Annotated in this window: 54 protein-coding genes (1 of these 54 running past the window's edge); 29 read left to right on the top strand and 25 right to left on the bottom strand. The window is 69.7% G+C overall.

What is annotated here, in order from left to right:
• Both ACXJKQ_RS06915 and ACXJKQ_RS06910 read right to left on the bottom strand, forming a co-directional pair.
• Nucleotides 1–214, bottom strand: the 5' end (the start) of a protein-coding gene (locus tag ACXJKQ_RS06915) for a Ppx/GppA phosphatase family protein (RefSeq protein ID WP_457105027.1). Its footprint begins 869 nt before the window's first position; 214 of the gene's 1083 nt are visible here — the first part of the coding sequence; its start codon is at nt 212–214; its stop codon lies off the left edge, out of view.
• A gap of 110 nt (nt 215–324) precedes the next feature.
• On the bottom strand, nt 325–798 hold the full coding sequence (locus tag ACXJKQ_RS06910) for a response regulator (RefSeq protein ID WP_012317168.1): 474 nt from the start codon (nt 796–798) through the stop codon (nt 325–327).
• A gap of 314 nt (nt 799–1112) precedes the next feature.
• Between ACXJKQ_RS06910 and ACXJKQ_RS06905 the strand changes: the two genes are divergently transcribed.
• The 6 genes from ACXJKQ_RS06905 (at nt 1113) to adh (ending at nt 6494) form a co-directional block, all read left to right on the top strand.
• Nucleotides 1113–1931: a cold-shock protein gene (locus ACXJKQ_RS06905; protein ID WP_457105026.1), complete on the top strand. Its 819-nt coding sequence runs from the start codon at nt 1113–1115 to the stop codon at nt 1929–1931.
• A 99-nt stretch (nt 1932–2030) separates the two neighbouring features.
• Nucleotides 2031–2294 carry a hypothetical protein gene (locus ACXJKQ_RS06900; RefSeq protein ID WP_457105025.1) on the top strand — a complete coding sequence of 88 codons (264 nt, stop codon included), beginning with the start codon at nt 2031–2033 and terminating at the stop codon, nt 2292–2294.
• Between the two features lie 159 nt (nt 2295–2453).
• Complete coding sequence (locus ACXJKQ_RS06895; RefSeq protein WP_457105024.1) at nt 2454–2765, top strand: iron transporter; 312 nt, start codon at nt 2454–2456, stop codon at nt 2763–2765.
• Between the two features lie 26 nt (nt 2766–2791).
• Nucleotides 2792–4285: a PepSY-associated TM helix domain-containing protein gene (locus ACXJKQ_RS06890; RefSeq protein ID WP_457105087.1), complete on the top strand. Its 1494-nt coding sequence runs from the start codon at nt 2792–2794 to the stop codon at nt 4283–4285.
• Nucleotides 4282–4626, top strand: a complete 345-nt coding sequence (locus ACXJKQ_RS06885) for a DUF3325 domain-containing protein (RefSeq protein WP_457105023.1) — start codon at nt 4282–4284, stop codon at nt 4624–4626. The genes ACXJKQ_RS06890 and ACXJKQ_RS06885 overlap by 4 nt, the downstream gene beginning before the upstream one ends.
• A 344-nt stretch (nt 4627–4970) precedes the next feature.
• Complete coding sequence (gene adh, locus ACXJKQ_RS06880) at nt 4971–6494, top strand: aldehyde dehydrogenase (RefSeq protein ID WP_457105022.1); 1524 nt, start codon at nt 4971–4973, stop codon at nt 6492–6494.
• Nucleotides 6495–6578: 84 nt separating this feature from the next.
• Here the strand turns inward: adh and ACXJKQ_RS06875 are convergent, their stop codons facing one another.
• Entirely contained in the window at nt 6579–6866 is a 288-nt protein-coding gene (locus ACXJKQ_RS06875; RefSeq protein ID WP_457105021.1) for a hypothetical protein, read from the bottom strand.
• Between the two features lie 152 nt (nt 6867–7018).
• On the opposite strand from ACXJKQ_RS06875, the gene ACXJKQ_RS06870 reads away from it, so the two are divergent.
• From ACXJKQ_RS06870 to ACXJKQ_RS06860, 3 genes are read left to right on the top strand one after another with little or no spacing between them, the layout of a single operon-like run.
• Complete coding sequence (locus ACXJKQ_RS06870; RefSeq protein ID WP_457105020.1) at nt 7019–7444, top strand: DUF779 domain-containing protein; 426 nt, start codon at nt 7019–7021, stop codon at nt 7442–7444.
• A 13-nt stretch (nt 7445–7457) separates the two neighbouring features.
• Nucleotides 7458–7871: a carboxymuconolactone decarboxylase family protein gene (locus tag ACXJKQ_RS06865; RefSeq protein ID WP_457105019.1), complete on the top strand. Its 414-nt coding sequence runs from the start codon at nt 7458–7460 to the stop codon at nt 7869–7871.
• The gene (locus ACXJKQ_RS06860; RefSeq protein WP_457105018.1) at nt 7868–8308 is read left to right on the top strand and encodes a cupin domain-containing protein; all 441 of its coding nucleotides are present in this window, start codon (nt 7868–7870) and stop codon (nt 8306–8308) included. The genes ACXJKQ_RS06865 and ACXJKQ_RS06860 overlap by 4 nt, the downstream gene beginning before the upstream one ends.
• 239 nt (nt 8309–8547) lie before the next feature.
• Here ACXJKQ_RS06860 and ACXJKQ_RS06855 read toward each other — a convergent pair whose 3' ends face one another.
• The 6 genes from ACXJKQ_RS06855 to gap all read right to left on the bottom strand — a co-directional run bounded on the left by ACXJKQ_RS06855 (nt 8548) and on the right by gap (nt 14403).
• Nucleotides 8548–9585 (bottom strand): tetratricopeptide repeat protein, encoded by a 1038-nt coding sequence (locus ACXJKQ_RS06855; protein ID WP_457105017.1) that lies wholly within the window; start codon nt 9583–9585, stop codon nt 8548–8550.
• Nucleotides 9582–10226 (bottom strand): thiamine phosphate synthase, encoded by a 645-nt coding sequence (locus ACXJKQ_RS06850; RefSeq protein WP_457105016.1) that lies wholly within the window; start codon nt 10224–10226, stop codon nt 9582–9584. Before ACXJKQ_RS06850 ends, ACXJKQ_RS06855 begins: the two co-directional genes overlap by 4 nt.
• Nucleotides 10227–10245: 19 nt before the next feature.
• Nucleotides 10246–11316: a class II fructose-bisphosphate aldolase gene (gene fba, locus ACXJKQ_RS06845; RefSeq protein ID WP_457105015.1), complete on the bottom strand. Its 1071-nt coding sequence runs from the start codon at nt 11314–11316 to the stop codon at nt 10246–10248.
• 297 nt (nt 11317–11613) lie between these two features.
• The gene (locus tag ACXJKQ_RS06840; RefSeq protein WP_457105014.1) at nt 11614–12816 is read right to left on the bottom strand and encodes a phosphoglycerate kinase; all 1203 of its coding nucleotides are present in this window, start codon (nt 12814–12816) and stop codon (nt 11614–11616) included.
• A 25-nt stretch (nt 12817–12841) separates the two neighbouring features.
• A complete protein-coding gene (locus ACXJKQ_RS06835) occupies nt 12842–13309 on the bottom strand; it encodes a hypothetical protein (protein WP_457105013.1) in 468 nt (155 codons plus the stop codon).
• An 89-nt stretch (nt 13310–13398) separates the two neighbouring features.
• A complete protein-coding gene (gap, locus tag ACXJKQ_RS06830; protein ID WP_457105012.1) occupies nt 13399–14403 on the bottom strand; it encodes a type I glyceraldehyde-3-phosphate dehydrogenase in 1005 nt (334 codons plus the stop codon).
• A gap of 442 nt (nt 14404–14845) precedes the next feature.
• On the opposite strand from gap, the gene ACXJKQ_RS06825 reads away from it, so the two are divergent.
• The 3 genes from ACXJKQ_RS06825 (at nt 14846) to ACXJKQ_RS06815 (ending at nt 16140) form a co-directional block, all read left to right on the top strand.
• Complete coding sequence (locus ACXJKQ_RS06825) at nt 14846–15130, top strand: DUF4164 family protein (RefSeq protein ID WP_457105011.1); 285 nt, start codon at nt 14846–14848, stop codon at nt 15128–15130.
• A gap of 42 nt (nt 15131–15172) precedes the next feature.
• Nucleotides 15173–15544, top strand: a complete 372-nt coding sequence (locus ACXJKQ_RS06820; protein WP_457105010.1) for a cell division protein ZapA — start codon at nt 15173–15175, stop codon at nt 15542–15544.
• Between the two features lie 113 nt (nt 15545–15657).
• Nucleotides 15658–16140 carry a GNAT family N-acetyltransferase gene (locus tag ACXJKQ_RS06815; RefSeq protein ID WP_457105009.1) on the top strand — a complete coding sequence of 161 codons (483 nt, stop codon included), beginning with the start codon at nt 15658–15660 and terminating at the stop codon, nt 16138–16140.
• Between the two features lie 57 nt (nt 16141–16197).
• Here the strand turns inward: ACXJKQ_RS06815 and ACXJKQ_RS06810 are convergent, their stop codons facing one another.
• The 3 genes from ACXJKQ_RS06810 to madL form a co-directional block, all read right to left on the bottom strand.
• Entirely contained in the window at nt 16198–16866 is a 669-nt protein-coding gene (locus ACXJKQ_RS06810) for a GntR family transcriptional regulator (RefSeq protein ID WP_457105008.1), read from the bottom strand.
• A gap of 112 nt (nt 16867–16978) precedes the next feature.
• On the bottom strand, nt 16979–17743 hold the full coding sequence (gene madM / locus ACXJKQ_RS06805) for a malonate transporter subunit MadM (protein WP_457105086.1): 765 nt from the start codon (nt 17741–17743) through the stop codon (nt 16979–16981).
• Nucleotides 17744–17760: 17 nt separating this feature from the next.
• Nucleotides 17761–18219 (bottom strand): malonate transporter subunit MadL, encoded by a 459-nt coding sequence (gene madL / locus ACXJKQ_RS06800; protein WP_457105007.1) that lies wholly within the window; start codon nt 18217–18219, stop codon nt 17761–17763.
• 228 nt (nt 18220–18447) lie between these two features.
• Here madL and mdcA point away from each other — a divergent pair, with 228 nt between their 5' ends.
• From mdcA to ACXJKQ_RS06760, 8 genes are all read left to right on the top strand, one after another.
• Nucleotides 18448–20094: a malonate decarboxylase subunit alpha gene (gene mdcA, locus ACXJKQ_RS06795; protein WP_457105006.1), complete on the top strand. Its 1647-nt coding sequence runs from the start codon at nt 18448–18450 to the stop codon at nt 20092–20094.
• Nucleotides 20095–20292: 198 nt separating this feature from the next.
• Nucleotides 20293–20601, top strand: coding sequence for a malonate decarboxylase acyl carrier protein (gene mdcC / locus ACXJKQ_RS06790; RefSeq protein ID WP_457105005.1), 309 nt, complete (start codon nt 20293–20295; stop codon nt 20599–20601).
• Nucleotides 20602–20603: 2 nt separating this feature from the next.
• The gene (locus tag ACXJKQ_RS06785; protein WP_457105004.1) at nt 20604–21533 is read left to right on the top strand and encodes a biotin-independent malonate decarboxylase subunit beta; all 930 of its coding nucleotides are present in this window, start codon (nt 20604–20606) and stop codon (nt 21531–21533) included.
• Nucleotides 21520–22236, top strand: a complete 717-nt coding sequence (gene mdcE, locus ACXJKQ_RS06780; protein WP_457105003.1) for a biotin-independent malonate decarboxylase subunit gamma — start codon at nt 21520–21522, stop codon at nt 22234–22236. The genes ACXJKQ_RS06785 and mdcE overlap by 14 nt, the downstream gene beginning before the upstream one ends.
• Nucleotides 22229–22888, top strand: coding sequence for a malonate decarboxylase holo-[acyl-carrier-protein] synthase (gene mdcG / locus ACXJKQ_RS06775; protein ID WP_457105002.1), 660 nt, complete (start codon nt 22229–22231; stop codon nt 22886–22888). The genes mdcE and mdcG overlap by 8 nt, the downstream gene beginning before the upstream one ends.
• Complete coding sequence (locus tag ACXJKQ_RS06770) at nt 22885–23811, top strand: acyltransferase domain-containing protein (protein ID WP_457105001.1); 927 nt, start codon at nt 22885–22887, stop codon at nt 23809–23811. Before mdcG ends, ACXJKQ_RS06770 begins: the two co-directional genes overlap by 4 nt.
• A gap of 166 nt (nt 23812–23977) precedes the next feature.
• Complete coding sequence (gmd, locus tag ACXJKQ_RS06765; RefSeq protein ID WP_457105000.1) at nt 23978–24961, top strand: GDP-mannose 4,6-dehydratase; 984 nt, start codon at nt 23978–23980, stop codon at nt 24959–24961.
• 79 nt (nt 24962–25040) lie between these two features.
• Nucleotides 25041–26522, top strand: coding sequence for an aldehyde dehydrogenase (locus ACXJKQ_RS06760; protein ID WP_457104999.1), 1482 nt, complete (start codon nt 25041–25043; stop codon nt 26520–26522).
• A 72-nt stretch (nt 26523–26594) separates the two neighbouring features.
• Here ACXJKQ_RS06760 and ACXJKQ_RS06755 read toward each other — a convergent pair whose 3' ends face one another.
• The 9 genes from ACXJKQ_RS06755 to ACXJKQ_RS06715 all read right to left on the bottom strand — a co-directional run bounded on the left by ACXJKQ_RS06755 (nt 26595) and on the right by ACXJKQ_RS06715 (nt 39209).
• Complete coding sequence (locus ACXJKQ_RS06755) at nt 26595–27845, bottom strand: hypothetical protein (protein ID WP_457104998.1); 1251 nt, start codon at nt 27843–27845, stop codon at nt 26595–26597.
• Nucleotides 27846–27964: 119 nt separating this feature from the next.
• On the bottom strand, nt 27965–29473 hold the full coding sequence (locus tag ACXJKQ_RS06750; RefSeq protein ID WP_457104997.1) for a lipopolysaccharide biosynthesis protein: 1509 nt from the start codon (nt 29471–29473) through the stop codon (nt 27965–27967).
• The gene (locus tag ACXJKQ_RS06745) at nt 29470–30693 is read right to left on the bottom strand and encodes a glycosyltransferase family 4 protein (RefSeq protein WP_457105085.1); all 1224 of its coding nucleotides are present in this window, start codon (nt 30691–30693) and stop codon (nt 29470–29472) included. The genes ACXJKQ_RS06750 and ACXJKQ_RS06745 overlap by 4 nt, the downstream gene beginning before the upstream one ends.
• Before the next feature lie 110 nt (nt 30694–30803).
• Nucleotides 30804–32063 carry a glycosyltransferase family 4 protein gene (locus tag ACXJKQ_RS06740; RefSeq protein WP_457104996.1) on the bottom strand — a complete coding sequence of 420 codons (1260 nt, stop codon included), beginning with the start codon at nt 32061–32063 and terminating at the stop codon, nt 30804–30806.
• Nucleotides 32044–33180, bottom strand: coding sequence for a glycosyltransferase family 4 protein (locus ACXJKQ_RS06735; protein WP_457104995.1), 1137 nt, complete (start codon nt 33178–33180; stop codon nt 32044–32046). Before ACXJKQ_RS06735 ends, ACXJKQ_RS06740 begins: the two co-directional genes overlap by 20 nt.
• Nucleotides 33181–33224: 44 nt before the next feature.
• Nucleotides 33225–34451 (bottom strand): glycosyltransferase, encoded by a 1227-nt coding sequence (locus ACXJKQ_RS06730; RefSeq protein ID WP_457104994.1) that lies wholly within the window; start codon nt 34449–34451, stop codon nt 33225–33227.
• Nucleotides 34448–36643 carry a GumC family protein gene (locus ACXJKQ_RS06725; protein WP_457104993.1) on the bottom strand — a complete coding sequence of 732 codons (2196 nt, stop codon included), beginning with the start codon at nt 36641–36643 and terminating at the stop codon, nt 34448–34450. The genes ACXJKQ_RS06730 and ACXJKQ_RS06725 overlap by 4 nt, the downstream gene beginning before the upstream one ends.
• A gap of 11 nt (nt 36644–36654) precedes the next feature.
• Entirely contained in the window at nt 36655–37824 is a 1170-nt protein-coding gene (locus tag ACXJKQ_RS06720; protein ID WP_457104992.1) for a glycosyltransferase, read from the bottom strand.
• Between the two features lie 296 nt (nt 37825–38120).
• Nucleotides 38121–39209 carry an acyltransferase family protein gene (locus ACXJKQ_RS06715; RefSeq protein ID WP_457104991.1) on the bottom strand — a complete coding sequence of 363 codons (1089 nt, stop codon included), beginning with the start codon at nt 39207–39209 and terminating at the stop codon, nt 38121–38123.
• Nucleotides 39210–39594: 385 nt separating this feature from the next.
• Here ACXJKQ_RS06715 and ACXJKQ_RS06710 point away from each other — a divergent pair, with 385 nt between their 5' ends.
• The 8 genes from ACXJKQ_RS06710 (at nt 39595) to ACXJKQ_RS06675 (ending at nt 49477) form a co-directional block, all read left to right on the top strand.
• Entirely contained in the window at nt 39595–39849 is a 255-nt protein-coding gene (locus ACXJKQ_RS06710; protein ID WP_457104990.1) for an acyl carrier protein, read from the top strand.
• Nucleotides 39846–41009 carry an acyl-CoA dehydrogenase family protein gene (locus tag ACXJKQ_RS06705; protein WP_457104989.1) on the top strand — a complete coding sequence of 388 codons (1164 nt, stop codon included), beginning with the start codon at nt 39846–39848 and terminating at the stop codon, nt 41007–41009. Before ACXJKQ_RS06710 ends, ACXJKQ_RS06705 begins: the two co-directional genes overlap by 4 nt.
• A complete protein-coding gene (locus ACXJKQ_RS06700; protein ID WP_457104988.1) occupies nt 41009–41965 on the top strand; it encodes an amino acid--[acyl-carrier-protein] ligase in 957 nt (318 codons plus the stop codon). The genes ACXJKQ_RS06705 and ACXJKQ_RS06700 overlap by 1 nt, the downstream gene beginning before the upstream one ends.
• 5 nt (nt 41966–41970) lie before the next feature.
• Nucleotides 41971–42942 carry a DUF1839 family protein gene (locus ACXJKQ_RS06695; protein ID WP_457104987.1) on the top strand — a complete coding sequence of 324 codons (972 nt, stop codon included), beginning with the start codon at nt 41971–41973 and terminating at the stop codon, nt 42940–42942.
• 8 nt (nt 42943–42950) lie between these two features.
• The gene (locus ACXJKQ_RS06690; RefSeq protein ID WP_457104986.1) at nt 42951–45386 is read left to right on the top strand and encodes a glycosyl hydrolase 2 galactose-binding domain-containing protein; all 2436 of its coding nucleotides are present in this window, start codon (nt 42951–42953) and stop codon (nt 45384–45386) included.
• Nucleotides 45376–47175: an alpha/beta fold hydrolase gene (locus tag ACXJKQ_RS06685; RefSeq protein WP_457104985.1), complete on the top strand. Its 1800-nt coding sequence runs from the start codon at nt 45376–45378 to the stop codon at nt 47173–47175. Before ACXJKQ_RS06690 ends, ACXJKQ_RS06685 begins: the two co-directional genes overlap by 11 nt.
• Complete coding sequence (locus ACXJKQ_RS06680) at nt 47172–48470, top strand: hypothetical protein (RefSeq protein ID WP_457104984.1); 1299 nt, start codon at nt 47172–47174, stop codon at nt 48468–48470. The genes ACXJKQ_RS06685 and ACXJKQ_RS06680 overlap by 4 nt, the downstream gene beginning before the upstream one ends.
• 182 nt (nt 48471–48652) lie before the next feature.
• Nucleotides 48653–49477, top strand: coding sequence for an alpha/beta hydrolase (locus ACXJKQ_RS06675; RefSeq protein WP_457104983.1), 825 nt, complete (start codon nt 48653–48655; stop codon nt 49475–49477).
• Between the two features lie 120 nt (nt 49478–49597).
• Here the strand turns inward: ACXJKQ_RS06675 and cydB are convergent, their stop codons facing one another.
• Together cydB and ACXJKQ_RS06665 are read right to left on the bottom strand one after the other, a co-directional pair.
• Nucleotides 49598–50611 (bottom strand): cytochrome d ubiquinol oxidase subunit II, encoded by a 1014-nt coding sequence (cydB, locus tag ACXJKQ_RS06670; protein ID WP_457104982.1) that lies wholly within the window; start codon nt 50609–50611, stop codon nt 49598–49600.
• A gap of 5 nt (nt 50612–50616) precedes the next feature.
• Nucleotides 50617–52059, bottom strand: coding sequence for a cytochrome ubiquinol oxidase subunit I (locus tag ACXJKQ_RS06665; RefSeq protein ID WP_457104981.1), 1443 nt, complete (start codon nt 52057–52059; stop codon nt 50617–50619).
• A gap of 191 nt (nt 52060–52250) precedes the next feature.
• On the opposite strand from ACXJKQ_RS06665, the gene ACXJKQ_RS06660 reads away from it, so the two are divergent.
• A complete protein-coding gene (locus ACXJKQ_RS06660; RefSeq protein WP_457104980.1) occupies nt 52251–53063 on the top strand; it encodes a universal stress protein in 813 nt (270 codons plus the stop codon).
• Nucleotides 53064–53183: 120 nt separating this feature from the next.
• On the opposite strand, the gene ACXJKQ_RS06655 is transcribed toward ACXJKQ_RS06660, so the two are convergent.
• Together ACXJKQ_RS06655 and ACXJKQ_RS06650 are read right to left on the bottom strand one after the other, a co-directional pair.
• Nucleotides 53184–54119, bottom strand: a complete 936-nt coding sequence (locus ACXJKQ_RS06655) for a substrate-binding domain-containing protein (protein ID WP_457104979.1) — start codon at nt 54117–54119, stop codon at nt 53184–53186.
• A 60-nt stretch (nt 54120–54179) separates the two neighbouring features.
• Nucleotides 54180–55826 carry a HAMP domain-containing methyl-accepting chemotaxis protein gene (locus tag ACXJKQ_RS06650; RefSeq protein WP_457104978.1) on the bottom strand — a complete coding sequence of 549 codons (1647 nt, stop codon included), beginning with the start codon at nt 55824–55826 and terminating at the stop codon, nt 54180–54182.
• Nucleotides 55827–55940: the final 114 nt, after the last annotated feature.

Below are 55940 nucleotides of genomic sequence, written 5' to 3'. Positions count from 1 at the left end.
CGCCGAGCCGGACGATGCGCGAGAACGCATCGATCACGCGGAAGCCGCTGAAGGTCGGCTCCGCGACGAGCAGTCGGCAATTGTTGGTGCCGAGATCGAGCGCCGCGTAGGCGGCACGCCGACGCTCACGGCCCGGCAGCGGGGCTGACGTCTGAAGCGGCACCGCGCCGGTCTGAATTCGGGACGGCGCGGCCGCGGCGGTCTCGTCCCTCATCGGCGCGGCCGTCGATCCTTCGGGTCGGCCTTGAGCATCGCGCCCGGCCATTGTTGCTCCGCGACCCTACAGGCTCGGCGGGGAACTGCAACGTCCCATCGTGCTCGCGCTCAGGCGACCGCCTTCATGGCGCTGGCCCGACGCGGGATCGGGCGCAGGAGACTCTTCACCTGCGAGTACGGCCGCGGCCGGTTGATTACCTCGTCGAGGCGCGACCATAGGGTCTTTGGCGAGAACGGCTTGGCGATGATCTCGTTGACGCCGAGCGCCACGGCACGGTCGACGACGTTCCGCCGCGGCTGGGCCAGCATCAGGATGATCGGGATGGTCGGGCAGGGTGAAGTGGTGGGGGTCCGTGCCAGCCTGATGAACTCCTCGCCTGAGAGGATCGACAGATCCCAGTCGATGATGCTGATGTCCGGCTTGCTCTCCGCCAGCACTCCAAGCGCCTCGGCCCCGTCCGGCGCCTCCAGCACCCGCTTGATGCCAACCCGCATGAGCATGTCGCGCACGATTCGGCGAATGTAGAGGCTCTCGTCGACGACGAGGGCCGAAAGGTCGGGAAAAGTCGGAGTCGCGATCATGGCCGGGTGGCTCAGCGGGGCACGACGCCGAGTCTAGGCAGACAGCCTTTGCGTTTCGCTAACGCTTTCCCTCGAAAGAGAAAGGACCGACCGGGGGTTCGCGACCACCTCCGCTGTTTGCCGCAAGAAAGTAACGAAACGGGCGCGTCTGGGCCAAGAAGGTCCTTGCGGTCAAGGCCCGATTGCGTCAGGACTGGGGCGTTATTCTTGGTTACCGCGACCTGGGGTAATGATAGTGCGGGGCGTGGGCTGTCTGGGATGGCGCGCACGCGGTATTCGAGACAAGGGCGGCGGACGGTTTTTGCGAGCTTTCTATGGGACGTGGTCGTGATTTCAGGGGGCCGCAGAAGCGCGGCTTCGACGAGAGTGGCGAGCCGAGATGGCCTGATCAGGCTCCCCCCAGCGGCGGATACGGCGGCGGCGGTGGTGGTGGTTTCGGTGGTGGCGGCGGCGGCTTCGGCGGCGGCGGTTTCGACCGTGGTCCGTCGCGCGGCGCGGCGCCGGTCGCGTCCGGTCCGGAGCGCGATGCGACGGTCAAATGGTTCAACAAGGAGAAGGGCTTCGGCTTCGTCGAACTCGGCGACGGTTCGGGCGATGCCTTCCTCCACATCCGCGCCGTCGAGGCGGCTGGCCACGATGACCTGATGCCGGGCACCCGGCTGACGGTGACGACCGCGCAGGGCCAGAAAGGTCCGCAGGTCACCAGCGTCACCAGCGTTGACACCTCCACGGCCGAGGCGCCCGCGCCCCGGCGCGAGTTCCGTCCGCGCACCGGCGGCTTCGGCGGCGGCGCTCCCGCCGGCGGTGGCGGCTACGGCGGCGGCGGTGGTGGCGGCTACGGCGGTGGCGGTGGCGGCTACAGCGGCGGCGGTGGTGGATACGGCGGCGGCGGCGGTGGTGGCCGCTCCGCCGGTGGTCCGTCCGTCGAGATGAGCGGGACCGTGAAGTGGTACGATCCCGCGAAGGGCTTCGGCTTCGTCTCGGTCAACGACGGCGGCAAGGACGTGTTCGTTCACCGCTCCGCCCTGTCCCGCGCAGGCCTCGACTCGCTCGCCGAAGGCCAGCAGGTCACCCTGGGCGTGGTCGAGGGCCAGAAGGGCCGCGAGGCGCAGAGCATCAACGTCGAGGATTGAGTGTCTCGCGTCGGCCGCAAGGTCGCCGCGATCTCCTGCCAAACGCAAAGGCGGCGGTTCTCGGAAGAGCCGCCGCCTTCGTTGTTTCGGAGTGTGCCGATGGGCCGCCTGTTGTCGATGGTCCTGCTCGTACTCGCGGGCAGCGCGCGGGCGGCGGACTTCACCGGCTTCTACGCGGGCATCAACGCCGGCTACGGCCGGGGCTCCGCGCACGACCGCCGTGTCAGCGCACCGGCCACGGGAGGTGCGTCGACCTTTGCCGGGGCGCAGTCCGGTCCCGATCTTCCACCGAGCGCCAGGGACGCGGCCGCAACGCTCCGGACCGTCAAGACGGCCAGAGCGCCCGGGACGCTCGGTCGCTGAGGCCGATTCGCGACCGCCGCATCGCGATCGCGATCTCCCGCGCCGCCCGGCCTAACCCTCTCTTTTCATACTGGAATCATTCCGGAACATAGCCGTTGCGTCCCGGCCTGGGCCGCTGCTACGTCGCGGCATGGGCTCACGGGAACGAGAGGCGGCGCGATGAACCCGCGTGCAACGCCGCTGGCGGTGTATCGACTCGCCGTCGCCGGTCGGGTGCTCCTGGCGGCGCTGGGCGGCTACGGGGTCGCCGCGCTCGCGAGCGGTTTGCTGGCGCTGATCCTGCCGGGCTCCCGCGCCGAGGCGGTGTCCACGGCGACGCTGGCGAGCTTCGCCATCATGGCGGCCGCGGTGATCTGGGTGTTCGCCGCCCCGACGCTGGCACGGGCGGCCCTGGTCCTGGGCCTCACGTCGGCCGTGATGGCCGGGGGCCTCTGGTTCGCGCTCGCCATCGCCCGTGGGGGCGCGGCTTGAGCCCGTCGCGGGGCCTGCGCCAGTCGATGGCTTGGCTGCACACGTGGTCCGGCCTCGTCATCGGATGGGTGCTGTTCGCGATCTTCGTCACCGGAACGGCCAGCTATTACCGCACCGACATCTCACACTGGATGCGGCCCGAGCTGTCCGATTCGGCAGTCGATCCGGTCGCGGCGGCGACACGCGCCGGCACGTTCCTGCGCCGGACGATGCCGGAGGCCGCCGGATGGTCCGTAAGACTGCCGGATTCCGAGAACCCGGCGGTCGAAGTCTACTGGTGGCCGCATCTGGACGGACCCTACCACCACGCGCTTCTCGACCCTGCCACGGGAGAGGCCGCACATGTCCGCGACACGCGCGGCGGCGACTTCCTGTACCGGTTCCACTTCGAATTGAGCTTGCCGCCGGTCTGGGGGCGCTGGATCGTCTCGGCCTGCGCGATGGTCCTACTGATCGCGCTGATGTCCGGGATCGTCACCCATCAACGCATCTTCGCCGACTTCTTCACCTTCCGGCGCGACCGTTCGGCCCAGCGCGGCTGGCTCGACGCCCACAACGTGATGGGCGTCCTTGCGCTGCCCTTCCACCTGATGATCGTCTACACGGGCCTCGTCACCTTGGCGCCGATGCTGATGCCGTGGGGGATCAAGGCCGTCTACGGCGAGGACGTGCTCCGCTACTACGCCGAGGCTGGCCTGATGACGCCGGGGCGCATGCCCACCGGGCAGCCCGGCACGCCGCTGCCGCTCGGCGAGATCGTGTCGCGGGCCATGACGGCCGGGGGCGAGGCGCCCGAGATGCTGGTGATCACCACGCCGGGGGATGCCGGCGCCACCGCGACGGCGTATTTCGCCGAGCCGCACGGGCTTGCGCATCTCCACCCGCAGATCGCCTACGCGGCCGATTCCGGCGTGGAGATCGGCCGTGTCGGCGAAGCCGGCGCGGCGACGCGGACGGGGGCGGTCATGACCGGGCTCCACGAGGCGCATTTCGCCGCCGCGCCGCTGCGCCTCCTGTTCTTCCTCTGCGGTGTCATGGGCGCGGCCACGGTCGCCAGCGGCCTCGTCCTCTGGACGGTGAAGCGTGCGCCCAAGGGCGCCGATCCCGAAGGTTTCGGCCTGCGGATCGTCCGGTTGCTCAATCTCGGGACCATCACAGGGTTGCCGGTGGGGTTGGCCGCCTACTTCCTTGCCAACCGGCTTCTTCCGATCGGACTGGAAGCGCGGGCCGACTGGGAGGTGCGCGGTTTCTTCGCAGCCTGGATCGCCGCCGCGATCGCCGCATCCCTCTACCCGCGGCGACGGGCCTGGTCGGCCGCCCTCGCAGTGGCGGCCTGCGCCTTCCTGGCGATTCCGCTCGTCGATGCCGTGCTGGTGGGCCAGCCGGGCTACATGATTTTCGACACCGCCATGGCAGCCCTCGGTCTGGTCCTCCTTGCCGGATCGCGGCTCGCGGCGCGAGGTCGGGCGGCAGCGCCGCGCACGCCCGAGGGCGGATTGTCCCGGACGGTCGAAGCGTGACGCCCGCCGCGCTCATCCTCAGCCTGCTCCTGAGCTTCGCGGGCTTCGCAGCCCTGGCCCTGAGCCTCGACCGGCATCACCGAGCCGCTTTCCATGTGTCTCGGCCGCGGCAGCGCGTCGGGAGCCTGCGCGCTGCCGGATGGTGCGGCCTTAGCCTGTCATTCGCGGCAGCGGTGGCGGCGGCCGGCTGGAGCTTCGGACCGGTTCAGTGGATCGGCTCGCTGACCGGTTCCGCCCTCGCCGTGGTGGTGCTGATCGCCTATCGGCCGGCGTGGCTGCGGAATGCCGCGCTGTCGGCGCTGCCGCTCGCGGTCCTCGCCCTGCCTCTGGCACTGGCGTGATCCGCGACGTCGGTCGCGCTGATCGTGCGGGGGGCATCGGACAGCCCGTCGGTCTCTCCCCTCGTTCGTCTCGGGCAGCCGCGGGCGCGAGAACCACGTCGGAAAGCGGCCGAGCCGGAGGCGCGGCGCTGAGGAGATTTGTCCGCTCGCGGTAACGTCCGGAAGCGCGTAGGATCGGTGCACTCGCGCACTGGCCAAAAGTCCATCTTGATTCGACAGGCCAAAAGCCATTGGCTGCGAACAGAGCGGAAGCGGATGCGGCCCCGACGATAGGTCGCCCGAACGCCAGCTTAAGCCCAAGAGCCGCGGTTCGCGAGGCCGGGGCCTATGGAGGGAACACTGCGATGAACAAGCCGGAATTCCTCGGCGACGCCAAGGTCAAGTCGCCCTTCTCGGCTCGCTACGAGAACTTCATCGGCGGCCAGTGGGTCGCCCCCGCGGCCGGCCGTTACTTCGAGAACACGTCGCCGATCACCGGCAAGGTGATCTGCGAGGTCGCACGCTCCGACGCCCAGGATGTCGAGAAGGCGCTGGACGCCGCCCACGCGGCCAAAGAGGCTTGGGGCCAGACGGCGCCGGCCGAGCGCGCCCGAATCCTACTCAAGATGGCCGACCGGATGGAGGAGAACCTCGATCTGATCGCGCTGGCCGAGACCTGGGACAACGGCAAGCCGATCCGCGAGACGACCCACGCCGACATCCCCCTCGCCATCGACCATTTCCGCTACTTCGCCGGCTGCGTGCGGGCGCAGGAAGGCTCGATCTCCGAGATCGACCACGACACGGTCGCCTACCACTTCCACGAGCCGCTGGGCGTGGTCGGTCAGATCATCCCGTGGAACTTCCCGATCCTGATGGCGGTGTGGAAGCTCGCCCCGGCGCTCGCCGCCGGCAACTGCGTGGTCCTCAAGCCCGCCGAGCAGACCCCGGCCTCCGTGCTGGTGCTGATGGAGATCATCGGCGACCTGCTGCCGCCGGGCGTGCTCAACGTGATCAACGGCTTCGGGCTCGAGGCCGGCAAGCCGCTTGCCTCGTCGCCGCGGATCGCCAAGATCGCCTTCACGGGTGAGACGACCACCGGCCGCCTCATCATGCAGTACGCCTCGCAGAACCTGATCCCGGTGACGTTGGAGCTCGGCGGCAAGTCGCCGAACATCTTCTTTGCCGACGTGGCCAACGAGGACGACGACTTCTTCGACAAGGCCCTCGAAGGCTTCACGATGTTCGCCCTCAACCAGGGCGAGGTCTGCACCTGTCCGAGCCGCGCCCTCGTGCACGAGTCGATCTACGACCGATTCATGGAACGCGCCGTGAAGCGCGTCGAGGCGATCACGCAGGGCTCGCCGCTGGATCCGGCCACGATGATCGGCGCCCAGGCCTCGGGCGAGCAGATGGAGAAGATCCTCAGCTACATCGACATCGGCAAGCAGGAGGGCGCGCAGCTGCTCACCGGCGGCGAGCGCAACGTCAAGGACGGCGAGTTCGCGGAGGGCTTCTACGTGAAGCCGACCGTGTTCCGCGGCCACAACAAGATGCGCATCTTCCAGGAGGAGATCTTCGGCCCCGTCCTGTCGGTCACGACCTTCAAGGACGATGCCGAAGCGCTCTCCATCGCCAACGACACGCTCTACGGCCTCGGTGCCGGAATCTGGACTCGCGACGGGACCCGTGCCTACCGCTTCGGCCGGGCGATCCAGGCCGGCCGCGTCTGGACGAACTGCTACCACGCCTACCCGGCCCACGCGGCCTTCGGCGGGTACAAGCAGTCCGGCATCGGCCGAGAGACCCACAAGATGATGCTCGACCACTACCAGCAGACCAAGAACATGCTGGTCAGCTACTCGGCCAAGAAGCTCGGGTTCTTCTGAGTTTCTTCCCGGGTTAACCCCCCGAGACAACTTCAGCCCCGGCCTCACGGCCGGGGCTTTTTCGATCCCGGATCGCCACCGCGCTCAATACGCGCCGTAGCCGTATCCCTCGAGGGGAGGATTGGCGATCGAGCCGGGGGCCATGGGACCGGCGTCGGCGCTGACGCCGCGGACGTCGTCCGGCGGACCGTCCCAGCCGACCACGCCCATAGGGTTGTCGGGCGTGACGTTGGGATTTCCGGCGACCTGCCAAGCGTGCTGCAAGAACAGCGGCTGTTCGCGGGGCTGCACGCGGAGGGCGAGCGGTTCGGCGGCGGCAGGCCCAGCGAGGGCGAGCAGGCCGAGGCAGGCGGCACTGAGGCGAACAATCATGGCGGGCATTCCCGGTCCGTTGTGGCGGCAGAGGCCGCGCTGCACTGACACAACGCGTCACCCCGCATCCGGAGCCGGCGCGAGCGCGAACGAATGGCCGTGGAAAACCGCGGGTCACCACGCATATTCAGTCATCGATCCGGGAGGACGGCATGAATTTGGACCAGACTTTGGACGCCAATGTCGCGGAGCAGGTCGGCGCTGACGGGACGCCGTTGCGGGTCACCGCCACCCCGGCGGCCCTCGCGCTGATCGACGAGTTGCGGAGCGAGTACGGACCGGTGATGTTCCACCAGTCGGGCGGCTGCTGCGACGGGTCCTCGCCCATGTGCTACCCCGTCGGCGATTTCGTCGTCGGAGACGGGGACGTCCGTCTCGGCACGGTCGGCGGCGCGGACTTCTTCATCAGCCGGTCGCAGTTCCAGGTGTGGAAGCACACGCATCTGATCCTCGACGTCGTGCCGGGCCGTGGCGGCATGTTCTCCCTGGAGAACGGACGCGAGAAGCGCTTCCATATCCGGTCGCGGATGTTCTCCGAGGCCGAGAACCGGGCGCTCGAGGGCGCGTGCAAACTCTGAGGGAGGGGCCGCGATGGCGACCGTGAAGCTCTGGTCCGATGCCGAGGCCGAGGCCGAGCCGCGCGTCCACGCTGTCTTCGCCGACATCCGGACGACCCGGGGTTCCGATGTCATCAACAATTTCTGGCGCGGCCTCGCCAACGATCCGGCCTTGCTCGAACGCACGTGGTCCACGCTGAAGACCGTCATGGGGGCGGGAAGCCTGGATCCGCTGACGAAGGAACTGGTCTACATTGCGGTTTCGATCGCCAATGGCTGCCCGTACTGCATCCACTCCCACACGGCCGCCGCGCGCGCTAAGGGCTTGACGGCCGAGCAGCACGGCGAGTTCCTGGCCGTGGTCGGGATGGCCAACCAGACCAACGCCTTGGTCAACGGCATGCAGATCCCCATCGATCCCGCCTTCAGAGTGGAGGAAGGTTCATGAGTTCCGGGTCCGGCACGGTGAAACAGGGGCTGCGGGTGGTGCACGAGAGTGCGCCGTTCCGCGGCAAGCAGGGTCACATCTATCGACCCGCTATCTCCGCCGAGGCGGTGGGATCGAAGGCGCTGCACATGCAGCTCCTGGAGATCCCGCCCGGCGAACGCGCGCATGCCCACAAGCACGAATCGCACGAGACGGCGATCTACGTCCTGTCCGGCGTGTCGGGCTGCTTCTGGGGTGACCGCCTGGAGAACCACGCGATCGCAGGGGCGGGCGAGTTCGTCTACATCGCCGCCGACGTGCCGCACCTGCCCTACAATCGGAGCCGGACCGAGCCCGTCACGGCCGTGATCGCCCGGACGGACCCGAACGAGCAGGAGAGCGTCGTCCTGCTGCCGGACCTTGAGGCCGGTGTCGACTGGTCGAAGGCCGACGTCTAGAGCCRTTCCCGAGCGGGTCGGGGGAGGGGGGCGGTAGCCGAGCCCGTGCCGCACACGGCGAGGTCCCCTCACCGATTTGGCCTGCGACGGTCACACATCCGGGCCGAACACGAGAGCGGGCGGCAGCTCGCGACGCGCCCCCACTCCCATGCGGGATTGGGGAACGGGGCGCGGCTGTCTTGACCAGGGTCGCCGTCCTTCCAAACCGTTGCAACACGATCGGGGACGGCTCTATCCGGTCAGCGCTGCTCGATCCGCTCGTTGGCGAGACGCTCGGCGCGCGTGCGCTCGTCGGCGGAGAGGCCGGACAGGGTCTGGTCCAGCCAGGCATCGGACAGGCCCTGTCCGGCCGCGGCGAGGTTCCAGGCCGCGGCCTCGACAAGATTCTTGGCTACGCCACGGCCGACGGCGTAGAGCCGCGCGACCCGGTTCTGCGCGATGGCGTTTCCGCGTGACGCGGCGTGGAGGAAGTAGCGTGCGGCCGCGCGCTCGTCCTTGTTGACGCCGGTGCCGTTGAAGAGAAGGATCGCGTACTCGACCTCGCTGGCGAGATCGCCGTTGTCGGCGCCGCGACGAAACCACTCCGCCGCCTTGGACGGGTCCTTCGGTACGCCGCGTCCCTGCAGATAGAGCACGCCCAGATCGTGCTGCGCGGGGCCGATCTCGGCCTCGGCGGCCTTGCGGAACTGCGTGGCCGCAGCGGCCTCATCGGCGGTGGCACCCGTGCCGATCAAAATCAGTCCGAGATTGTAGGCAGCCGTAGGCGAGCCTTGGCCGGCAGCCTGCTCCAGCCAGCGGCGACCCGCTTTCGGGTCCTTGGGCATGCCGCGACCATCGAGTGCCATGAGTCCGAGGGACGCCATGGCGGATGCATCGTTCTGGGCGGCCGCCAGGCGGTACCAGTCGGCTGCCTTCACGGCATCCTGCTTCACGCCGAGGCCCTGGTTGTACAGTTCCCCGAGCAGCGTCATCGCGGCCGCATCCTTCGGATTCGTCTCGATACGCTTGGTCGCCTCTCGGAAGGCCGTGACGTACTGGCCACGCTGATACGCGCCGTAGGCGATGTCCGCCGGCTGTCCGCCCGCCGGCGGCACGGCACCGCGGGTGTAGTTCGGCGTGTACGGGCTCGGCAGTTCCGGCATCGGGGCCTTGCCGGAGCGGGCGGTGGTCGAGCCCGGCGCCGCGGGACCGGCAAGTTCCGACGCCGACCGCGCCGGGAGTGGGAAGGCCGCCGCTGCGGTAAAACCCAGGATGACCAGAGGAACGCCGCGCCTCACGCGGCCGCCTCTTGAACGGCGCGTCGGGCTCGCTCGACGGCCGCCGGATCGGTCAGCCACAGGCCGCTCTCCAGCCCGACGAACTCGGCGCCGGTGGCAGCGAGCGAGGCGATCTCCTCATGGGTGGTCGCGACGGCGATGCAGGGCGTCTCGAAGATCTCGGCCCACCACGAGACCCTGGCCAGCACGGTTGCGGCGTCCGGCGCGACCCCGTCCGGATACAGGCCGCCGAACATCAGGTAGTCGATCCCGGCCTCCCCCGCCTCCATCGCCGCGTGCTTGGTTTCGAGGCCGCCGGCGCCGAGGATGCGCCCGTCCCGCAACCGTCCGCGCAAGTCCTTCAGGTCGCGCGGCTTGTCGACGTGGATCCCGTCGGCCCCGCCGCGCACCGCCACCGTGGCGAGATCGCCGGTGAAGCCCGGGCAGGCCACGACCAGGGCCGCGCCCCGCTCCTGCGCCACCGGGGCGACAGCCTTGATGCGGGCGGTCAGCCCGCGCTCGTCGGCAGCGGCGAGCCGCAGGATCACGGCGGCGACCGCGCCGGTTTCGCAGGCGGCCTTCAGGGCCGCCGCGAAATCCGCGATACCGTCCGCGTCGAGGCCGTGCGGCCCGAGCAGGGCGAGGCGGGAATTGTTGCTCATCGACGCCGCCTATCCGGCCCTACCGGGCGCCGATCTTCGGATCGAGGGCGCCACTGGCGTAGCGCTTGGCCATCTCGGCGACGGAGATCGGCCGGATCGTCGAGCCCTTTCCGGCGGTGCCGAATTCCTCGAACCGCTGCCGGCAGAGCTTCGTCATCGCCTCCATGGCGGGCTTCAGATACTTGCGCGGGTCGAACTCGGAGGGGTTCTCGTTGAGCACCTTCCGGATCTGGCCGGTCATCGCCATGCGGTTGTCGGTGTCGATGTTGATCTTGCGCACGCCGTGCTTGATGCCGCGCTGGATCTCCTCGACCGGGACGCCCCAGGTCGGCTTCATCTGACCGCCGTACTGGTTGATGATGTCCTGGAGATCCTGCGGCACCGACGACGAGCCGTGCATCACGAGGTGGGTCGTCGGCAGGCGACGGTGGATCTCCTCGATCACGTTCATCGCCAGCACTTCGCCGTCGGGCTTGCGGGTGAACTTGTAGGCGCCGTGGCTCGTGCCCATCGCAACCGCCAAGGCATCAACCTTGGTGGCCTCCACGAACTTCACCGCCTCGTCCGGATCGGTCAGGAGCTGGTCGTGGCTGAGGGTGCCCTCGGCGCCGTGGCCGTCCTCGGCCTCGCCCTGGCCGCTTTCGAGGGAGCCGAGCACGCCCAGCTCGCCCTCGACCGAGACACCGGCCCAGTGGGCCATCTTGGTGACGTTGCGGGTGATCTCGACGTTGTAATTGTAGTCGGCGGGCGTCTTGCCGTCGGCCTTGAGCGACCCGTCCATCATTACCGAGGTGAAGCCGTACTGGATCGCCGTGGCGCAGGTGGCCTCGTTGTTGCCGTGGTCGAGATGCATGCACACCGGAATGTGCGGGTAGATCTCGACGAGGCCGTCGATCAGCTTGGCCAGCACGACGTCGTTGGCGTAGGCGCGGGCGCCGCGGCTCGCCTGGAGGATCACCGGCGAGTCGGTGGCGTCGGCCGCCGCCATGATCGCCAGCCCCTGTTCCATGTTGTTCAGGTTGAAGGCGGGCACGCCGTACTCGTGCTCGGCGGCGTGATCGAGGAGCTGCCGGAGGGTGATGCGTGCCATCGTGCCTGTCTTCCCGTTTCCGTGTGGTCGTCTGCCCGATCGCCGGTGGCGCCGTGAAGCCCTCAGCCGAGCCCTCTCGTGCCGATCTGCCGGGAGCCTCGCATCCGGTCAATCTCCGAAGCGAAACAGAGCACGCATTCGGCAAACGATCCTCACCGGCTTCCGCTCTCCAGCGCCGCCACGCGTAGCTTGACCTCGCTGACCCACCTTTCGAACTCGCCTGCCGTGCTCCGTACCATCACGCGCATGCTGGTCGCGCTCCTGAAAACCGTGCGCGGACTCCGATCGGGCGCCGCCTCAGCCCTTCGCGCGCAGCGCCTCCACGCCCGGCAGGGCCTTGCCCTCGAGCCATTCGAGGAAGGCACCGCCCGCGGTCGAGACGTAGGTGAAATCCTGAGCCACGCCAGCGTGGTTCAGCGCGGCCACGGTATCGCCGCCGCCCGCAACGGAGACAAGCTGGCCGTCCTTCGTCCGCGCGGCTGCATGCCTGGCGGCGGCCACCGTCGCAGCGTCGAACGGAGCCAGCTCGAATGCGCCCAGGGGACCGTTCCAGACCAGGGTCTTGGCCCCGTCGATCGCGGCGTTGATCTCGGTGACGGACTGCGGGCCAGCGTCGAGGATCATGCTGGCCTCGGGCACCGCATCCACCGGGACGGTCTGGTGCGGTGCCTGCGCCTTGAATTCCGTAGCCGCGACCGCGTCGACCGGCAGGATGATCCGGCAGCCCGCCTTCGCGGCCGCAGCCAGGATGCGCTTGGCGGTCTCGGCGAGATCCTTCTCGCACAGGGACTTGCCCACGGCCTTCCCTTGCGCGTGCAGGAAGGTGTTGGCCATGCCGCCGCCGATCACCAGCATGTCGACCTTGGCGACCAGATTTTCGAGAAGGTCGATCTTGGACGACACCTTGGCGCCGCCCACCAGGGCGATGACAGGGCGCTGGGGCGACTCGAGGCCCTTGGTCAGGGCATCCAGTTCAGCCTGCATCTCGCGACCGGCATAGGCCGGCAGCCGGTGCGCCAGCCCTTCCGTCGACGCGTGGGCGCGGTGGGCCGCCGAGAAGGCCTCGTTGACGTAGACGTCGCCGTTCGCCGCCAGCGCATCCGCGAAGTACGGGTCGTTCTTCTCCTCGCCCGGATGGTATCGGGTATTCTCCAGGAGCAGCACGTCGCCATCCTGCAGCGCCGCCACGGCCTTCGCGGCCGCGTCACCGACGCAATCCGACGCGAAGCCGACGGAGCGCTCGAGGGCGGCTCCAAGGGCCGGGACGACCGGTTCCAGGGAATCCTTCGGCTCGCGCTTGCCCTTCGGACGGCCGAAATGAGCGAGCAAGACGACCCTGGCGCCCTGTGCGGCGACCTCGCGGATCGTCGGAACGACGCGGTCGATGCGCGTGGTGTCGGTGACGCGTCCGTTCTCCATCGGCACATTCAGGTCGACGCGCATCAGAACGCGCTTGCCCTTCAGCGGGCCGGCGTCGTCGAGGGTGCGGAAGGCGCTCATGCGGTCCTGTGCGGGTGAGTCAGGTTTACTGGACGGTCGTGCCGACGGCGGCGCGCTGCGGCAGCAGATGGTCGAGGTTGAGCCGTTGGACGGCGATCATCAGCACCACGGTGAGGATCGCGGTGATCACCGCGGTCAGGACCAGGGCGCCGGTGCCGGGCAGCCGGCGCGTGCGCTCGGCGAGCCCCCGCATCTCCGTGCGCAGGGCGGCGAGATCGGATTGACGAGCCGCCTCGTTCATCCGGGTCGAAGCGTTCTCGACCTTGTCCTCGACCCGCGAGAGCAGCGCCTCGGAGCGGGCGTACTTATCCTCGATGCGCGAGCACTTGTCCTCGATCCGCGCGAGCTGATCGAAGAGTTGATTGGCCGGCAACGCATGAGACGGTGCGGAAGCTGCGGGCGCGCCCGCAGCGACGGGCGGGGGCGGAGCCGGCCGGGGGGGGGGCGGCACAACAGCTGGCCCGCTCGACGTGCCCTGCGAAGCGTCGGTCATCCCTGGAGAGTCCCTGGTTCGAAGAAAGGCCGTCCGATGAAAGGCGCGGCCGCCGGCCCCTCAGGAGGCGACGGCCGCGGGCACGAGGCTCAGATGAGCTTTGCCATCGCCACGGCCGTGTCGGCCATGCGGTTCGAGAAGCCCCACTCGTTATCGTACCACGTCAGGATGCGCACGAGCACGCCGTCCATGACCTTGGTCTGGTCGAGGTGGAAGGTCGACGAGTGGGGATCGTGGTTGAAGTCGATTGAGACGTTCGGGCGATCGGTGACGCCGAGCACGCCCTTCAGCGGGCCGGCGGCCGCGGCCTTGATCGCGTCGTTGATCTCCTGGACCGAGGTCGCGCGCTTGGCCGTGAACACGAGGTCGACCGCCGAGACGTTCGGAGTCGGCACGCGGATCGCGGTCCCGTCGAGCTTGCCCTTGAGTTCCGGCAGGACGAGGCCGACGGCCTTCGCGGCACCGGTCGAGGTCGGGATCATCGAGAGCGCCGCGGCGCGCGCCCGATAGAGGTCCTTGTGCATCTGGTCCAGCGAGGGCTGGTCGTTGGTGTAGGAATGGATCGTGGTCATGAAGCCGCGCTCGATGCCGACGGCGGCGTCCAGCACCTGCGCCACGGGCGCGAGGCAGTTCGTGGTGCAGGATGCGTTCGACACCACGAGGTGCTCACGGGTGAGCTTGTCGTGGTTCACGCCGTAGACCACCGTCAGGTCGGCACCGTCGGCCGGCGCCGAGACGAGGACGCGCTTGGCGCCGGCATCGAGGTGGGCCTTCGCCTTGTCCTTCGAGGTGAAGATGCCGGTGCATTCCAGCGCGATGTCGACACCGAGGTCGCGGTGCGGCAGCTCGGCCGGGTTGCGCACGGCCGTGACCTTGATGCGCTTGCCGTTCACGACGAGGAACTCGCCGTCGACCGCGACGTCGCCGGGGAAGCGGCCGTGCACGGAATCGAAGCGGAGCAGATGGGCGTTGGTCTCCACCGGGCCGAGATCGTTGATCGCCACGACCTCGATGTCGCTGCGGCCGGCTTCCGCGATCGCGCGCAGGACGTTGCGGCCGATGCGTCCGAACCCGTTGATGGCAACCTTCGTCACGGCGTGACTCCTTCGTGATGCGGCTCACCGCGCGCCGGACCTCGGGGCGCGGTCCGCGGAGCGGTCTCGGCGGCCCGCCATGCCGTCCGGGCCGGGCGGATCTGGGCGGGCGGGTTTGAACCTGCGATGAACCGGGCCGGGAGAGGCCGGGCTTCGATGCCCGTGACCGTCGGATCGGACGGCGCCGGCTGAGGCCTCGGAACTGTCGCGGACCAGCCCCCAGCAGGTCTCGCGCGGTCCCTCTCGGGAGCGCGCGGCTGTCTAACATGGCGCCTCAACCTGTCAAACGCATCGCCGTGACAAAGACCTTCGATCCACCGACCAATAAACAAGGGTCGCGGTTATCCATTGGCCGGCCGTCCGCTGGGGATCGAACGCGATTCCCTGCTGGAATTTCGCCCGGATTCGACGGAAAGCTGCCCGTCGAGGCAGACGAGGACCTATGGCCGACGAGACCGAGACCCGCTCCATCGACGACGCCCTCGGCCGGCTCGAAGTGGCGATCAATCGCCTCGATGCCGTCGTCCAGCATCGCCTCGACACCGCGGCACAGCCGGACGACCGGGACGCGGAACTCGCCCTGATGGAAGAGGATCGCGCCCGCCTGGCTGCGGCCCTCGACGCGGCGAGCGCCCGCCTCGCCGCGGTCACGGCCGCGACCGGGGAGGTCGGCCATCGGCTCGACCGGGCGATCGAGACCGTTCAGGATGTGCTCGGACGCGCCTGACCCCAACATCCGCGCCCGACGGAGCGCCGAGCGGAGCCGCCCTTGCCGCAGATCAACGTGACCATCGACGGCCGCAGCTATCGCATGGCCTGCGGGGAGGGGGAGGAAGCCCACCTCACTGGGCTCGCCACGACCCTGGATGGGCGCATCGCCGAGATGCGCAAGAGCTTCGGTGAAATCGGCGATATGCGCCTCCAGGTCATGGCGGCGCTGACCATCGCCGACGAGCTGGCGGAACTGCGGGGTCGGCTCGCGACGCTGGAAACGAATGTCGCGGAGCTGCGCGCGGCCGCCGAGACCGCCGAGCGCGGGCGGACCGAGGATGCCGAGCGGGCCGCAGCCGGAATCGGACGCGCGGCCGAGCGGATCGGCAAGCTCGCCGAGGCGCTGGGCGGCGCCGGGTCGCGCGGGTGAGGGCGGTGGCGCGGCCCGTCGAATCGAAGCCGCCGGTCATCGAGGCCATCGGTCACCCGATGACGCCCCGCTCATCCGTCCTGCAGCAGAATGGCGGCTGGTCCTGAGGGCCTATGAGCGCGCATCCCGTGAGCGCTCTCGAGATCAAGCAGGACGACCTGTCCGGCGAACAGACGCGTCTGGTGTTGGCCCTTCACCTAGCCGGCATGCAAGCCGCTTCGCCGCCCGGCAGCGTGTTCGCCCTCGATCTCTCGGGCCTGCAGGCCCCGGAGGTCACCGTATGGACGGCGTGGCGCGCGAATCGCGTGGCCGCCGTCGGAGCGATCAAGATGCTGCCGGACGGCACCGCCGAGGTGAAGTCCATGCGGACCCATCCCGAATTTTTGCGTCAGGGCGCCGGCTCGGCCATCCTCGAGACCGTCATCGCCGCTGCCCGCACCCGGGGTGTCCGCCGTCTGAGCCTCGAGACCGGCAGCGGACCGGCGTTCGAGCCGGCTCTCGCACTCTACCGATGCCGCGGCTTCGCGAACGGCGCAGCTTTCGGTCAATACAGTGCGACTGAATTCAATCAGTTCTGGCACTTGGATCTGAACTGACCCGTCGGCGCGCGCCGAACGATTCTGGCTGCGCAAGACAGGCCTGGGCGCCCCCTGTCACCCGGTCTCGGCGATGTAGCGCCCGAGCGCCGCCGCCGCCCGCAGCATATGGGCGCGCATCCGTCGAGCCGCCGTCTCGCCGTCGCCCTCCGCGATCGCCGCCAGGATCTCGCCATGCTCCTCCCGCGATCGGCGGATCCGGTCGGCGTGGCGCAGCTGTGTCCTGCGGAAGGCGGCGAGCCGCTCCCGGATTGCCAGCGCCTGCTCGGCCATGAAGCCATTGTGGGTCGCCGTGTAGAGCGCCTCGTGGAAGGTGCGGTTGAAGCGATCGTAGGCGTCGACGTCGCCCGCCTCGACGGCTGCGGCCGATTCTTCATGGAGTTCCATGAGTTGGCCCCGTTCCAGGGGCGTCATCCGGTAGGTGGCGAGCCGGGCGCACATCGCCTCGATCTCGGCGGTGGTCTCGAACATGTCGGCGATTCGCTGCGGCGTCAGCCGGGCGACCACGACTCCCCGGCGGGGTCGCATCTCCACTAGTCCGGAGGCCGCCAGTTGCCGCAGGGCCTCCCGGACAGGCGTGCGCGAGGCTCCGTAGCGCTGCGCGAGGTTCTGCTCGTCGAGCGCCGTGCCGGCGGCGATCGTCCCCGATGCGATGGCATCGGTGAGGGCGTCCCGGATCCGATCCGAGAGGAGCCCGCTGTCGATCTTCTGGAACTCGCCGTGCATTCACCGTTCCCGGACACGCGCTGCCACGCGCGAACGCCATACTCCCAGGATGACGGCGCAACACAACAGCCTAATCCGTCGACCGAGAGGAAAGAATCCCGCGCCCCGGGCCTCAGCCTACCAGCGCTCGCACCGTCAGGAACAGGATCGAGGGTCCGACGAGGCAGCCGATTCCGGTGTGGAAGGTCGCGGTCAGCGCCCCGTAGGGCACGAGTTTGGGATCCGTGGCCGCCAGGCCGCCCGCGACCCCGCTGACGGTGCCCATCAGTCCGCCATACGCCATCGCCGAGCGCGGGTTGTCGAGGCCGATCAGCCGGGCCACCAGGGGCGTGCCCACCATCACCATCACGGCCTTCGTAACGCCGGTGGCGATCGAGAGCGCCATCACGGTGGAATCGGCCCCGATGGCCGCGCCGGTGACGGGGCCGACGATATAGGTGATCGCCCCGGCGCCGATGGTCGTGATCGAGACCGCGTCGTGATAGCCGAAGGCCACGGCGGTCAGCGTGCCGACGATGAACGGCAGGATCGTGCCGAGGGCCAGGGCCAGCACGCCGAGCAGCCCGGCGCGGCGCGCCTCGATCACATCGACCTCGAAGGCCGTGGCGACGATCGCGAAGTCGCGCAGCATCGCCCCGCCCATGAGCCCGATCCCGGCCAGGGCCGGGATATCGGCAAGCCCTTTCTTCCCGCCCGTGGAGAGGCCGCCGACATAGGCGAGGATCAGCCCGAGCACGATGGCGATGGCGGATCCATGGACGCGTCCGTTGGTGAAGTGCCTGGCCGCCAGATTGGAGACGAGGATCAGCGCGCCGACGACCGCGAAGGCGGCCACGAGGCTCTGCTCGATGAAGACGTGCTCGATGCCGTGCCAGATGTCGTATCCCATGGCGCTCACCCCTTCCTGGCCAAGGACGCGTCGGCCGTTGCCGTCGGAGCCGGCTCGGTCTCGCCGCCGATTACGGACCCGCCGTGCTGGACCGTGGCGCTGCCGGGATCGCGCCGGCCGAAGCGACTGAGGAGTGCCACCGCGCCGAAGCACAGGACCAGCGATCCGGTCGCGGCGATGAGCACGATCGGGCCGCCGCTGACGGCCGCCACCACGTTCTGCTGTGCCGCCATGGCCACCACGATCGGGATGTACATGCCCGCCCAGAACTCGACGCCGAACTGGACCCCCTTGGTCAGGCGCCCCCGCCGGGAGAGCCACAGGCGGGCCGCGATCAGCAGGATCATGGCGATGCCGACGCCGCCGACATTCGCCTTCACGCCCAGGGCGAGCCCCAGAAGGTCACCGAGATACACGCCGATCAGCGTGCAGGCTGCGAGCAGGGCGACACCGAGGACGATCATCGGCGTTGGCCCTTCGCGGTGATCCGCTTGTCACCGCGCGCTGGCGGCCGGATCGACGCGCTCGGCATGGAGCGTCTCCTTCCCTGTCGGCTCGGTGGCCTTTCTGTTATTGTATGCAGGACATTGACTTGACGGCAATCCCGTATACGAAACTGTGATGAAGGCGGGTTTGAAAATACTCCACTCCTTAGCTAGTTGGTGGTGAGCATACCGAGAGAGGGCGGGCGTATGACCGGTTGGCAGAGCGAGCGCCTCGCACGCGACGCGCGGATCGAGGCGGGCCGCACGCATGCGGACGGCAAGGTCGTGCCGCCCAGGGCGGTCGTCGATCTGCTGGAGGCGGTCCTGCGACCCGGCGACCGCGTCTGCCTCGAGGGCGACAACCAGAAGCAGGCGGATTGCCTGGCCCGCGGCTTAGCGGCCTGCGATCCCGACAAGATCCACGACCTGCACATGGTCCAGTCGGGGATCGTGCTTCCGGAGCATCTCGACGTGTTCGAGATCGGTATCGCGAAACGGCTGGACTACTCGTATTCCGGCCCGCAGGGCGCGCGGATCGCCAAGATGCTGTACGGCGGCCAGATCGAACTCGGGGCGGTCCACACGTACCTGGAGCTGTTCGCCCGCTACTTCATCGACCTCACGCCCAACGTGGCGCTGATCGCGGGCGTGTCGGCCGACCGGGACGGCAACCTGTATACGGGACCGAATACCGAGGACACGCCGACCGTCGTGGAGGCGACCGCCTTCAAGAACGGAGTGGTGGTCGCGCAGGTCAACGAGATCGTCGACAGGGTCCCACGGGTGGATATCCCGGGCGACCGGATCGACTTCGTGGTGGAGGCCGACAAGCCCTTCTACGTCGAGCCGCTGTTCACCCGCGACCCGGCCGCCATGACCGAGACCCAGATCCTGATCGCCATGATGGCGATCAAGGGGATCTACGCCGAGTACGGTATCCGCCGCCTCAACCACGGCATCGGGTTCGGCACCGCCGCCATCGAGCTGCTGCTGCCGACCTACGGCGAGAGGCTCGGCCTCAAGGGCAAGATCGCCACCCACTGGGCGCTCAACCCGCACCCGACGCTGATCCCGGCGATCGAGTCGGGCTGGGTCAAGCAGATCCACTGTTTCGGTTCGGAAGTCGGGATGGACCGATACATCCGTGCGCGGCCCGACATCTTCTTCACCGGACCGGACGGGAGCCTGCGCTCGAACCGGGCCTTCTGCCAGACCGCCGGCCTCTACGCCTGCGACATGTTCATCGGTGCGACCCTCCAGATCGACCTGATGGGGCATTCCTCGACGGTGACGCAGTCGCGGGTCGCCGGCTTCGGCGGCGCCCCGAACATGGGCTCGGATCCGCACGGACGGCGGCACCCGTCCGATCCCTGGATGAAGGCGGGACGGGAGGGCCAGATCGTCGGCGACCCGGCGTTGATGCGCGGGCGCAAGCTGGTGGTGCAGATGGTCGAGACCTTCGGCGACAAGCTGGTGCCGACCTTCGTGGAGAAGCTCGACGCCCTCGAACTGGCGAAGACGATCGGCCTCGAGCTGGCCCCCGTCATGATCTATGCCGACGACGTGACCCACATCGTCACCGAGGAGGGCATCGCCAACCTCCTGCTGTGCCGGGACGCCGACGAGCGCGAGCAGGCGATCCGGGGCGTTGCCGGCTACACCGAGGTCGGACGGGGGCGCGACCGGGCGAAGGTTGAGGACCTGCGTACCCGGGGTATCATCCGCCGCCCGGAAGATCTCGGCATCGAGCCCCTCGACGCCGACCGGGCGCTGCTCGCCGCGAAATCGATTAAGGACCTCGTCCACTGGTCCGGCGGGCTCTACGAGCCGCCCGCCCGGTTCCGGAACTGGTAGGTTGGCGACCGACGGCGCGGACGCGACACACGGCTGTCCCACCCTCGTCCCGAGGGGCGGGGCGGCAGCCCGGCCTCGGAGGATCTCCCCAGGGATCGCGGCCCTTCGGATATCGGCCGTCGTGGCCTCCGCTACGCTTGCCCACCTCACGATGAGGTGTCCCGATTGGATGACGGATCGTCCCGCGAGGAACCGGCCATGGAATCCCTGACCTTCCGACACACCACCAAGACGCCGCTGCCCGGCACGGTTCCGAGCGCGATCACCGGCGTTGTCGCCTCCGGCAACCTGGAGATCCTGCTGGAGCGGGTGCTCCCGCCGGATGCCTGCGAAGTCGCCATCGACACACCGATCGCCGGCTACGGCGACGTCTGGGCAGCGGTAGTGGCGGATTTCATCGCGCGGGCGCAGCCCGGCGGCATCCGGATCAGCATCAACGACGGCGGCGCCCGCCCCGACACCGTGTCCCTGCGCCTGCTCCAGGGCGCGCGGCTGATGGAGGCCTGACCATGGCTGGCAACCGCGCCGCGCGTTTCGATCCGGACGCCCTGAGCTGGTACGAGGCCACCGCGCGCCAGCGCGTCGCGGCGCTGACCGATGCCGGAAGCTTCCGCGAGTTCCTGGGACCGGCCGAGCGGCGCATGAGCCCGCACCTGCCGCTGTTCGATCTCCCGCGCGCCTTCGACGACGGCATCGTGGTGGGCCGGGCGACCCTCGGCGGCAGCCCGGTCCTGATCGCCGCCCAGGAGGGCCGCTTCATGGGCGGGGCCTTCGGCGAGGTGCACGGGGCCAAGCTCGTCGGTCTCCTCCGCGCGGCCCTAAACCTGAAGCCGAAGGCGGTGCTGATCCTGTTCGACACCGGCGGTGTCCGCCTGCAGGAAGCCAATGCCGGCGAGACCGCCATCGCCGAGACGATGCGGGCCATCGTCGAGGTGCGTGCCGCCGGCATCCCGGTCGTCGGCCTGATCGGCGGCCGGGCCGGCTGCTACGGCGGCGGCGGGCTCATCGCCGGCACCTGCTCGCGGCTGGCCGTCTCGGAGGGCGGCCGCATCTCGGTCTCCGGTCCGGAGGTGATCGAGACCAACAAGGGTGCCGAGGAGTTCGATTCCCGCGACCGGGCGCTGGTCTGGCGCACGATGGGTGGCAAGCACCGCCGGCTGATCGGGGGCGCCGACGCGTTCTGCGCCGACACCGTCGCGTCCTTCCGGACGGCGGCCCTCGCGCTGATCGACCATGCGCCGGCCTTCGACCTCGCGACCCTGGAGGCCGAGCAGGCGCGCCTGGAATCCCGGATCGACCGCTACGGCGCCTGCCGCGACGCCACGGATGTCTGGGCGCGGCTCGGCGTCAACGATCCCGATGCCGTGCCGGCGATGGACACCGATGCGTTCGTCGAGACCGTGACCCGCAGCCGGGAGGCCGATCATGACGCTCGCTGAGATCCTCGCCGCGCTGTTCCCACACGGTCACGCCGTCGAGGTTCGCGACGGCCTCGTGACCGGCACCGGCCCCTTTGCGGGCGGGCGGATCCACGTCGTTGGCGTCGACGGCGACACGCCGCTCGGCGTCGAGGGCACCCTGACCCTATCGCGCGCGGTGCTCGACGCGGTGCGGGCGGGCGACCGGGCTCCGATCCTGGTGGCGGTCGATTCCGACAGCCAGCGCATGAGCCGGCGCGACGAGCTCCTCGGCCTGAACGAGTGCCTCGCGCATCTCGCCAAGGTGCTGCTCCTGGCCGACCGGTCGGGCCATCCGACGATCGGGCTGATCTACGGTCACTCGGCCGCCGGGGCCTTCATCGCCACGGCGCTCGCCACCCGGGTGCTGGCGGCTCTGCCCGGCGCCAACCCGAGCGTCATGGACCTGCCCTCGGTCGCGCGGGTGACCAAGCTGCCCCTCGCCAAGCTCGAGGAGATGGCGCAGTCGACACCGGTCTTCGCACCCGGCCTCGACAACATGGTGGCAACCGGTGCGGTCCACGCCGTCCTGGACCCGAGCCAATCCCTCGAACGGCAGATCCGCGCGCTCATCGGTGGGATGCCGCCCGGGGATGTCCGCGACCGCCTGGGCGCGGAGCGGGGCGGGCGGCCGGTGGCGGGCACCGTCGCCGCCGCGGTCGCCGAGCAGGCGCGCCTTGGCTGAGGCCTTCAGGCGGCACGACCTCGTCCGCGCCGATCCGGCGGCCTGGACGGCCTGGCTCGCGGGTCGGCCCGATCTCGGCGGGCTCCCGCACCTCGCGGGCTGGGCGGCGGCCGGCCATCCGCTGATCGTCCGGCGCCGGGTGCCCGGGGAAACAGGGGAGGCGATCCCCCTCGGCCTGCCCCTGCCGCCGGCCGACGGAAAGCGGCGGATCGGCCTCGCGCTGCCACAGGCCGCGCTGACCCGCGTCGCGCCGATCAGGCTGGCCGACGCCGCCGCACAAGCGCCATCGCCCTGGCGGGCGAGTCTCGCGGCCCTGACGGCTCTCGGAGATCGGCACGGACCCGCGCCGCGGCCGTTCGGCAGCCTCCTCTGGCAGGCGTTCACCGGCCTGACCTACCTGAGCCCCACCTCCGACCTCGACCTGCTCTGGCCCTGCCGGTTGCCGGTATCCCGGGGCCTGCTCGATGGCATTGCCGTGGTCGCTGAGGCGGCGCCGATGGGCATCGACGGCGAGATCCTGCTGCCGGACGGCACCGGCCTGCACTGGCGCGAACTGCGCGACGCACCGCAGGACGGATCGATCCTCGCCAAGGGCCTGGACCGGCTGGATCTCCGTCCGGTCGCGTCGCTGCGCGAGCGGGAGCCTGCATGACCCTCGCGGTTCTCCTCTCCGGCCAGGGCGGGCAGCACGCCGCGATGTTCGCCATCACGGCCGATCACCCGGCCGCGCAGGACGTGTTCGCGGCCGCCAAGCCGCTCCTCGACGGCGCCGACCCGCGTGATCTCGCCCGCGCGGGCGGTGACGCGCTGCACGCGAACCGGACCGGGCAGATCCTCTGCTGCGTGGCCGCTCTGGCCGCCTGGCAGGCGCTGGGCGACGCGAAACCGGACCGGGTGATCGTGGCCGGCTACAGCATCGGCGACCTCGCGGCCTGGGGCATCGCAGGACGCCTCGGCCACGCGGACGTCCTGACACTGGCCGCCCGTCGCGCGGAGGCCATGGATGCCGCCTCGGGTGCCGGGTTCGGCCTCGCGGGGATCCGCGGCCTCGCCCTCGCCGTGCTCGACGACCTGGCTTCGCGCCACGATTGCCACCTCGCGATCCGCAACGCCGCCGACAGCGGGGTGGTCGGCGGCCCGCGCGCGGCCCTGGAGGCGCTGTGCCGCGAGGCCATCGGCGCCGGGGCGCAGCGGGCCGTGATCCTCCCGGTCCACACCCCCTCGCACACGCCCCTGCTGGCCGACGCCACGGCGGCCTTTCGGGGGGCGCTCGCCGAGGCGCCCCCGTGCCGTCCGCCGCCCGGCGCGCCGCGTCTCCTCAGCGGTCTGGACGGCGCGGCGGTCTTCCGCGACGGGGACGGGCGGGAGAAGCTCGCGCTTCAGATCTCGCATACGATCGACTGGGCCGCCTGCCTGGACGCCTGCCGGGAATACGGCGCAGACCGTGTCCTCGAACTCGGTCCCGGCCATGCCCTCGCGACGATGGCTCGGACGGCGCTTCCGGACGCGCGGGTCCACGCCGTCGACGAATTCCGCTCGCTTGCAGGCGTCACCGAATGGCTGGCGCGGCCTTAGTCACGCCGCGCCTACTTGGCGGTTCGCCGCCTCCGGTGCCCTACTATTACGGTGATGTGCGCAAGGCCTCGCGGTCGCCTGGCACAATACTGATGTCGGGGCCTCGCCTTGACGCGCGGGGCGTCGCGGTCGTAGCAGCCGGGCATCTTCGGAACGGGACGGGTTCATGACGGCCAAGCGAGCGCTGATCACGGGTGTGACGGGCCAGGACGGGGCGTATCTGGCGCAGCTGCTCCTGCAGAAGGGCTACGCCGTCACCGGCATCGTGCGCCGCTCCAGCCATGCCGGCGTGTTCGATCACCGGTTGAAATGGCTCGGCATCCTCGACGATGTCGAGCTGGTCGACGGCAACCTGCTCGATCAATCCGCCCTGTTGCGCATCGTCCAGGCCGCCAAGCCCGACGAGATCTACAACCTCGCCGCGCAGTCGTTCGTGACCTCGTCCTGGCAGCAGCCGCTGCTGACCGGTCAGGTCACGGGCTTGGGCGCCGCGCATATGCTCGAATGCTTGCGCTCGGTGGCGCCGCAGGCGCGTTACTACCAGGCCTCGACCTCGGAGATGTTCGGCCTGATCCAGGAGGCCAAGCAGAGCGAGACGACGCCGTTCTACCCGCGCTCGCCCTACGGTGTGGCCAAGCTCTATGCCCACTGGATGACGATCAACTACCGCGAGAGCTTCAATCTGCACGCCTCGAACGGCATCCTGTTCAACCACGAGAGCCCGCTGCGGGGCGTCGAGTTCGTCACCCGCAAGGTCACGGACGCGGTGGCGCGGATCAAGCTCGGCAAGCAGAAGGAGCTGCGGCTGGGCAACATCGACGCCAAGCGCGACTGGGGCCATGCTCGCGACTACGTGCAGGCGATGTGGCTGATGCTGCAGCAGGACCGGCCGGACGACTACGTGATCGCCACGGGCCGGACCACGACGGTGCGGGACATGTGCGCGATCGCGTTCAAGCATGTCGGCCTGAACATCGACGAGCACCTCGTCATCGACCCGGCCCTGTTCCGCCCGGCGGAGGTCGAGGTGCTGCTGGGCAACCCCGCCAAGGCGAAGGCGACCTTCGGCTGGGAGGCGCAGACCAGCCTGGAGGCGCTGATCACCGAGATGGTCGACGCTGACCTCAAGCGCCTCAGCGCCAACGCCTGAGCGGCCGGCCCGCGGGCAGGCTCGCCGACGGCGGCCGGCCGATCCATATGGCGCGCAGTCCCAGACGGAGAGGCGCGCCGTGAAGACCTACCAGCTCTACATCGACGGGCAGTTCGTCGATCCGGTCGAGGGCTCGTGGTTCGAGTCGATCGATCCCTATCGCGGCGAGCCCTGGGCGCGCATCCCGCGCGCCGGACGTGCCGACGTCGACCGGGCGGCGGCCGCCGCCAAGCGCGCCATGTGGGACGGCCCCTGGGCCACCATGACGGCCTCGGCCCGCGGCAAGGTTCTGCGCCGGATCGGCGACCTCGTGGAGCGCGACGCCAGGGCGCTCGCCGAAATCGAGGTCCGCGACAACGGCAAGCTGTTCGCCGAAATGTACGGGCAGACCCGGTACCAGCCCGAATGGTGGTGGTACTACGCGGGGCTCGCCGACAAGGTCGAAGGCGCCCAGGTGCCGATCGACAAACCCGAGACCTTCGCGTTCACCCGGCACGAGCCGGTGGGCGTGGTCGGGGCGCTGACGGCGTGGAACTCGCCGCTCCTGTTCGTAGCCTGGAAGTGCGCCCCGGCCCTGGCGGCCGGCTGCGCCGTCGTGGTGAAGCCCTCCGAGTTCGCCTCGGCGAGCACCCTCGAATTCGCCCGCCTGACCAAGGAGGCCGGGCTGCCTGACGGCCTGTTCAACGTCGTGACCGGCTTCGGCGGCGAGGCGGGCAGCGCCCTCGTCGAGCACCCGGACGTCGCCAAGATCACCTTCACGGGCTCCGACGTGACCGGGGCGAAGGTCTATGAGGCAGCAGCGCGCCAGATCAAGCGCGTGTCGCTGGAACTCGGCGGCAAGTCGCCCAACATCGTCTTCGCCGATGCAGACCTGAAGGCCGCCGCAGCGGGGGCGATTTCGGGCATCTTCGCGGCAACCGGACAGACCTGTATCGCCGGCTCGCGGCTCCTCGTGCAGAACAGCATCCGCCAGGAATTCACCGAGCGCCTGGTCGAGCTCGCCCGCACCGCCAAGCTCGGCGACCCGATGCAGGCCGACACCAATATCGGGCCGATCACGACGCCGCCGCAATACACGAAGGTCCTCGACTACATCGCGCTCGCGAAGAGCGAGGGCGCGCGCTGCGTCTTCGGCGGCAATCCCGCCTCCGGTCCCGGGGTGCTCGGCGGCCAGTTCGTCGAGCCGACGATCTTCACGGGCGTCACCAACGACATGCGCATCGCCCAGGAGGAGGTGTTCGGCCCGGTCCTGTCGATCATCGGCTTCGAGGACGAGGCCGAGGCGCTGAAAGTCGGCAACGACGTGATCTACGGGCTCGCCGCCGGCGTCTGGACCCAGGATATCGGCCGCGCGATGCGCATGTCGAAGGGATTGCGGGCCGGCACCGTCTGGGTGAACACCTATCGGGCGGTGAGCTACATGATGCCGTTCGGCGGGATGAAGCGCTCGGGCATCGGCCGCGAGAGCGGCATCGAGTCGATCCGCGAGTATTTGGAGACCAAGAGCGTCTGGATCTCCACGAGCCGGGATGCGCCGGAGAACCCGTTCGTCATGCGGTGACCGCCTCCGCGCCGACCGATCGCGGCGCGGCCGGCGGGCCGGTCAACCCGGCGCGGGCCGACCCCTCGAAGGCTAAGCCCTCATGTCGACCGCGGGTGCGGGGTCGGCCGGGAGCGCGAGCGAGGCCAGGATGAAGCCCATGAAGAAGAGGACGTACTGATTGACCGACAGCTCCTCGAACATCAGCGACGGGATGAGGAACAGGGCACTGTAGGTCAGGAACCGGCCGAAGGCGGCGGGCGACAGCAGGATCCGCCCGAGCCCGGCGATCAGGAGCAGCGCCGTGGCGATTCCGCTCTGAAGGGCGAGCGAGACGAAGCCGTTGTGGGGCGTCACGAGGCCGGTCAGCGCCTGCAGTTCCTCGCGCCGCGTGACCTCGCCGACGCCGAACGGGTACTCGACGACGAGCTGGAGCGCCGTGACTCCGGACAGGAAGCGCTCGTCGAAGTTGCCGCTGACATTGCGATCCTCGGCGAAACGCCGCTCGATCGCCTGTGCCAGGGTCCCGGGCAGGGGGATGTCTCCCGTCAGCGCCCAGGTGACGAGCAGCAGCCCCGAGACGCCGAGAACCGCCAGCACCGCCCAGGCCTTGACGTTCCGCCGCATCAGCAGAGCGAGGAACAGGAGCGGCATGAACAGTCCGGCACGATTGTTGGTGAACGGAAAGCTCGCCAGCAGGGCCGCGAAATAGCCGAGGTAGATCACCTTCAGGCGGTAGCGCAGGCTCAGCACCAGGGCGGCCGCGCCGCCGAGCGCGTAGACGTGGCCAGTCTCGTTTCCGGAGGCCCAGAGCCCGCCCTGCTTGTCCTGCACGAACAGCTTCAGTTCGTCGTCGAGCCCGTCGGTCGGCACCGCGAGCCCGAACCGTTCGAGGGGCATGCCCGAAGCGGCGAGGAGCAGCACCGCCAGCGAGGCGAGCAGTCCCGCGAGCAGCCCGACGCAGAACGCGTCCTCCACGCGCCGGTCGCGGAACATCACCAGCAGGATGAACGCCTGCACGACGTAGAGCAGCAGTACGAGCGTGAGATAGGTATCGCCCGCCTGCTTGTGGCCCTTCAGGACCAGTGACGCCGCGATGAGCGCCAGGATCCCGGCGAGGGGCGCGACATTGCGCAGGGCTTCCGCAACGACGGCCCTGCGCAGTCCGAGCCATGGAATGAGCAGGAAGGGCAGCAGGTCGGACAAGCGCTGGAACGGAAGCCCGAAGCTCGACGTCAGAACGTTGAAGTTGAGCGCGGCGCCGAGCAGGAACACCGCAATGCGGTCTGCGGTGGCGGACGCGGCCGGCACGGTCTCCTGGATCGGCAACGCCTGTCCCGCCATGGTGCCTATCGTCCGAACGCGCGCTTCCCGCCGACGAGGGCCGCGCGAACCTCCCGAGCCGGACCGCTCCGCCTCCCGGGTGCCCAGTGTCGCGCACAAAGGTTGGCGGAGCGTGCAGATCAGGCCGCGCGACGCATCAGGAAGCCGAGGGCCGTACGCAGGGTGTCCCACAGGAAGACCCGGGCGAGCCCCGCATAGGCGAGGATCCCGACCCCGACCGCCGCGAAGAGGCCGATCCGATCGCCGAGGATGGCGTGCAGCGGATCCTGGACCACCAGCACGAGGCCGGCCATGGCACCGGCACACAGCGTGATCGGCAGCAGGATCCGGACTACGCGGCCGTTCGACACCGGGAGGACGCGCCCGACGCTGGTCACGATCACCGGCGTGAACAGGTAGGCCCGGACCACGTGTCCCGCCACGAGCGCCGTCAGGCCCAGCGGTGCCGTCACGACGGCGGCGGCCGCCCCGAGGCCGAACTGCGCCCCCGCGAGGCGCAGGGCCGTGCCGTTCCGCCCGAGGGCCGTGAAGATCATCCACAGCATCGAGGTGGCCACGAATTCGGGGGCCAGGAACGCCAGCATTCGGAGCACCGGGGCCGCATCGTGCCATTGGTCGCCGAACAGGAAGGGGATCAGCGTCGGGGCGACGGCCGCCATGCCGAAGAAGGCGGGGACCGCGAGGAAGGCCGAGGCCTCGGTGAAGCCATAGAAAGCCGCGGCCAGTTCAGGCGGTCGGTCCTGGAGGCGCGCGTAGGTGGTCAGCCCGACCGTGGTGAGCGGGATGACGGCCACCTGGCTGACGAGGTCGATGCAGCGCCATGCGAGGCGGAGGTACCCGACATCGGTCGCGGACAGAAAATAAGCCGCGATCACCTCCTGGCTGCGGATGGAGGCGACGAGGAGAAGATACGTGCAGAACAGTCGCGAACCGAACGCGACCTGCTCGCGCACGGCCGCGACGTTGAGCCGGAGGGGCGGGATCCACCGCGACGCGGCCCAGGTCAGGAGCGTGGTGGCGCTGGTCGCGACGAGCCGCTGGACGACCAAGCTCCAGACGCCGTAGCCGCCGAGAGCGAGCAGGAGGGCCGCGGCGCCTCCGAGGATGTTGGCGCCGAGGGCGCGCAGAGCCAGCTTGCGGAAGCCGAAGGTCCTCTGGAGGCGCGCCTCGTGGATCGCCCCCGCGGCCGTGATCACGAAGCACAACGAGAGCGCACAGAGGACCGGGCGCAATTCCGGGAGATCGAAGATCCAGGCGATCGGCCCGGACAACGCCACGAGCGCCCCGGCACACAGGATCCCGGTGACGAGCATCACCCAGAACGCGGTCGCGGCGAAATCCTCGTCGAGGTCCGCGCGCTGCACAACCGCGTCCGGCAGGCCGCACCGGGCCACGATCTGCAGGATGTCGATGAAGACGGCGGCGATCGCCACCATGCCGAATTCCGCGGGCTCGATGAGGCGAGCCAGAACCAGGAACACGCCGAAGCTCACGACGACGTTGCCCGTGGAGGCGAGCGCCACCCAGCGTGCCGCGTCGAAGGAGCGGCTCGTCACCGCCGCGGAGGCGAGACCCGGCTCCTCCTCGGCCGCGGCGGCCTCCGTGAGAACCGGCGTGCCGGCGGTCACGGGCGGGYCGCCCGGCGCTCGGCGACGAGTTCGGCGTACAGGTCGAGATACTTCTCGGCGACGCGCTCGGACGTCGATTCGCGGATGACGTGCTGGAAGGCGCGTTCGTCCGGCAGGTCGCCGCGACCGCGGTCGATCACCGCCTGCAGGCGCGTGGCGAGATCGGCCGCATCGCCCGGTTCGAACAGCCAGTCGGTATTGTCCTCTCCGATCAGTTCCGGGATCCCGCCGGAGGCCGCGCCGATCACCGGCACGCCCATCGTGTACGCCTCGTAGATGGTCCGCGGCGACGGCTCGGCCCAGAACGAGGGCACGACCAGCACGTCGATCTCGCTGAGGAAGTCGGCAGGCTTGGCCCAGCCGACGAATTCGATCGGCAACCCCGCAGCCCGGGCCTTGAAGCGCTCGATCGAGTCGTCCATCGCCTGGCCGGCCACGAGGCAGCGCCAGTTGCCCGGGCCGATCCGTCCGAAGGCGTCGATCATCGTGCCGACGCCCTTCTCGACATTGATCCGGCCGAGATAGCCGAAGGTCATCGGGCGCCCCGTGCGGTCGATCCGTCGGCGCGTATCCGGATCACCCTCTGGCACCGTGCACGAGTAGTAGATCACGCGGCGGCGCTCGGGCGCGAGATGGGCGAAGAGGCCGTGATCGACGTGGGTCTTGAGAATCTCGGTGCCCACGCTGACGACGGCGTCCACCGCGCGGTTGGTGATCTGCTTGGCGGCGTTGACGACCTTGCAGCCCAGGTGCCAGCGCTCGCACGGCTTGCCGTCCCGGAACATGGCGGCGTTGCCGCAGATCAGGTCGTACTCGCAGACCGTATGGACGATCGGGATTCCGCGCTTGGCCGCCTCGCGCCAGACGAGGGTCGAGACGTCGAGCAGCGAGTGCGTGTTGACGATGTCGGGCCGGAAATCGTCGAGGACGCGGCCGAACTCGGCCGCGATGGCGAAATTCCACTGCTGCTTGAGCTTCGCCCAGGCGCGGCCGAAGCGGGTGGCCTTCGGCCAGTCCTCAAGCCAGAAATCGTTGTGATGCGCCATGCGGTAGACCGTGACGCCGCCCCGCACCGCCTTGGGCTCCGGCTCACGCGCGATGCAGGCGGCCGCCACCGTATGTCCCGCCGCGACCAGCTCCTCGGCGAGGTGCTCCACCGAGCGCTCCGCGCCGCCCACGATATAGGGCGGATAGAGGGCACTGAGATGCAGGATCCGCAGGGGACCCGTGACGGCGGCGAGGTCGGTCCCGCCGGTCGGCCGGGCGCGGACCGCAGAATCCACTGCATCCGGCAACAGGCGGGCGTAGCTTGGGGACAAAGCGGGATTCATCATAGGCTGCACTCGCTGAGATGCGGGCGCTCCGCGCGCGCAGGACGCTCGGAGATCGGATGGTCGATGCGCGCGGCGTCGAGGGTCGCGGCATAGAGGTCGAGATAGGCGGCTGCGACGGCGGCCGGATCGGTGCCGGCGCGCACGACGGCGGCGCGCGCGGGGGCCTCCGCGAGATGCTCGGGCGTCGCGACGATCCGGGCCATCGCGGCGGCGAGCGCCGGGGCATCGCCGGGCGCAACGAGCCAGGGGCCCCACCCGATCTGCTCGCCGATCCCGCCGGCAGCCGTCCCGATCACCGGGACGCCGCGCCCGTAAGCTTCCGCGACCGTGCGGCCGAAGGGCTCGGGCCAGATCGGCGGGACCACGAGGCAATCGATCCCGTCCAGAAAGGCGTCTCGCTCGGCATAGCCAAGGAAGGAGACCGGAAGACCCTGCGCCAGCGCCCGGTACCGATCGATCCCGTCCGCGGCCCGGCCGGCGATCTCGAGCCGCCACCCCTGCCGGGGCAGCAGGCGGCAGGCTTCGATCAGCACGTCGCTACCCTTGGCGGCCTCGATGCGGCCGAGGTAGCCGAACCGCACCGGCTCGCCCGGCCGCCGCGCGGGGCGGGTCGCCGGAGCGCCGGGCGTGATCGGGTTCCAGATCACACGGCGCCGGTCGGCCGGCACCGTGGCGAACAGCCCGGCGGCCAGATGTCGATCCAGGATGTCCGTGCCCACCGCCGTGACCGCGTCGACCGCGCGCTGGCAGCGACGGTGGGGCTCCGCGTAGAGACGGCACTTGAGGTGCTGGCCGGCGCAGGCGCGGCCGTGGCGTACCATCGCGCCGTTCGTGCAGAGGCTGGTGAAGTCGTGCAGCGTGTGCACCACCGGCACGCCGAGCCGGCGCAGCATCGGCCAGAGGGCCGGTGGCAGCTCGGAGATCGAGTGCGTGTTGACGAGATCCGGGGCGAAGTGCCGGACCGCCTCGGCGAAGCGGACGAGCGCGTCACGATTCCATTGTGACGCGAGCTTGTAGCGGAGCCGGTCGAGGCGTCCGCGCTGCGGCCAGTCGAGGATATGGAACGGGGTCCCGTAGCCCGTGCGGTAGACGGTGACGCCGTCCTGCAGGACCGGCTTGTCCACCGTCCGCGACGCGCAGGCGACGGCCACGGCGTGGCCGAGGCCAACCTGTGTGCGGGCCAGGGTCTCGACCATCAGTTCGGCACCGCCGACCTGTTCGGGCGGGTAAAGAGAGCTAAGGTGCAGGATGCGCATGCGGCACCTCCCGGGTCGTTGCTGCCGGGGCGGCACCCCGGATCGCATCGAGCAGCAGCCCTTCGTAACGGCGCGCCGTTTCCGCCCAGTCGTACCGACGGGCATTGTCGTGACCGCGGGCGATCAGCCCGGTCCGCAGGCCGGGCTCGTCGAGCAGGCGGACCAGGCATGCGGCGAGGGCCGCGGGGTCGGCAGGGTCGAAGGTCAGGGCGCCGGCCCCCGCGATCTCGGGCGTGGCGGAGCGGTTCGAGCAGATCACCGGGCAGCCGAGTGCCTGCGCTTCCAGGACGGGCAGGCAGAAGCCCTCGGCGAAGGACGGCACACAGAGGCACAGGGCGCCGCGATAGAGGGCGGTCAGCTGGCCATCGCCGATCCGGGACAGGCGCGTCAGCGGGATGGGAGCGCCGTCGAGGGCGGTCGCGATCGTCTCGTCCGGGTCTTCACCGACATGGACGATGCCGATCCCTCGGCGCCCCAGACCGGCCACGGCTCTGGCAAGGGTCGCGAAATTCTTGTTGTAGAGGGCGTTGCCCACGGCCAGCACGAATCGACCGCTCGGGATTCCGGCCGCGGGCTCGTTCTCGGCGGGATCGAGCATCGGCGCGGAGGGCACGGTCTGCGTCCGGTCGCGGAGGGACGGGTAGAAGCGCACAAGATCGCGCCGGGTCGTCTCGGACACGGTTATCACCCGGGCGCTGTTGCCGAGGACGAACCGGAAGATCGGATCGGTGGTCAGGGCCTCGCGCGAGGCCAAACGCTCGGGAAGCGTGCGGAAGTAGAGATCGTGTACGACGCTAACCCGCGCACGCCCGCCATAGGCCGCACCGTAGGGGTCGGCATTCAGCACGACATCGATGTCCCGCGCCCGGCACAGTCTCGGGACGGTGAGGGCCTGACGCAGGACATCGAGCAGCATGATGCGCGGGCGCGGCACCGTGAGTATCTCGATCCGATCGCGGATCGCCGGGGGAAGCTGGTCCCGGGTCCAGGGCGAGCGCAGCACGACCGTAAAGGTGCCGCGCTCGACCAGGCCGGCGATCACCCGGAAAGCCACGAGCGCGACTCCCGACGGCCGACCGGCATGCTGACTGGGCATGTTCACGAGGACGCGCGGCATGGCGGCTCTGACAGCTCCGATCGGGAAGGTGGGTCGCCGGCCCGTCAGGCGCGGTCGGCGGCGTGGAAAATGAGATCGTCGAGGTCGCGCTGCATCCGGTCTGCGCCGTAGAGGGCGAGGGCTCGTTCCCGAGCCAGATCGGTGCGCGTGGCGAAAGCGCCCGGATCGTCTCGCAGCGCGGCGAGCGTTGCCGCGAGGCGGTCGGAATCCCGGGGCGGCACCAGCGTGCCGGCGGCACCGCCATCGAGGATCTCCGCCGACGCACCGGCATCGGTAGCGATCACCGGCACGCCCGCGAGCATCGCTTCGACGAGGGTGCGGCCGAACGGCTCCGGGTCGACGGAGGGATGCACCACCGCGTCGACCGCCTGCATCAACAGAGGCACGTCGGCGCGCTGGCCGAGGAACTGGACCCGGTCCGAGACACCGAGTGCCGCCGCGAGGTCGCGCAGATGCGCCGCGAAGGCATCCTCGCCGAACAACGGGGCGCCCACCACGATGCAGCGCATGTCCGGCACCTTTGCCAGCGCGTCGATCAGGACGTCCTGCCCCTTCCAGGGGGCGATACGGCTGAATACGCCGACGAGGAGCCCGGCCGGCAGACCGAGTTCGGCCCGTAACGCCTCGGAGGGGCGCGGATCGCGGGCGAGGTCGAGGCCGTTGGGAACGATCCGGATCAGCGACCGGCGCCCGCCGGCCTTGGCGAAGGCGCGCGCGGCGGCCTCCGAGGGGACGATCACCTGTGCCGCGCAGAGATTGGCCAGTCTCACCTGCAGGGTACGCTGGGCAAAGCCGAAATGTGCGTTGTCCAGAATGTCGTGCAAGTGCCAGATCAGGGGGCGTCCGACGAGGCGCGCGGCGAGCGCCGACAGGAGGAACGCCTTCTGAGAATTGGCATAGACCACGTCGCAGCGGCGGGCCGCCCGCGCGATCTCCAGCGCGAGGGCGCCGAGCTGGCCGAGGACCGGAAGGGCACGCAGGGGCGACACGTCCCTGCGCAGATCCGTCAGCGCGGTCCGGCGGCGCGCGAGGAGGATCTCCAGGCCTTCGCCCCGCAGGGCTTCGGCCAGGGCGCCGTCCTCGAACAGGAACGCCGTCGATCCCCGCCAGGGGCGGACGGCATCGCGCAGCACCAGCTCCGCCCCCGACATCGTGCCCGTGTGGCTGACGAACAGCACGCGGGGGCGCACGCCGCGCCCGGACCGGCCGGCACGGGTCCGGTCGATCGATCCGCCCTGGGCGAGCGCCTCGGCTCCGAGCATGCCGGTCATCGCGCCCTCGCGACATTGCGCGGATCGGGCAGCGGCATGACATCGTAGGTCGACTGGCTTCCCGGCCTGACCATCGTCATCGCGATGCCGAGCACCGCGCCGCCGGCCCGCCGGAGGTTCGCCACGGTCTCGACCGTGTCCGAGAGCTGGGAGCGGCCGTAACGCGCGCAGCAGAGCACGCCGTCGACGTGGCGGGCGAGCATCGACGCGTCCATCAGCAGGCTGGTCGGCGGCGTGTCGAGGAGGACGAGGTCGTAACGGCGGCTCCAGTCGAGGAAGTCGACCATCCGATCGCTCATCAGGAGTTCAGTGGAATCCGCGGTGGGAATCCCGGCCGGGATGACGTCGAACCGTCCCGCCGCGACCACGGCGTCCGCCGGGTCGATCTCGCCGCGGAGCACACCGCCGAGCCCCGGTCCGCGCCCGAGCCCGAGGGATGCCTCGAAGTTGGGGCGGCGCAGGTCGCACTCGACCACCAGGACGCGCCGTCCGCTGGCCGCGCCGATGACGGCCATCGCGAAAGCCGTGAACGACTTGCCCTCGCGCGGCTTGGCGGAGGTCACCAGGACGACGCGGGACTTTCCGCCGCCCGCCAGAACGAGATGCGCGTGCAGGTTGCGCAGAACGTTCTGCATCATCGGGTCGACCCGCGCCCGGGCCAGGGCCTCAGGGAGTTCGAGTTCCCGGTACCGGTCGGAGAAGCGGCCGACGAGGCCGGCAGTCTCCAGGCAGGGCAGCTGGGCGAAGACGGGGGCACCGGTGCCCGCCATGAGCTGTTCGGAGGTCCGCACGCGCCGGTCGGTGTAGTCCCGCAGCAGCGCTGCGGCGGCCGCCAGCACGCCCGCGAGGACGATGCCGCCGGCCAGGAACGGCACGGCCTTGGGGGAGAACGGCTCCTGCGGCAGCTCCGCGAGGCTCACCAGCCGGGTGCTTCCGGTGAGGATGCGCCGCTCGGTCTCGAGTTCGCCGGCCCGCTTCACGAGGTCGGCGTAGCGGGTGCGCTTGATCTCCGCGTTGCGCACCATGCCCTCGATCGAGGCCTCGTCGTCCATGGCGGCGGCGGCATCCGTCTTGGCGGTCTCCAGCTGGGCGCGCAGGGACTTGGCGAGGGCGTTCGACGCCTCGTAGGACTTGCGCAGGCCCCGCGCGACATTGCCGATCTCCTGATCGATGCGCTCGCGCAGGCTGGCTTGCTCGGTCTGCAGCGCCCGGATGATCGGGTGGTTGGCGCCCAGGAGGGTGCTCTGGTTGGCGAGCTGCGCGCTGACGCCGCTGAGTTGCTGCTTGAGGGAGACCACGGTCTGGCTCGACAGGACCGCCGGGGCGCTGTCGGCACCATGCGCGCCCCTGTTCTCGATCTCGCTCAGGCGGGCTGCGGCGTCGGCCTTCGCGGTCTCCGCGGCGGCGAGCTGCTGGCTGATGCTGGTGAGGCGCTCGGAACTGATGGGGGCGTTCGCGCCCTTCAGCAGTCCCTTGCGCCGCCGGAAGGTCTGGATCCGGGTCTCGTCGGCGCGGATCGAGGCGTCGAGCTGGCTGATCTCGGTGTGCAGCCAGTCGGCCGCGGCCTTGCGGCTGGAGGCCTGGGCCTCGCGCTGGTCGTCGAGGAAGGCGTTGATGAGGCCGTTGGCCATCGTCTGCGCCGTCTCGGGCAGCGGCGACCTGTAGCCGATCGTGATGATCCGCGAGCGGCCCGAACTCAGGACCGAGTAGCGCTTCTGCAGATATTCGACGAGGGCGTTGCGATCGGTCGTGAGGGTCGTGCAGGCGGCGTCCTTCTTGGCGCTGATCTGATCGGGATGCCCGCGGGTGGCGGCGTAGCGGCACTCGGCCATGACCGAGGCGACGAGGCCGTCATCGATCGCGAGGCGGAGCAGCCGGGGCGAGCGGATCACCTGGATCTGGCTCTCGATGTCGGCCGGGTCACCGATCTTCTGGATCCAGGCCATGGAGGCGTTGTGGGCGCCGGGCTCGGCTTCGGCCACGATCACGGAACCGACCGCCACGTATTGCGGCGCAATCATCGTCAGGGCGATGACCGCCAGCCCGAGCACGGCGGCGAACACGGAGGCGAAGAGGTAGCGCCGGTGCCAGATCCGGGCGAGGGATGCGGCGAGCGGGCCGCTGCGCCCCGGACCCTGAGGCACGGCGCGAACCGCGGCGCGATCGGCCAGATCGACGGTCAGGAAGGACATGCGCCGCCCCCTCAGCCCACCGCTTCGAGGCGCGGCACGATGCGCGGACGCGTCTCGCAGGCCGAGCGATGCTGGGCCAACTGCTCCTCGACGAAACTCGAGAACCGGCTCCGGAACAGCTCGGCCGAGAACATCTCCGCCTGCGCCCAGCATGCCTCCCGCGTGAAGTGCCCCTCCTGCTGGATGAAACGGCGGACGCACTCGGCGATGGTCTGCGGTTCGGGCGTGTCGAAGAACATGCCGGTGCGCTGCGGACCCCGGACCTGCACGGTCTCCCGCGCGCCGCCGCGGCCCAGGGCGAGGACCGGCGTGCCTTCCGAGGTCGCCTCCACCACGATGATCCCGAAATCCTCCTCGGCCGCGAAGATGAAGGCCCGGGCTGTGGCCATGAGGTGGCGCAGCTCAGCGTCGGGGACGAAGCCGGCGAACGAGACGTTGGGGCCGGCGAGTTCCCGCAATCGCGCGGCGTCCGGCCCAGAGCCTGCCACCACGAGTTCGAGATCCGGAAGCAGGGCGAACGCGCGCACCACCGCCTCGACGTTCTTGTAGGGGACGAGCCGGCTCGCGACGAGGAAGTGGTTCCCGCGCGGCCCGTCGAAACGCTGGTTCGGCAGCGTGATCGGCGGGTGGATGACCTCCGCGGTCCGGCCATAGACCTTGTGGATCCTGCGGGCGACGAAGGCGGAATTGGCGACGATCGCGTTGGGTCCGGCCGCCGTGCGGAAGTCCCACACGCGCATCCGGTGCAGGATGAGACGGGCCAGCAGGCTCTTCATGCCCGCCTCGCAGCCGCTCTCCCGCAGGTAGGTGTGCTGCATGTCCCACGCGTAGCGCATCGGCGAATGGACGTAGGAGACGTGGAGCTGGTCCGGCCCAGTCAGCACCCCCTTCGCGACAGCGTAGCTGCTGGAAATGATCAGATCGTAAGCCGAGAGGTCGAATTGCTCGATCGCCAGCGGCATGAGCGGCAGGTAGCTCCGATGCCGCGTCCGCGCGAATGGCATCCGCTGGATGAAGCTGGTCTGCGCGTGCGTGTATCCCAGCCGCGCCCGGTCTTCCGCCGGCAGGAAGTCGAACAGGGCGTAGACGTCCGCCTCGGGGTAGATCCTCAGCAGCTGCTCGAGCACGCGCTCGGCGCCGCCGACGACATACAACCAGTCGTGAACAATCGCGACACGCATCACAGCTTCCTCGTCAGTGCGCCGGACGCGGGAAGAAAGAGTTCCGTCCTGCCGGTCTCACGTATGGCAGCGATCACAGGCACACGCAGGAAGGTAGTAGGATCATGACCCATAAAGAAGAGGTCAATGTGCTGAGATAGGCTCGAAATAGCGGTCGATTAGGTCGACAACACGCGCTGTAAACTTAATTTTTGTAAATCATTAGGGTTAACTATACGATGGCATCGGCATCTCTCCCGGGGAGCGAAGCCGCCCGGCCGATGCAATCCCGTGCATAGACCCCGAAGCGGTGCCGATCAGGGAGCGAGAGCCGCGGGCAGGGGGGCTGTGCGCGAGCGCCGAGTGAAGAGCCGACGCAGGGCGGCGATCATCGGGGTCTCGACGGAGCGGAACAGCAATTCGCCGATCGCCGCGGAAGCCGCGAATGCCATCACAAAGATCAGGGCGGCGCGCCCGAAGCCGGGCGCCGCGAGGGGTGCTGCGAGCTTGGCCGCGGTATGCAGCATCAGGTTGTGGATCAGATAGAAGGAGTAACTGGCGTTCCCCTGCGACAGGAGCCAGCGCGAGCGCAGGGCCACGCCGCCTCGCTCCAGGAGCAGCATCGCTCCGACGACCAGTACAGCCGCGGAGCCCCAGACAAGCGGCCGGGCGAATCCGCTCAGCTCGGGTTCAAGGCCGAGCGCACCGGCGACGACCTGACCGCCCAGGACGAGCACCACGGCCGCCGCCAGGGCGGCGCCCGCCACCCGGCGGACCGGAAAGCCGGCAGCCGGGGCACCAAGATGCAGATAGGCGTAGCCGAGCGCGATGCCGGCGGCGAACTCGATCACGATCGGCTTGGTGTAGTAAGCCCAGTAGAGTCCCGGCACCGGCACCAGCCCGAGCAGGATCAGCGCCAGGAAGATCGAGGCCGCCCCGAGCGCCCGCCCGGCCCGCGTCGGCACGAGCAGCAGTCCCGCGAAGACCACATAGAAGAACATCTCGTAGTTCAGGGTCCAGCCGACGGAGTTCAGCGGTTCGATGTACCCACCCCTCGAGAAGGGCAGGAACAACAGCGACTGGATGAGATAGTCGGGCTGGAACGTGACGATCCCGATGGGCTTCAGCCCGGTCAGCGCGATCAAGGCCAGTCCGATCGTAACGAGCCAGTAGACCGGCACGACGCGCGAAGCCCGGCGCAGCAGGAATCCGCCTGGGCGCTCGCCGCGTCCGTCGGTGCTCACGAACATGATGAAGCCGGACAGGACGAAGAACACGTCGACGCCCGAAGCGCCGAAGGCCAGGAGATCCGGCCGCGGCAGGACGGGACCGACGTAGAGGCCGAAATGCGTCAGGAACACGAGATACGACGCGACGGCGCGCAGGATTTGCAGATTGTAGATCATGGCGCGCCGGCCGATCGTTGTGGGAGGCCGCCTGGCATGGGCGGAGCCGCCTTATGGCCGATGCCGCCCCCGCGCGTCACGAACACTTCTGAATCGTCCTAAATGGGCGGTCCCATAGAATTCATGATTCTCGACGTGTTCACACGCATTATTTGTCTATTTTGAAAAGTTAAAGGGCGTGCAGCCGGGAAATCCGGCGCTGGAAATCGATTGTAAAGGTTCCGGGTCGGAGAGTGTGGTCCTGGCAGCCGCCGGTCCGCATCGGTGTGCCGCGCAGCCCCCTGCGATCATTCGCCGGCGCTTATTTACTATTAATCAATAGATAATTTGACGGACGGCCGATCCATTCAATAGCGTACTGATCGCTGGATTTAGGAGTAGCGCCTTGAACATCGCCCAAGACATACGAGAGATCCTGGCCGCGAACGAAGCGTTCGCCGGGAAGGCGGATCAACTCACCGAGGACGACAGCCTGTTCGATCTCGGGCTGGATTCGTTCGGTTCGGTGCAGCTGATGCTGGCGCTCGAGGAGCGTTTCAACATCGAATTTCCCGACGACTTGCTGAATCGCAAGTCGTTCTCGACGATCCGCGCGATCCGCGAAGCCGTCTCGTCCCTGGTTCGGCAGGAAGCCGCATGAGCACCCTGGCCGGGCGCGGTGAGCGAGCGGCGGCGGTGGCGGCGCGCCACGCCGACGCCGTCGATCGCGAGGGCCGCTTCCCCGCTGAAGCGGTCGCCGCCCTGAAGACCGAGCGTCTTCTGGGTCTCCAGATTCCCGGGCAGTTCGGCGGCGAGGGCGCCGGCCTGTCGCAGATCGCGGAGCTGTGCAGCACGCTCGGGCAAGCCTGCAGCGCGGCCGCGATGGTTTTCGCGATGCACCACATCAAGGTGTCGAGCCTCGTGACGCACGGGCTCGACAGCGCATGGCATGGCCAGTTGATGGAGCGGATCGCGCGTGAGCAGTTGCTTGTCGCGTCCTCGACGACCGAGGCGGGCATCGGCGGCGACCTGCGCAACAGCCTCTGCGCCGTGGAGACGACCGGTGAGGTCTTCGCCTTCGGCAAGGACGCGTCGGTGATCTCGTACGGCGCCCATGCCGACCTGATCCTCGCCACCGCCCGGCGCCATCCGGACGCCGCGACGTCCGATCAGGTCCTCGTGGCGCTGATGGCCGATCAGATCTCCCTCGTGCGCACCGGCAACTGGGATACCCTCGGCATGCGCGGGACCTGCAGCGAGGGCTATCGCCTAGAGGCCCGGAACGTCCCGGTCGAGCAGATCCTTCCGAAGCCGTTCGCGGAGATCGCCGCCCAGTCGATGCTGGCCTCCTCGCACCTGTTGTGGAGCAGCGTCTGGTACGGGATCGCGACCTACGCGCTCGATCGCGCCCGCGCATTCGTGCAGGCCGAGGCCCGGAGCCGGCCCGGTCAGGTGCCGCCCACGGCGCTGCGCCTCGCCGAGGTCTCGAACGCGCATCAGGCCATGCGGAGCGCGGTCGTCTCTGCCCTGCGCCGCTTCGAGGATGCGCATGGCGACGTCGACACGATCGGCTCCCTCGGCTTCTGCGTCATGCTCAACAATCTGAAGGTCACCGTCTCCGACATGGCGGTCGACATCGTGCGGCGGGCGCTCGCGATCGTCGGGCTCGCCGGATACCGGAACGACACGCCGTACAGCCTGGGACGGCCGCTGCGCGACGTTCTCTCCGCGCCGCTGATGATCGGCAACGATCGGATCCTCGCCAATACCGCCAAGCTTCTGCTCGTGCAGAAGGGCAGCGGCCAGCTCATGAGCGCGTGATGGAATCGCTTTCCTCTTCCCCCGGCGAAGTCCTTCTCGAAGCCGAGGAGGACGGCGGTCCGACGTTCCTGGACCGCCTGTTCGACCATGGGCTCCTGATCCGTACCGGCGTCGACGGCCTCTACGGCCGCAGCGGCGACTTCGAGAGCGTCGTCGATGCCCTGGACCGGATGATCACGCGCCTCGGCGCGGCCGAGGAGGCCGAGGTGCTGCGCTTCCCGCCCGCCATGAGCCGGCCGGCCTTCGAGCGCAGCGGTTACCTGAAGGGTTTCCCGAACCTCGCCGGGACCGTGCATAGCTTCTGCGGCGACCCGGGCGGCCACGCCGAGATCCTCGCCTGTCTCGAGGCCGGAACCGACTGGACGGGCCAGCAGGCGGCGACCGACGTCGTCCTCACGCCCGCGGCCTGCTACCCGGTCTACCCAGTCGCCGCAGCCCGGGGCGCGCTGCCCGCCGCGGGCCGCCTGTTCGACCTGCAATCCTACTGCTTCCGCCGCGAGCCCTCGCTCGAGCCGACGCGGATGCAGCTCTTCCGGATGCGTGAATACGTGCGCATGGGCAGTCCCGAACAGGTGTTGGCCTTCCGCGAGACCTGGCTCGAGCGGGGCACCGCGATGATCCGCGCCCTCGGCCTGCCCCTCGCCATCGACGCGGCCAACGATCCGTTCTTCGGGCGTGCCGGGCGGATGCTCGCCAACAACCAGCGCGCCCAGGGCCTGAAGTTCGAGCTGAACGTCCCGGTCAACAGCGTCGACAAGCCGACAGCCTGCCTCAGCTTCAACTACCACCAGGATCATTTCGGGAGCACCTGGGACTTGCGTCAGGCCGAGGGTGGGGTCGCCCATACGGCCTGCGTGGGATTCGGGTTGGAGCGGATCACCCTGGCGCTCCTGCGCCACCACGGCCTGGACCTTGCCGCGTGGCCGGAAGCCGTGCGCGCCGAGCTGTGGGGCTGAGGGCGGTGACCGCCGCGCTGCGCCTTCCGGAGGGTCTTGGGGCTGCGGGTGAGCATGTTGCGCACCCCCTCCACGATCCCGGCCGGGATTGGCCGGAAACCAATTGCTACGTCGATCTCTGGATCGAATTGCTGCACATCCGCGGCCTCGCGCCGGAGGCGATGCTGGGATTCACCCTGCGGCAGGATTTCGAGGGCGACCAGTTCACGTTCTTCAAGCCGCCGCCGGCCGACCTCGAACGGCTCTACGGCGTGGAGGTTCTGGAACTCGCGGTCTACGCCGGCCTCGAGGCCCAGGCCCTGATCCAAGCGGAGGCGGGCCGGCCCGTCCTCGTCGAGGTGGACGCGATCTATCTCCCCGATACGCGGGGCACCACCTACGGCCGGGAGCACGCCAAGACGACGATCGGCATCCTGGCGCTCGATCCGGCGGCGAGGGAACTCGATTACCTCCACAATGCCGGCCGATTCCGCCTCTCGGGGGCGGACTACACCGGGATCTTCGGGCCGGCGACGCTGCCGCCCTACGCCGAGTTCGTGAAGACGGCGGCACCGCCCCTGAATCCCGCGGACCTGACGGGCGCTGCCCTGGACCTCCTCGCGCGGCATCGCGCCCGGGCGCCCCGGCGCAATCCCGTGCTGGCCTTCCGCGACACGCTCGCCGCGACGGCCCCGGACCTGGTCGGCCGGCCGCTCAGCGTCTTCCACGCCTACGCGTTCAATACGACCCGCCAGCTCGGCGCGAACTTCGAGATGCTCGCCAGTCACCTCGCGTGGCTCGGATCCCGGGACGCCGGCGGGTTTTCGGATGCCGTCGCGGCCGCTGCCGACCTCAGCCGCGAGGCGAAGGCCTTCCAGTTCCAGCTCGCCCGGGCCTTCCACCGCCGTGCGGCGGAGGGCCTGGCGCCGCGCCTTGACCGCCTCGCGGCGACCTACGACCGCGTCTTCGCGTCGCTCGACCGCGTCCTCGGCGGCTGAGCGGCGCGATGGCCCGCATCCTCAGCGTCGGCGACCGGGGGAACGAGATCCCGTCCGAGCCCTGGCACCTCGCCATGACGCAGCCCGGCGCCTGTGCCGGTCCGGGGGATCTCGATGGGGTGACCGACTGGATCGCCGCCACCGTGCCGGGCACCGCTGCCGCCGCCCTCCGCGCGGCCGGGCGCTGGAACGAGGCTGCACCGACGCCGATCCACGACCGCGACGTCTGGTATCGGACCCGGCTCGCCGGAAACGGCCGGGTCCGGCTCCGCCTCGAGGGGCTGGCAACGCTCGCCGAGGTCTGGCTCGACGGCGTGCCGATCCTCTTCACCCGCTCGATGTTCGAGGAGCACGTCGTCGAGGCCGAACTCGGTGCCGCGTCCGACCTCGCCCTGTGCTTCCGCGCGCTCAAGGCCGAACTCGATCGTCCGGCCAAGCGCGGGCGCTGGCGGCCGCGGATGATCACGCCGGGATCCCTGCGCCACCTGCGCACCAGCGTCCTCGGGTTCATGCCCGGCTGGTGTCCGGAGATCGACCTCGTCGGCCCCTACCGGCCGATCACCGTGGAGGCCCTGCGCCCCCGCGTCGCGGCCGCGGATCTGCGCCCGGTCCTCGACGGGGACACGGGTCGGCTGACGGCGCGTCTTCGGATCGAGGGGCCGGCCGGATCCGTCGCGCTCCTGTGCGACGGCTGCGAGGCGTTCCTCGAGGAGATCGAGCCCGGGCTGTTCGCGGGCGCGCTTGCGCTGCCCGGCATCGCGCCCTGGTGGCCGCATACACACGGGATCCCCCATCTCTACCCGGTCGCGGCATCCGTGGACGGCACGCGCGTCGACCTGGGTCGGGTCGGCTTCCGGACCCTATCGCTGTCCCGGCCCTTCGAGGAGGGCCTGTCGATCGCGGTCAACGGCGTTCCGGTCTTCTGCCGCGGCGCCACCTGGATGCCGCCGGATCTCGTCGGTCTCGGCACGGAGGGGGATGCGGAACTGCTCGACCTCGCCCGAGAGGCCGGGATGAACATGCTGCGCGTCCCCGGCACGACGCTCTACCCGGCTTCAAACTTCTACGAACTCTGCGACGAGCGCGGCATCCTGGTCTGGCAGGACCTGATGCTCGCCAACTTCGACTACCCGCACGACGACCCCACCTTCGCGGCCCGGCTCGCGGATGAGGTGACGGGGTTTCTGGACCGGACCCAGACTTCGCCGTCGTTGTGCGTGCTCTGCGGCGGAAGCGAGGTCTGGCAGCAGGCCGCGATGCTCGGCGCGCCACGCGCCGTCTGGGCCGACACCTTCTGCACGGCGACCCTGCCGGGGCTCGCCGCGGCCCTGAGGCCAGACCTGATCGTCCTGCCGAACTCGCCGTCCGGCGGCGATCTGCCCTTCTCGCCGCGGGCGGGCTGCACCCACTATTTCGGCGTCGGCGCCTATCGTCGCCCTCTCGAGGATGCCCGCCGGGCAGAGGTAGGCTTCGCCAGCGAGTGTCTCGCCTTCGCGATCCCGCCCGACCCCGGCACGCCCGGTCCCGCAGGGCCGATCGATCCGGACTGGTCGGCCGGCATCCCGCGGGATCGGGGCGCCGACTGGGACTTCGAGACCGTGCGCGACCACTACGTCGGCCTGCTCTACGGCGTCGATCCGGCCGCGCTCCGCATCGGCGATCCGGAGCGCTACCTCGAACTCGGCCGCGCCGCCGTGGCCGAGGTCATGGAGGCGACTTTTGCGGAGTGGCGCCGGCCGCGTTCGCAGACTGCGGGGGGACTGGTTCTCTCCCTGCGCGACCTCGGACCCGGTTCGGGCTGGGGCGTCATCGATCGGACGCAGCACCCGAAATCGGCGTGGTACGCGCTCAAGCGCGCCTTCCGACCCGTTCAGATCCTCATCACCGACGAGGGACTCGACGGTCTGCACCTCCACGTCCTCAACGAGACCGCGGCGATGCAAGCGCTCACCGTCGCTCTGACGCTGTCGGATGCCGGCGGTCGGGTCGCGGCCCGCGCCGAGCGCGCCATCGTTGTCGGAGCCCGGGCCGCCGTCACGTTGACCTCCGCCGACCTGCTGGGCCGCTTCTTCGACGCCACCCACAGCTACCGCTTCGGGCCTCGGATCCACGACGTGGCGCACGCGCGGCTGACCGGAACCGATGCACGCCTCATTGCCGAGAGCTTCCACTTTCCGGGCCGTCGCCCGACCGACCGCGCGGTCGTCGGCCTCCGGGCCGAGCCGGTCGCGACGGCGGACGGTCCGGCCCTGCGCGTCAGCACCGAGCGGCTCGCCTGCAGTGTCCAGGTCCGGACTTCGGCGGCGCAGCCGAGCGATAACGGGTTCCACCTCGCGCCGGGAGCGACCCGGATCATCACCTTTGCCGGCAGGACCCAGGTTCCGCGCGGGTCCCTCCGCGCGATCAACAGCAACGAGATCGTGGAATTCGGACATGACGGATGAGGTCGGTTCCGAGAGGGCAGCCGCCTCGGGCTTGCGCGGCCCAAAACCGGTGACGTTCGAGGGCCTGTTCGGCTGGTTTCATCCGGCCGCGGGACGGCGCGGCGTCGTCCTCTGCGGGGCGTACGGCTTCGAGCAGATGGCCGCGTACCGGCCCTGGCGGGCGCTGGCCGATAATCTTGCCGTGGCCGGCTGCCCGACCCTGCGCTTCGACTACCCAGGCGAGGGCGACTCGGCCGACCTCGAAGAGCCGCGCGTCGCGGCCTGCGTCGCAGCGATCGGCCAGGCCGTGCGGTTCTTGCGCGCGACGGCCGGCGTGACGGAGGTCGTTCTCGTCGGCCTTCGCCTGGGGGCGACCTTCGCGGCCCTGGCGGCCCGGGACGAGGCTGTCGACCGCCTCGTCCTGCTGGCTCCGGTGGCGACCGGGCGGGCGTACCTGCGCGAGATGCGGCTGCGCGCCAAGACGATCGGGCGCCTTCCGGACGGCTCGGCCCCACGGGAGGAGCCGGACGGTCTGACCGTTGGTGGCTTCCGGATGGGTCGCGCCTTTCTCGGCGACCTCGCGGACCTGTCGCTCCCGCGGCTCGAACGGGCGCCGGCCGGCCACATCCTCCTCCTCGCGGCGGAGGCCCGGGCGCTGGCCGGCCACCTGAGCGGGCTCGGCTGTGCCGTCGCGACCGGACCGTTCCCGGGTCTCGCCGCGCTCGTCGCGGACCCGATCTTCTCCGAAGTCCCGGCGGCGGACTTCGCGCAGGTGGTCGCCTTCGCGACGGACGGCGTGAGGGAGCCCACGGCCGGCTGCACTCCTGTCATCGGCCCGAGCCCGGCCCGCATGAGCGGTCCGGCCTGGGAGGAGGAGGCGATCCAATTCGCACAGGGCCGGTTCGGGATCCGCTGCCGGCCGCATCGAGCGAATCTCGGCGCGCCCACCGTCGTCTTCGTCTGCACCGGCATGACGGTCCATTCCGGCTGGGGCCGGCAGACGACGGATCTCGCCCGACGCCTCGCGGCGGACGGGGTGGCCTCGTTCCGCTTCGACTCCCTGGGCATCGGCGACAGCGACGACCGCTCCGACGATCGCAAGCCCCTCTTCGCCCCCGACGGGTTCGCCGATGTCGTCGCGGCCGTCGACCGGATCGTCGGTGCTGGTGGCCCGATCCTGCTCGTCGGCGGCTGCAGCGGCGCCTACGCGGCCTTCCACGCCCTCTGGCGGGACCGGCGGGTCGACGGGGCGCTGCTGCTCAACCTCTATTGTTTCGATTGGGACCCCGATCAGGATCTCGACCGGGTGATCCGTCAGACCTTCGGCAGCGCGTCGACCTACGCGGCGCTGCTGACGCAGGGGGCGACATGGCGCCGCCTGATCCGTGGGCAGATCCGCATCCACGCCATCGGCAGCGCCTTGGTCCGGCGCGGCGCCGAGGCCGCGATCCGGCGCCTGCGCCGGGCGTGGCGCCCCGGGGTACCCGGAGGCTCTCCCGCCCGGCGCATCGCCACCCTCCGCCGGCGGGGCGCCGAGATCCGCCTGCTCTACAGCGCGGGCGACCCCGGCCTCGCGGCCGTCCGCAGCCGGCTGGGACGCTCGCCGGGCCGGGCGGATCGGCGCCTCGGCGCGCCTGTGACGATCGTACCGGATGCGGACCACAATTTCAGTTCCCGCCAAGCCCAGATCCGGGTCGAGGAGGCGCTGCGCGAGTTGCTCCGGGCGGTCAAGCGAGCCGAGGCGGTCCGACCCGACAGGGCGGATGTCGCCGCATCCGGTCCGTTCCTCACTTTGGCGAGCCGGACGTGACCTGGTTCACACGCCGCTCGGCGCTCGTCCTGACGGCGGGTGCCCTGACGGCCGGCGCATTGGCGGCGGACCGCGCGGTCGCCGCCGCTCCGCTGCACCGATGCGAGGACCTGATCGACTCGATCGGCGTCAACGTTCATCTCGGACATGGCGGCAGCCCCTATGTCGACCGATTCGCCGACTGCGCCCGCGCCCTCGACGAACTCGGCATTCGTCACCTGCGCGACGACATCGTGCTCACCGGCGACGAGCCGGCGGGGCAATTCGAACGGATCGCGTCCCTGGCAGGTCGCGGCTTCCGCTTCAGCCTGATCTTCTATGACGGGCTTACGCCGGGGCCGCGGGTGCCACCGAATCGGTTTGCCGAGATCGCCCGGTGGGCCGGTGACGGGCTCATCGTGGCGGAGGGCGGTAACGAGCCTCCCGTGGCCGCGGGGCCGGATCGCGCGCGCCTCTCGGCCGATCACCAAGCCGCCTTGTTCCGCGCGGTGCGGACGGAGGCCCGGTTCCGGGGTGTGCAGGTTGCCGGCCCGAGCTACATTCAGGGCAACGTCGCGGCGGCGCGGAACCTCGCGGCGGTGGTCGACCTCGGAAATATTCACCCGTATCCGGGCGCCGAACATCCGGAAACGGAAGCCGGCGGCAGCCTCGCCCGCTTCGTCGCCGCATCCAGGCCCGTCTTCGGCGCCGCGCCGATGATCGCCACCGAGACCGGCTATCACACCGCGCTCACCACCGGCAGCGCCCACCTTCCGATCTCGGAGGGTCTCCGAGCCCGGTACATGCCGCGGCTGCTCCTGTGGAGCTACCTGCAGGGGATCCGCCGAACCTACCTGTACGAGTTGATTTCCAGCTTCGATCGCGGCGACACGGACCCCGAGAGCCATTTCGGTCTCATCGCCCACGACGGGCGGCCGACCCCGGCCTTCGCGGCGGTGCGCAACCTCGTCCGCCTCTTCGCCGCGCCGGGCGGCGAGCGTGACGCCGTCCCGGCCGATCGCGACGTCTCGCTGTCCGCCGCCGTCCCCGACCTCGTCTCCGGACATTTCGTGCGGCGGGACGGGGCGACGCTCATCCCCGTCTGGCTGGGCCTCGACGGATGGGATCGGCGGAGCCGCACCGTCCGTCCGGACGTGCACGCCCGATCTGTCGAGATCGGCCTCTCGCGTCAGCCGCGGCAGGTGCGCCTTCACCGTTTCGACGACGACGGCCGCGTGAGCGTCGTCGCCCTTCCCGCCGACAGGCGCTTTTCGGTCCAGGTCACCGATCGGCTCGCGGTGGTCGAACTGAGCTAGCGGATCGCGCCGGAGGTCGGAGCCGGCGTGGTCCGCGACCGCACTGATGGATCGCGTCACTTCTGAAATCGGGGGCACCGCGTGGACGAGCCTCTGAAGGCTTGCAGGCAGATCGGACACCGATGGGCCGCCGCAGGCCGAGACGCCCGTCCGCATCATCGACGATCACGGACATCGATCTCATGCTGAGCTACTTGGGGGATCAGATCATCGGCCTGACCCTGGCGGTCTTGAACGCGCTCGCACCGCTCGAAGTCCACGTGCAGACCGGTGTTGCGTACGCCGAGGGAACTCAGCATCGGGCCGATATCTACCGCTCGACGGCGGCGGGAGCGCGCCCGGTGGTCGTCTTCCTCTACGGGGGCGGATGGCGGACCGGATCCAAGGACGAGGTCGCCTATGTCGGCGCGGCCTTGGCGCGCCGGGGGTTCGTGGTCGTGATCCCCGAATATCGGCACGTCCCGGCCGTAGGTCTCGCGGACATCCTTGCCGACAACGCCGCCGCGGTCGCCTGGACTCTCGCGCACGCCGCCGAGTTCGGCGGCGACGCCCGCCGTGTCGTCGTCGCCGGCCATTCCTCGGGCGCCTGGGCTGCGGCAATGCTGGGACTCGACCCGACTTGGCTCGAGCACGCCGGCTCAAGTCCGGTGAAGCTCGCCGGCATCGTTGGTCTGGCGGGACCGTATGCGAGTTCGGCGCTGACCCAACCCCTGGATCGTCAGGTCTTCGCGGGCAGCGATCCGACGTTGCAGCCGATCAACCATGCCGCGGGTCGACATCCCGCCATGCTCCTGCTCACCGGGGCGGCGGATCTGGATGTGAATCCCTCCGGAACCCTGGCGCTCGCGCGCGAACTGCAGGCCTACGACGGACATCAGACCACGAAGGTCTACGATGGCCTCGGCCACGGACAGCTCATCCACGCCATGAGCTTCCCGTTCGATCTGAGCCTTTCGGTCGCCGACGACGTCGCGCAATTCGTTGCCGCCGCGCACGCCGATCCGTGACATCACGCACCCTAGGGGCGCCCGAGCCCATGCTCCGAGGCCGGACGGCGACCGGTCTGCTGGAGACCGGCTGCGCGGGTGCAGGTCCGGCCGCCGTGCGCACCGCGATCTGGCACGGGGCTAATGGTAACCCGGTGCCCCGACTCCGACCTTGCCGCGGAACAGCCAGTAGACGTAGCCGGTATAGACCAAAACCATCGGCACCAGCACCACGGCGCCGGCGAGCAGGAAGGCTTGGCTGCTGGGGTGGGTCGCGGCGTCCCAGATCGTGATCGTCGGCGGGACGATCATCGGCCAGAGGCTGATCCCGAGGCCGACATACGACATCAGGAACAGTCCCAGGGCGCAGAGGAACGGCGTCACCTCGGCCCGCCGATCGAGGGCGACGAAGAAACGCCACGCCAGCAGCGCGACCAGAGCCGGGACCGGGGCCGCCATCATCACGTTCGGCCAGGACAGCCAGCGGGCTCGAAAGGCCTCGCTCAGGATCGGCATGGCGGCCGACACGACGGCGATGGCCGCCAGGGTGGCGATGCCGAGGGGACGCGCCCACCGATAGGCCCGGAGCTGGACCTCGCCCTCGGTTTTCCAGATCAGCCAGCAGGCGCCCAGCAGGCCGTAGCCCGCCACCAAGGCCAGCCCCGTGACCACCGAGAACGGCGTCAGCCAGTCCCACCAGCCGCCCGCGTAGGCGCGGCCCTCGACCCGGATCCCCTGCACCAGGGCACCGAGGCAGATGCCCTGGCAGAACGTCGCCACGTAACTGCCCCACGAGAACGAGCGATCCCAGGCGCTCTGGGCTCCCGGCGTGGCGGCTCGGAAGCGCATCTCAAAGGCGACACCGCGAAAGACGAGCGCCAGGAGCATCAGGATCAGCGGCATGTAGAGGGCCGGCAGGATCGTGGCATAGGCCAGCGGAAACACCGCGAACAACCCACCGCCCCCGAGGATTAGCCAGGTCTCGTTGCCGTCCCAGACCGGGGCGACCGTATTGACCATGACATCCCGCTCCGCCTTCCCGCGGAAGGCCGGGAACAGGATGCCGACCCCGAGGTCGAAGCCGTCCATCACCACGTAGAGAAAGACCGCGGTGGCGATGAGGAGCGCCCAGATGAGCGTGAGATCGACGGACATCGGGCCTACTCCGCGGGCTGGGCGAGGGGACGGCCGGCGCTCTGCCCGCCGGAGACGAGGGCGGGGGCGGGCGTGATGCCGGCGGTGCGGATCGGTTGACCCGGGGGCGGCCCGGGTTCGTGGGCGTGCGGCACCTGATCGAACAGGTGCAGGAGGTACCAGATGCCCGCGCCGAACACCGCGAGGTAGACCGCCGCGAAGGCCGCCAGCGAGGCGGCGACCGCCGGGGCGGCCACCGGCGAGACGCTGTCGACGGTGCGAAGCATGCCGTAGACGGTGAAGGGCTGGCGGCCGGCCTCCGTCACCGTCCACCCGGCCGTGACGGCGATGAGACCGGATGGTCCCATGGCGACGGCGAAGCGGTGGAGCCAGGGCGTGTCGTAGAGCTGCCCCTGACGACGAAGCCAGAGCGCGGCCAGACCGAGGGCGATCATCAACAGGCCGAGGCCGACCATGATCCGGAACGACCAGAACACCAGGGGCAGGTTGGTCGGCCACTGGTCCCGCGGCATGGCCTTGAGGCCGCGGACCTCGCCGTCGAGGTCGTGGGTCAGATAGAGGCTGGCCAGTCCGGGGATGCCGATCCGGTCCCGCACGGCGCCCGCCTCCGCATCCGGCCAGCCGAACAGGATCGCGGGGGCGCGGCGCTCGGTGTCGAAATGCCCCTCCATGGCGGCGACCTTGGCGGGCTGGTGTTCGTAGGAATTGCCGCCGTGCAGGTCGCCGATCACCAACTGGGCCGGTGCCACCACGGCCGCCATCCACATGGCCATCGAGAACATCAGTCGCGCCCGCGGATTGGCCCGGTTCCGCAGCAGATGCCACGCGCCCACGGCGCCGACGATCATGGCGGTGGTGAGGTAGGCGCCTGTGACCGTATGGGCGAAGCGGTAGGGGAAGGACGGGTTGAACACGATCGCCCACCAGTCGGCCGGAGCGAAGCGCCCGTCCGGCCCGACGACATGCCCGGTGGGCGTCTGCATCCAGGAATTGGCCGACAGGATCCAGAACGCGGAGGTCAGGGTGCCGACGGCGACGAGGCAGGTCGCCAGGAAGTGCAGCCCCTTACCGACCCGTTCCAGGCCGAACAGCATGACGCCGAGGAAGCCGGCCTCGAGGAAGAAGGCCGTCAGTACCTCGTAGCCGAGGAGGGGGCCGAGCACTGGCGCCGTCCGGTCGGAGAAGACCGACCAGTTCGTGCCAAACTGATAGCTCATGACCAGACCCGAGACGACGCCCATGGCGAAGGCCACGGCGAAGATGCGGAGCCAGTATCGGTAGGTGTCCAGATAGACGGCCTGGCCGGTCCGCAGCCAGAAGCCTTCCAGCACGGCGAGGTAGCTCGCGAGACCGATGGTGAATGCAGGAAAGAGGAAGTGCCAGACGACGGTGAGCGCGAATTGGGCGCGCGCGAGATTGACTGCGCTCGGCAGTTCGAGAGCTGACATCGCGATCTCCAGGAGCGGACGGATCAGCTTTGCCGCAGCGCAGGAGGCAGCTCCTTGATTCAGCGCAAAGCCGGCGCCGTGAAACCGGATTCGCGTCGGCGCGGGCACTTGCGCTGAATCAAGGCCGCAGCCCGGACCGCCATCGACATTTCCCTGGCTGCGCTCCAGTTGCGGGCAGAGGGGACCCCACCATGTGCTACGCCAACATCCTGGTTTCCGTGGATTTCTCGGAGGCGGCGCCCGACCGTGTCCGTCTCGCGGCCGCCCTGGCCCGTCGCTTCGACGCCACGCTGACCGGCGCCGCCGCCGCAGAGGTGCCGGTGCCGCTCTTCGCCCACGACATCCGCGATGCGGCGCGCCAGTACGACCGGTTCAAGGAGACGATCCTGCAGGAGCTCGAGCGGGCGCAGGCGATTTTCACCCGCTGCGCCGCCGAGGCATCCCGGACCGCATGGTCGGGCGGGACCGATCGACCGTTCGCCCACCTCGTCGCGAAGGCGAGAGCCGCCGACCTGCTCGTGGTCGGTCGGACCGGACCGACCGTGCTCGATCCTAGCCCGTTCGGCGTGGCCGTCGCCCCCGTCCTGATGGAGGCGGGACGGCCTGTCCTCGTCGTCCCGTCTGACGTCACGGATGCGCCGGGCCGGCGCATCGTCGTTGCCTGGAAGGACACGTTGGAGGCGCGCCGGGCCATCTCGGGGGCTCTTCCGTTCTTGCGGTCCAGCGCACAGGTTTTCGTCGTCACGACCGGACAGGGTGCGGGCTCAGAGGGGATCGAGGAGGTCGCGGCGCATCTGAGGCTCCACGGTGCGTCCGTCACCACGCATCTGCTGACGACGGCGGGGAACGACAGCGACGAGATCCTGCGATTCGCCCGCGACCAGCAGGCCGATCTGATCGTCATGGGCGCCTATGGTCACGCACGCCTGCGGGAATGGGCCTTTGGTGGGGCCACCCGCGAGATCCTGCAGGAGACCGCCATCTGCTGCCTGATGGCCCACTGACGGGCCGACCATCGCGATGCTCAAGCTCCGGCGCGCCCTCCGAGCCCGCGGGGATCGATGAGCCTGAAGCCGCCCGGGGCGATGCAGGAACACGCGCGCGTTCGATGCTGCACAGCCGGACTACCGGGAGAAATGGGTCGTCGACATCCGATCCGTGACGAGTTCGAAAGGCACCCAATCGACATGCGGCACCGGCTCGTGCCTCATGAGCGCCAGGGCATCGTCGAGCGCCCGGCGGCTCTGCGTCACCGCATCCTGGTAGATCGTCACGGCGAGGCGCTTGGTCTGCATCGCCTGCATACCGTCGGCGGTGGCACCCACGCCGCCGATGAGGGTCCGGCCTGCCGGGGTCCCGGCGGCCTCGACGGCCTCGGCGGCGCCGAGCGCCATCGCGTCATCGCCGGCGACGATGGCGTCGACGGCAAGCCCCCTGGCGAGCCAGCCGGCGACGACGGCTCTGGCCATCGTCCGGTCTGAGGCGGCCGCCGCTTCCGCGACGAGGCGCAGGCTCGGGAATTCGGTCAAGACCTCTTTGACGCCCCTGGTGCGGAGCATCGATCCCGGACGAGACGGGAGGCCCGTGAGGATCGCGACCCGCCCGGTCCCGTTCAGCATCTGTGCGAGCTTGCGCATCTGCAGACGGCCGGCGACGAGGTCGTTTGGTGCTACGACGACGACGCGCCCGGTCGCCCATGCGGTCTCGGCGCCGATTTCGAGGAAAACCAGGGGGATATCGGCCTCCAGTGCCAAGCGGGTGATGGCATCGCTGGCCGACCGATCCACGGGCATGACCAGGAGTGCGTCGACCTTCGCGGCAACGAAGCTCCGGACCTGCGCGACCTGCTGCTCGCCCGCGCCGTCCGGCGCGTAGGCGAAGTCCAGCGCGATGCCCCGCGCCGACGCGTGCTCCTCAAGGCCGCGGTGCAGGAGCCGGGTTAAGCCTACGGGCGGCGCCATCGCGACGGCGATCGTGGTCGCCGATGCCGGGATCGCGCAGAACAGACAAGCGAAGATGACGGCTACCGCGCGGGTTGCTCCGCCTATCAGGCCGCTCATGCGCCATCGACTTGTCTGACCCATCGATCCTGCCCCGTCCTTGTCGCCGCGCCGGTCGGCTCAGGCGGCGCGGATGCCCTGGAGAAAGACGGCAACCTCGTTGCCGAGACGCTCGGCATCCCGCGAGAGTGTGCTCGCCGCGCTCAGGACGCTCGCCGCCATCAGATCAGAGCCGTCCGCGAATTCGACGCTCGGGGTGCCAGAAACGCCGGAGCCGTCGGCGACCTTCGTGACGGTCTCCACGATCTCCCGAGCCGCGGCACCCTGTTCTTCGACCGCTGAGGCGATGGCGTCCGCCGCCCGGCTCATATCCGCGATCCGGGCGGTGATACCCGTGATCGCGGATGCAGCCTCGGCGGTCGATCCCTGGATCTCGGCCACGTGTTGGCTGATCAGTTCGGTGGCCTGCTTGGTCTGCCCTGCGAGGGTTTTGACTTCGGCCGCCACAACCGCGAAGCCGCGCCCGGCCTCTCCGGCCCGTGCCGCCTCGATCGCGGCGTTGAGGGCGAGTAGGTTGGTCTGAGCGGCGATCTTGGCGATCATCCGAACCACGTCGCCGATCCGATCGGCCGCCCCGCTGAGGGCCTGGACGCGGGACGTGGTCTGCTCCGCCTCCGCTGCGGCGCCGCCGGCCATGGCGGCCGCGCTCTCGGCCTGGCGCCCAACCGCGTCGACCGCGAAACCGAATTCCCCAGCGGCAGCGGCGATCCGCCGGAGATGGGATCGGGTCTCCGCGATGGCACCGGCCGCCATCGCCGACTGGCTCGCCGCAGGCCCGACGGCTCGATCGGCCAGATTGGCCGTGCCGCGCAGGGCCTCCGCCACGGACGCGACCGCTCCCGCGATGTCTCCCACTGTCGCCTCGAAACGCTCCGTCATCTCGCGCACGACGCCTTCGCGCCTCTGCTCCTCGATCGCGTGCAGGCGGACCGCTTCAGCCTCCAGGCGCCGGTTGTGCAGCAAAGTCTCCTTGAGGGCCTCCAGGGTGCCCGCCATGGCACATAACGCGTCGCCGTGAACCGCCGCCGGTACGGCACCGATGAGGTCGTGATTCGCTAGTTGCTGCACGGCACGGGTTGTCGCGGCAATCGGTCGAATGACGCGACGCCGGACGATCCGGACGAACCCCAGGGCGGCCAGGGCGGCGACGGAGACGGCCATCGCGAGTTCCAGCTGGACGGTCAGGCCGGCGGTATCGCCGGCCGCCCGCCTTTCAGAAGCCCTGGTTTGGCGGTAGGTCAGCATCGCGTCTGCCGCCCGCCTGAAGGTCTCCGCGTCCACCTGCAACACCGTGGTCAGGACAGTGTCGGCGAGGTCGCGCTCCCCGGCTCGGTCCAGGGCGGCCGCCTCGGCCGCGGCGGCCAGGACGTGCTGCCAAGCCTCCCACAGGCTCTGCGCGAGATCCCGCTCCTCGGCTGTCGTCACCATCGGCGCGTACTCGGTCCACGCCGTGGATACGGAGTCCAGGGCCTTTTCGGTCCGGCCGACACTGTCCCGCCGCGCCTCCTCCGACGGCGCGACCTGCGCCAACACCGCGAGCGTACGCAACTCCTGGCTCAGCTGCCTGATGGTGCCGAGGACCGCCACGGCTTTGATCTCACTGTCGAACAAGCGACTTGCAGAACCGATCTGGCCGATCCGGTTGACCGAAAAGGCGGCGATTCCGGCAGTAAAACAAAACATCGTCAACGCAAAAATAACTATCATGGAATTCAATCTGGATGGATATCTTCTATATAAATCCATGCAAAAATATTCCGTTTAAAATCTTCCGGTTTCTGGCTAGTCGGTTTATATCTCTGTGAACATAAAATATCAAAA

This window comes from Methylobacterium sp. P5_C11 (assembly GCF_054049775.1).
Note: the sequence above shows the minus strand (reverse complement) of the source record. Positions and strands in the feature narration are given on the sequence as shown.

Coding starts and splice junctions, on each gene's coding strand:
- fba (WP_457105015.1), bottom strand. CDS start 11,316: ATGGCACGCATCACCCTCCGGCAGCTCCTCGATCACGCCGCCGAGCAC.
- gmd (WP_457105000.1), top strand. CDS start 23,978: ATGACGGCCAAGCGAGCGCTGATCACGGGTGTGACGGGCCAGGACGGG.
- ACXJKQ_RS06900 (WP_457105025.1), top strand. CDS start 2,031: ATGGGCCGCCTGTTGTCGATGGTCCTGCTCGTACTCGCGGGCAGCGCG.
- mdcC (WP_457105005.1), top strand. CDS start 20,293: ATGGAATCCCTGACCTTCCGACACACCACCAAGACGCCGCTGCCCGGC.
- ACXJKQ_RS06870 (WP_457105020.1), top strand. CDS start 7,019: ATGAATTTGGACCAGACTTTGGACGCCAATGTCGCGGAGCAGGTCGGC.
- ACXJKQ_RS06865 (WP_457105019.1), top strand. CDS start 7,458: ATGGCGACCGTGAAGCTCTGGTCCGATGCCGAGGCCGAGGCCGAGCCG.
- ACXJKQ_RS06850 (WP_457105016.1), bottom strand. CDS start 10,226: ATGAGCAACAATTCCCGCCTCGCCCTGCTCGGGCCGCACGGCCTCGAC.
- ACXJKQ_RS06735 (WP_457104995.1), bottom strand. CDS start 33,180: ATGCCGCGCGTCCTCGTGAACATGCCCAGTCAGCATGCCGGTCGGCCG.
- ACXJKQ_RS06740 (WP_457104996.1), bottom strand. CDS start 32,063: ATGCGCATCCTGCACCTTAGCTCTCTTTACCCGCCCGAACAGGTCGGC.
- ACXJKQ_RS06810 (WP_457105008.1), bottom strand. CDS start 16,866: ATGCACGGCGAGTTCCAGAAGATCGACAGCGGGCTCCTCTCGGATCGG.
- ACXJKQ_RS06725 (WP_457104993.1), bottom strand. CDS start 36,643: ATGTCCTTCCTGACCGTCGATCTGGCCGATCGCGCCGCGGTTCGCGCC.
- ACXJKQ_RS06860 (WP_457105018.1), top strand. CDS start 7,868: ATGAGTTCCGGGTCCGGCACGGTGAAACAGGGGCTGCGGGTGGTGCAC.
- ACXJKQ_RS06840 (WP_457105014.1), bottom strand. CDS start 12,816: ATGAGCGCCTTCCGCACCCTCGACGACGCCGGCCCGCTGAAGGGCAAG.
- ACXJKQ_RS06785 (WP_457105004.1), top strand. CDS start 20,604: ATGGCTGGCAACCGCGCCGCGCGTTTCGATCCGGACGCCCTGAGCTGG.
- ACXJKQ_RS06660 (WP_457104980.1), top strand. CDS start 52,251: ATGTGCTACGCCAACATCCTGGTTTCCGTGGATTTCTCGGAGGCGGCG.
- ACXJKQ_RS06665 (WP_457104981.1), bottom strand. CDS start 52,059: ATGTCAGCTCTCGAACTGCCGAGCGCAGTCAATCTCGCGCGCGCCCAA.
- ACXJKQ_RS06685 (WP_457104985.1), top strand. CDS start 45,376: ATGACGGATGAGGTCGGTTCCGAGAGGGCAGCCGCCTCGGGCTTGCGC.
- ACXJKQ_RS06730 (WP_457104994.1), bottom strand. CDS start 34,451: ATGACCGGCATGCTCGGAGCCGAGGCGCTCGCCCAGGGCGGATCGATC.
- ACXJKQ_RS06655 (WP_457104979.1), bottom strand. CDS start 54,119: ATGAGCGGCCTGATAGGCGGAGCAACCCGCGCGGTAGCCGTCATCTTC.
- ACXJKQ_RS06905 (WP_457105026.1), top strand. CDS start 1,113: ATGGGACGTGGTCGTGATTTCAGGGGGCCGCAGAAGCGCGGCTTCGAC.
- ACXJKQ_RS06650 (WP_457104978.1), bottom strand. CDS start 55,826: ATGATAGTTATTTTTGCGTTGACGATGTTTTGTTTTACTGCCGGAATC.
- ACXJKQ_RS06720 (WP_457104992.1), bottom strand. CDS start 37,824: ATGCGTGTCGCGATTGTTCACGACTGGTTGTATGTCGTCGGCGGCGCC.
- ACXJKQ_RS06815 (WP_457105009.1), top strand. CDS start 15,658: ATGAGCGCGCATCCCGTGAGCGCTCTCGAGATCAAGCAGGACGACCTG.
- ACXJKQ_RS06675 (WP_457104983.1), top strand. CDS start 48,653: ATGCTGAGCTACTTGGGGGATCAGATCATCGGCCTGACCCTGGCGGTC.
- ACXJKQ_RS06700 (WP_457104988.1), top strand. CDS start 41,009: ATGGAATCGCTTTCCTCTTCCCCCGGCGAAGTCCTTCTCGAAGCCGAG.
- ACXJKQ_RS06910 (WP_012317168.1), bottom strand. CDS start 798: ATGATCGCGACTCCGACTTTTCCCGACCTTTCGGCCCTCGTCGTCGAC.
- cydB (WP_457104982.1), bottom strand. CDS start 50,611: ATGTCCGTCGATCTCACGCTCATCTGGGCGCTCCTCATCGCCACCGCG.
- ACXJKQ_RS06875 (WP_457105021.1), bottom strand. CDS start 6,866: ATGATTGTTCGCCTCAGTGCCGCCTGCCTCGGCCTGCTCGCCCTCGCT.
- ACXJKQ_RS06890 (WP_457105087.1), top strand. CDS start 2,792: ATGGCTTGGCTGCACACGTGGTCCGGCCTCGTCATCGGATGGGTGCTG.
- mdcA (WP_457105006.1), top strand. CDS start 18,448: ATGACCGGTTGGCAGAGCGAGCGCCTCGCACGCGACGCGCGGATCGAG.
- ACXJKQ_RS06825 (WP_457105011.1), top strand. CDS start 14,846: ATGGCCGACGAGACCGAGACCCGCTCCATCGACGACGCCCTCGGCCGG.
- ACXJKQ_RS06715 (WP_457104991.1), bottom strand. CDS start 39,209: ATGATCTACAATCTGCAAATCCTGCGCGCCGTCGCGTCGTATCTCGTG.
- ACXJKQ_RS06755 (WP_457104998.1), bottom strand. CDS start 27,845: ATGGCGGGACAGGCGTTGCCGATCCAGGAGACCGTGCCGGCCGCGTCC.
- ACXJKQ_RS06690 (WP_457104986.1), top strand. CDS start 42,951: ATGGCCCGCATCCTCAGCGTCGGCGACCGGGGGAACGAGATCCCGTCC.
- ACXJKQ_RS06895 (WP_457105024.1), top strand. CDS start 2,454: ATGAACCCGCGTGCAACGCCGCTGGCGGTGTATCGACTCGCCGTCGCC.
- adh (WP_457105022.1), top strand. CDS start 4,971: ATGAACAAGCCGGAATTCCTCGGCGACGCCAAGGTCAAGTCGCCCTTC.
- mdcE (WP_457105003.1), top strand. CDS start 21,520: ATGACGCTCGCTGAGATCCTCGCCGCGCTGTTCCCACACGGTCACGCC.
- ACXJKQ_RS06835 (WP_457105013.1), bottom strand. CDS start 13,309: ATGACCGACGCTTCGCAGGGCACGTCGAGCGGGCCAGCTGTTGTGCCG.
- ACXJKQ_RS06705 (WP_457104989.1), top strand. CDS start 39,846: ATGAGCACCCTGGCCGGGCGCGGTGAGCGAGCGGCGGCGGTGGCGGCG.
- madL (WP_457105007.1), bottom strand. CDS start 18,219: ATGATCGTCCTCGGTGTCGCCCTGCTCGCAGCCTGCACGCTGATCGGC.
- ACXJKQ_RS06770 (WP_457105001.1), top strand. CDS start 22,885: ATGACCCTCGCGGTTCTCCTCTCCGGCCAGGGCGGGCAGCACGCCGCG.